At 72.3% G+C, this 56,324-nt stretch carries 49 protein-coding genes, 6 tRNA genes, 1 other RNA gene and 2 pseudogenes (2 of these 58 only partly in view); 32 read left to right on the top strand and 26 right to left on the bottom strand.

All coding sequences use genetic code 11. From position 1 onward, the window contains the following. Window positions 1-300, top strand: the 3' end of a protein-coding gene (locus tag ACH4OA_RS09005) for a histone deacetylase (protein WP_397968328.1). The gene continues 375 nt to the left of window position 1, outside the view; only the last 300 of its 675 coding nucleotides appear in the window; its start codon lies off the left edge, out of view; the stop codon is at window positions 298-300. 71 nt (window positions 301-371) lie between these two features. Beyond that, on the top strand, window positions 372-728 hold the full coding sequence (locus tag ACH4OA_RS09000) for a hypothetical protein (RefSeq protein ID WP_397968326.1): 357 nt from the start codon (window positions 372-374) through the stop codon (window positions 726-728). 52 nt (window positions 729-780) lie between these two features. Here ACH4OA_RS09000 and ACH4OA_RS08995 read toward each other — a convergent pair whose 3' ends face one another. After that, on the bottom strand, window positions 781-1,839 hold the full coding sequence (locus tag ACH4OA_RS08995) for an ABC transporter permease (protein ID WP_365882577.1): 1,059 nt from the start codon (window positions 1,837-1,839) through the stop codon (window positions 781-783). Window positions 1,840-1,927: 88 nt separating this feature from the next. Between ACH4OA_RS08995 and hrpA the strand changes: the two genes are divergently transcribed. From hrpA to ACH4OA_RS08980, 3 genes are all read left to right on the top strand, one after another. After that, on the top strand, window positions 1,928-5,872 hold the full coding sequence (hrpA, locus tag ACH4OA_RS08990; protein WP_397936729.1) for an ATP-dependent RNA helicase HrpA: 3,945 nt from the start codon (window positions 1,928-1,930) through the stop codon (window positions 5,870-5,872). A 93-nt stretch (window positions 5,873-5,965) separates the two neighbouring features. Beyond that, window positions 5,966-6,040: transfer RNA gene (locus tag ACH4OA_RS08985), tRNA-Asp, on the top strand. A 158-nt stretch (window positions 6,041-6,198) separates the two neighbouring features. After that, window positions 6,199-6,390 carry a DUF6274 family protein gene (locus tag ACH4OA_RS08980; protein ID WP_397968325.1) on the top strand — a complete coding sequence of 64 codons (192 nt, stop codon included), beginning with the start codon at window positions 6,199-6,201 and terminating at the stop codon, window positions 6,388-6,390. 474 nt (window positions 6,391-6,864) lie between these two features. Here the strand turns inward: ACH4OA_RS08980 and bldC are convergent, their stop codons facing one another. Both bldC and ACH4OA_RS08970 read right to left on the bottom strand, forming a co-directional pair. Beyond that, a complete protein-coding gene (bldC, locus tag ACH4OA_RS08975) occupies window positions 6,865-7,071 on the bottom strand; it encodes a developmental transcriptional regulator BldC (protein WP_003949541.1) in 207 nt (68 codons plus the stop codon). A 520-nt stretch (window positions 7,072-7,591) separates the two neighbouring features. Further along, entirely contained in the window at window positions 7,592-8,434 is an 843-nt protein-coding gene (locus ACH4OA_RS08970) for a hypothetical protein (protein ID WP_365876894.1), read from the bottom strand. A gap of 198 nt (window positions 8,435-8,632) precedes the next feature. Here ACH4OA_RS08970 and ACH4OA_RS08965 point away from each other — a divergent pair, with 198 nt between their 5' ends. Together ACH4OA_RS08965 and ACH4OA_RS08960 are read left to right on the top strand one after the other, a co-directional pair. Further along, window positions 8,633-9,757: a Leu/Phe/Val dehydrogenase gene (locus ACH4OA_RS08965; RefSeq protein ID WP_397968322.1), complete on the top strand. Its 1,125-nt coding sequence runs from the start codon at window positions 8,633-8,635 to the stop codon at window positions 9,755-9,757. Between the two features lie 273 nt (window positions 9,758-10,030). After that, a complete protein-coding gene (locus ACH4OA_RS08960) occupies window positions 10,031-10,276 on the top strand; it encodes a DUF3073 domain-containing protein (RefSeq protein ID WP_365876890.1) in 246 nt (81 codons plus the stop codon). Between the two features lie 102 nt (window positions 10,277-10,378). Here ACH4OA_RS08960 and purM read toward each other — a convergent pair whose 3' ends face one another. The 7 genes from purM to purS form a co-directional block, all read right to left on the bottom strand. After that, complete coding sequence (gene purM, locus ACH4OA_RS08955) at window positions 10,379-11,443, bottom strand: phosphoribosylformylglycinamidine cyclo-ligase (RefSeq protein ID WP_397936726.1); 1,065 nt, start codon at window positions 11,441-11,443, stop codon at window positions 10,379-10,381. Between the two features lie 35 nt (window positions 11,444-11,478). Then, complete coding sequence (gene purF, locus ACH4OA_RS08950; protein ID WP_365876886.1) at window positions 11,479-13,008, bottom strand: amidophosphoribosyltransferase; 1,530 nt, start codon at window positions 13,006-13,008, stop codon at window positions 11,479-11,481. A gap of 202 nt (window positions 13,009-13,210) precedes the next feature. Beyond that, window positions 13,211-13,660: an META domain-containing protein gene (locus tag ACH4OA_RS08945; protein WP_397968320.1), complete on the bottom strand. Its 450-nt coding sequence runs from the start codon at window positions 13,658-13,660 to the stop codon at window positions 13,211-13,213. 106 nt (window positions 13,661-13,766) lie between these two features. Next, window positions 13,767-14,564, bottom strand: coding sequence for a sterol carrier family protein (locus tag ACH4OA_RS08940; protein ID WP_397945841.1), 798 nt, complete (start codon window positions 14,562-14,564; stop codon window positions 13,767-13,769). A 203-nt stretch (window positions 14,565-14,767) separates the two neighbouring features. Continuing rightward, entirely contained in the window at window positions 14,768-17,026 is a 2,259-nt protein-coding gene (purL, locus tag ACH4OA_RS08935; protein WP_365876880.1) for a phosphoribosylformylglycinamidine synthase subunit PurL, read from the bottom strand. Further along, window positions 17,023-17,703 (bottom strand): phosphoribosylformylglycinamidine synthase subunit PurQ, encoded by a 681-nt coding sequence (purQ, locus tag ACH4OA_RS08930; RefSeq protein ID WP_365876878.1) that lies wholly within the window; start codon window positions 17,701-17,703, stop codon window positions 17,023-17,025. The genes purL and purQ overlap by 4 nt, the downstream gene beginning before the upstream one ends. Further along, window positions 17,700-17,963, bottom strand: coding sequence for a phosphoribosylformylglycinamidine synthase subunit PurS (gene purS / locus ACH4OA_RS08925; protein WP_365876876.1), 264 nt, complete (start codon window positions 17,961-17,963; stop codon window positions 17,700-17,702). Before purS ends, purQ begins: the two co-directional genes overlap by 4 nt. A 312-nt stretch (window positions 17,964-18,275) precedes the next feature. On the opposite strand from purS, the gene ACH4OA_RS08920 reads away from it, so the two are divergent. From ACH4OA_RS08920 to ACH4OA_RS08905, 4 genes are all read left to right on the top strand, one after another. Beyond that, complete coding sequence (locus ACH4OA_RS08920) at window positions 18,276-18,593, top strand: Lsr2 family protein (protein WP_365876874.1); 318 nt, start codon at window positions 18,276-18,278, stop codon at window positions 18,591-18,593. 167 nt (window positions 18,594-18,760) lie between these two features. Next, window positions 18,761-18,832 (top strand) — tRNA-Gly (locus tag ACH4OA_RS08915). An 81-nt stretch (window positions 18,833-18,913) separates the two neighbouring features. Next, window positions 18,914-18,989: transfer RNA gene (locus ACH4OA_RS08910), tRNA-Gly, on the top strand. A 505-nt stretch (window positions 18,990-19,494) separates the two neighbouring features. After that, window positions 19,495-19,570: transfer RNA gene (locus ACH4OA_RS08905), tRNA-Gly, on the top strand. 45 nt (window positions 19,571-19,615) lie between these two features. On the opposite strand, the gene ACH4OA_RS08900 is transcribed toward ACH4OA_RS08905, so the two are convergent. From ACH4OA_RS08900 to ffs, 6 genes are all read right to left on the bottom strand, one after another. Continuing rightward, window positions 19,616-20,515 carry a phosphoribosylaminoimidazolesuccinocarboxamide synthase gene (locus ACH4OA_RS08900; protein WP_397968318.1) on the bottom strand — a complete coding sequence of 300 codons (900 nt, stop codon included), beginning with the start codon at window positions 20,513-20,515 and terminating at the stop codon, window positions 19,616-19,618. Window positions 20,516-20,610: 95 nt separating this feature from the next. Then, a complete protein-coding gene (locus ACH4OA_RS08895) occupies window positions 20,611-22,110 on the bottom strand; it encodes a N,N-dimethylformamidase beta subunit family domain-containing protein (RefSeq protein WP_365876870.1) in 1,500 nt (499 codons plus the stop codon). Window positions 22,111-22,353: 243 nt separating this feature from the next. After that, on the bottom strand, window positions 22,354-24,843 hold the full coding sequence (locus ACH4OA_RS08890) for a hypothetical protein (RefSeq protein WP_397968315.1): 2,490 nt from the start codon (window positions 24,841-24,843) through the stop codon (window positions 22,354-22,356). 278 nt (window positions 24,844-25,121) lie between these two features. Then, window positions 25,122-26,381 carry a phosphoribosylamine--glycine ligase gene (gene purD, locus ACH4OA_RS08885; protein WP_397945844.1) on the bottom strand — a complete coding sequence of 420 codons (1,260 nt, stop codon included), beginning with the start codon at window positions 26,379-26,381 and terminating at the stop codon, window positions 25,122-25,124. 122 nt (window positions 26,382-26,503) lie between these two features. After that, a complete protein-coding gene (locus ACH4OA_RS08880; RefSeq protein ID WP_397968313.1) occupies window positions 26,504-28,825 on the bottom strand; it encodes a DNA polymerase III subunit gamma and tau in 2,322 nt (773 codons plus the stop codon). A gap of 53 nt (window positions 28,826-28,878) precedes the next feature. Continuing rightward, an RNA gene (gene ffs / locus ACH4OA_RS08875) (signal recognition particle sRNA small type) lies at window positions 28,879-28,977 on the bottom strand. A gap of 120 nt (window positions 28,978-29,097) precedes the next feature. Between ffs and ACH4OA_RS08870 the strand changes: the two genes are divergently transcribed. The 3 genes and pseudogenes from ACH4OA_RS08870 to ACH4OA_RS08860 all read left to right on the top strand — a co-directional run bounded on the left by ACH4OA_RS08870 (window position 29,098) and on the right by ACH4OA_RS08860 (window position 30,345). Then, window positions 29,098-29,185, top strand: a tRNA-Ser gene (locus ACH4OA_RS08870). A gap of 639 nt (window positions 29,186-29,824) precedes the next feature. Next, window positions 29,825-30,106, top strand: a pseudogene (locus ACH4OA_RS08865) (ATP-binding protein); the annotation flags it as partial. Continuing rightward, a pseudogene (locus ACH4OA_RS08860) lies at window positions 30,103-30,345 on the top strand (hypothetical protein). The pseudogenes ACH4OA_RS08865 and ACH4OA_RS08860, both read left to right, overlap by 4 nt. Window positions 30,346-31,130: 785 nt before the next feature. On the opposite strand, the gene ACH4OA_RS08855 reads toward ACH4OA_RS08860, so the two are convergent. The 7 genes from ACH4OA_RS08855 to ACH4OA_RS08825 form a co-directional block, all read right to left on the bottom strand. Continuing rightward, window positions 31,131-32,357: a hypothetical protein gene (locus ACH4OA_RS08855; RefSeq protein ID WP_397968310.1), complete on the bottom strand. Its 1,227-nt coding sequence runs from the start codon at window positions 32,355-32,357 to the stop codon at window positions 31,131-31,133. Beyond that, window positions 32,354-33,253, bottom strand: coding sequence for a hypothetical protein (locus tag ACH4OA_RS08850; RefSeq protein ID WP_397968307.1), 900 nt, complete (start codon window positions 33,251-33,253; stop codon window positions 32,354-32,356). The genes ACH4OA_RS08855 and ACH4OA_RS08850 overlap by 4 nt, the downstream gene beginning before the upstream one ends. 993 nt (window positions 33,254-34,246) lie before the next feature. After that, window positions 34,247-35,998: a copper resistance CopC/CopD family protein gene (locus ACH4OA_RS08845; RefSeq protein ID WP_397968366.1), complete on the bottom strand. Its 1,752-nt coding sequence runs from the start codon at window positions 35,996-35,998 to the stop codon at window positions 34,247-34,249. 261 nt (window positions 35,999-36,259) lie between these two features. Next, window positions 36,260-37,033, bottom strand: a complete 774-nt coding sequence (locus ACH4OA_RS08840) for an SDR family NAD(P)-dependent oxidoreductase (protein ID WP_397936713.1) — start codon at window positions 37,031-37,033, stop codon at window positions 36,260-36,262. Further along, window positions 37,030-37,506, bottom strand: coding sequence for a cupin domain-containing protein (locus ACH4OA_RS08835; protein WP_397936712.1), 477 nt, complete (start codon window positions 37,504-37,506; stop codon window positions 37,030-37,032). Before ACH4OA_RS08835 ends, ACH4OA_RS08840 begins: the two co-directional genes overlap by 4 nt. Beyond that, on the bottom strand, window positions 37,503-38,090 hold the full coding sequence (locus tag ACH4OA_RS08830) for a GNAT family N-acetyltransferase (RefSeq protein WP_365874116.1): 588 nt from the start codon (window positions 38,088-38,090) through the stop codon (window positions 37,503-37,505). The genes ACH4OA_RS08835 and ACH4OA_RS08830 overlap by 4 nt, the downstream gene beginning before the upstream one ends. Next, window positions 38,087-40,216: a penicillin acylase family protein gene (locus ACH4OA_RS08825; RefSeq protein ID WP_397968304.1), complete on the bottom strand. Its 2,130-nt coding sequence runs from the start codon at window positions 40,214-40,216 to the stop codon at window positions 38,087-38,089. Before ACH4OA_RS08825 ends, ACH4OA_RS08830 begins: the two co-directional genes overlap by 4 nt. Before the next feature lie 76 nt (window positions 40,217-40,292). On the opposite strand from ACH4OA_RS08825, the gene ACH4OA_RS08820 reads away from it, so the two are divergent. The 5 genes from ACH4OA_RS08820 (at window position 40,293) to ACH4OA_RS08800 (ending at window position 43,543) form a co-directional block, all read left to right on the top strand. After that, entirely contained in the window at window positions 40,293-41,018 is a 726-nt protein-coding gene (locus ACH4OA_RS08820; protein WP_397968302.1) for a siderophore-interacting protein, read from the top strand. A 561-nt stretch (window positions 41,019-41,579) separates the two neighbouring features. Continuing rightward, complete coding sequence (locus ACH4OA_RS08815; protein ID WP_397936709.1) at window positions 41,580-42,179, top strand: HhH-GPD-type base excision DNA repair protein; 600 nt, start codon at window positions 41,580-41,582, stop codon at window positions 42,177-42,179. A gap of 70 nt (window positions 42,180-42,249) precedes the next feature. Then, window positions 42,250-42,945: an HdeD family acid-resistance protein gene (locus tag ACH4OA_RS08810; protein ID WP_397968300.1), complete on the top strand. Its 696-nt coding sequence runs from the start codon at window positions 42,250-42,252 to the stop codon at window positions 42,943-42,945. A 94-nt stretch (window positions 42,946-43,039) separates the two neighbouring features. Continuing rightward, a complete protein-coding gene (locus ACH4OA_RS08805) occupies window positions 43,040-43,363 on the top strand; it encodes a hypothetical protein (RefSeq protein WP_397945850.1) in 324 nt (107 codons plus the stop codon). Between the two features lie 54 nt (window positions 43,364-43,417). After that, window positions 43,418-43,543 (top strand): hypothetical protein, encoded by a 126-nt coding sequence (locus ACH4OA_RS08800; RefSeq protein WP_365874128.1) that lies wholly within the window; start codon window positions 43,418-43,420, stop codon window positions 43,541-43,543. 21 nt (window positions 43,544-43,564) lie between these two features. On the opposite strand, the gene ACH4OA_RS08795 is transcribed toward ACH4OA_RS08800, so the two are convergent. Next, window positions 43,565-45,136 carry a helicase HerA-like domain-containing protein gene (locus tag ACH4OA_RS08795; RefSeq protein WP_397968297.1) on the bottom strand — a complete coding sequence of 524 codons (1,572 nt, stop codon included), beginning with the start codon at window positions 45,134-45,136 and terminating at the stop codon, window positions 43,565-43,567. 113 nt (window positions 45,137-45,249) lie between these two features. Between ACH4OA_RS08795 and ACH4OA_RS08790 the strand changes: the two genes are divergently transcribed. Both ACH4OA_RS08790 and ACH4OA_RS08785 read left to right on the top strand, forming a co-directional pair. Next, complete coding sequence (locus ACH4OA_RS08790; protein WP_004943146.1) at window positions 45,250-45,546, top strand: type II toxin-antitoxin system VapB family antitoxin; 297 nt, start codon at window positions 45,250-45,252, stop codon at window positions 45,544-45,546. A gap of 97 nt (window positions 45,547-45,643) precedes the next feature. Further along, window positions 45,644-46,270: a LytR C-terminal domain-containing protein gene (locus ACH4OA_RS08785; RefSeq protein WP_397968294.1), complete on the top strand. Its 627-nt coding sequence runs from the start codon at window positions 45,644-45,646 to the stop codon at window positions 46,268-46,270. Window positions 46,271-46,304: 34 nt separating this feature from the next. On the opposite strand, the gene upp is transcribed toward ACH4OA_RS08785, so the two are convergent. Further along, window positions 46,305-46,940 carry a uracil phosphoribosyltransferase gene (gene upp / locus ACH4OA_RS08780; protein WP_365874134.1) on the bottom strand — a complete coding sequence of 212 codons (636 nt, stop codon included), beginning with the start codon at window positions 46,938-46,940 and terminating at the stop codon, window positions 46,305-46,307. Window positions 46,941-47,035: 95 nt separating this feature from the next. Between upp and ACH4OA_RS08775 the strand changes: the two genes are divergently transcribed. From ACH4OA_RS08775 to ACH4OA_RS08740, 8 genes are all read left to right on the top strand, one after another. Continuing rightward, window positions 47,036-47,215 (top strand): hypothetical protein, encoded by a 180-nt coding sequence (locus tag ACH4OA_RS08775; RefSeq protein ID WP_365874168.1) that lies wholly within the window; start codon window positions 47,036-47,038, stop codon window positions 47,213-47,215. Window positions 47,216-47,510: 295 nt separating this feature from the next. After that, entirely contained in the window at window positions 47,511-48,047 is a 537-nt protein-coding gene (locus ACH4OA_RS08770; RefSeq protein ID WP_365874164.1) for a hypothetical protein, read from the top strand. 59 nt (window positions 48,048-48,106) lie between these two features. Next, window positions 48,107-48,571 (top strand): tRNA adenosine(34) deaminase TadA, encoded by a 465-nt coding sequence (tadA, locus tag ACH4OA_RS08765; RefSeq protein WP_397968291.1) that lies wholly within the window; start codon window positions 48,107-48,109, stop codon window positions 48,569-48,571. 167 nt (window positions 48,572-48,738) lie between these two features. Then, window positions 48,739-48,823: transfer RNA gene (locus tag ACH4OA_RS08760), tRNA-Ser, on the top strand. A gap of 154 nt (window positions 48,824-48,977) precedes the next feature. Further along, on the top strand, window positions 48,978-49,157 hold the full coding sequence (locus ACH4OA_RS08755; protein ID WP_365874138.1) for a hypothetical protein: 180 nt from the start codon (window positions 48,978-48,980) through the stop codon (window positions 49,155-49,157). 10 nt (window positions 49,158-49,167) lie between these two features. Further along, window positions 49,168-49,461, top strand: a complete 294-nt coding sequence (locus ACH4OA_RS08750) for a Dabb family protein (RefSeq protein ID WP_397945853.1) — start codon at window positions 49,168-49,170, stop codon at window positions 49,459-49,461. Between the two features lie 175 nt (window positions 49,462-49,636). Beyond that, entirely contained in the window at window positions 49,637-50,473 is an 837-nt protein-coding gene (locus tag ACH4OA_RS08745) for an RNA polymerase sigma factor SigF (RefSeq protein WP_397936786.1), read from the top strand. 368 nt (window positions 50,474-50,841) lie between these two features. After that, complete coding sequence (locus tag ACH4OA_RS08740; protein ID WP_397936698.1) at window positions 50,842-51,783, top strand: RNA polymerase sigma factor SigF; 942 nt, start codon at window positions 50,842-50,844, stop codon at window positions 51,781-51,783. A 401-nt stretch (window positions 51,784-52,184) separates the two neighbouring features. On the opposite strand, the gene ACH4OA_RS08735 is transcribed toward ACH4OA_RS08740, so the two are convergent. Next, the gene (locus ACH4OA_RS08735) at window positions 52,185-52,379 is read right to left on the bottom strand and encodes a hypothetical protein (protein WP_365874144.1); all 195 of its coding nucleotides are present in this window, start codon (window positions 52,377-52,379) and stop codon (window positions 52,185-52,187) included. A gap of 205 nt (window positions 52,380-52,584) precedes the next feature. Between ACH4OA_RS08735 and ACH4OA_RS08730 the strand changes: the two genes are divergently transcribed. The 3 genes from ACH4OA_RS08730 to ACH4OA_RS08720 form a co-directional block, all read left to right on the top strand. Then, complete coding sequence (locus tag ACH4OA_RS08730) at window positions 52,585-53,079, top strand: MarR family winged helix-turn-helix transcriptional regulator (protein WP_397936697.1); 495 nt, start codon at window positions 52,585-52,587, stop codon at window positions 53,077-53,079. 13 nt (window positions 53,080-53,092) lie between these two features. Continuing rightward, window positions 53,093-55,621, top strand: coding sequence for an MFS transporter (locus tag ACH4OA_RS08725; RefSeq protein ID WP_397968288.1), 2,529 nt, complete (start codon window positions 53,093-53,095; stop codon window positions 55,619-55,621). Window positions 55,622-55,724: 103 nt separating this feature from the next. Then, window positions 55,725-56,324: the 5' portion of a YceI family protein gene (locus tag ACH4OA_RS08720; RefSeq protein ID WP_365874149.1), read on the top strand. The gene runs 222 nt beyond the window's last position; only the first 600 of its 822 coding nucleotides appear in the window; it begins with the start codon at window positions 55,725-55,727; its stop codon lies off the right edge, out of view.

The raw sequence follows: 56,324 nt of genomic DNA, 5'->3' as shown, positions 1-56,324 counted from the left end.
CTGGAGGAGGTGCTCACCCGCGGGCGGGCCGTCCTCGGGGACGGGCGCTACGAGACGCTCGTCTGTGCCGGCCGGCTGGCGGGCTTGCCCGTGCTGACCTTCACGGCGCCGTGGGGCCTGCACGACGTGCCGTGGGTCGCGCCCTCCCCCGCCTATGTCCGCTTCCTGGCCGAGGGCCTGCTGTCCGCCGGCGCCTGGGACGCGGAAGCGGTCGCGGCGTACGTCGCGGCCTGCCCCGGTGCCGGGGAGCAGTGGTCGACGCGGGAGGTCGCCGCCCTCCTCGGCGCCGGCGGCCGGTGACGCCTTGGCAGTACGCCCGGCCACCGCTACGTTCGGGCTGATCGCGCGTGGTGCGCGAGGACGGGGGAGCCATGAGCCGGGACGAGTACGCAGCGATACGGGACGACAGCCTGGAGAAGGAGCGGGCCAGGTACGGGCTGACCGCGGTCATCGTCACCAATCTCGCCATCGCCGGGATCGCGGTCTTCGGCGTGTGGCAGCTCGGTGGGGACAAGTCGGTGATCGTCGGTCTCCTCACCGCCGCGTTCACCGCCGTCAGCGGGGTGACCACCGCCTATCTGGGCATCAAGGCGGTCTCCAACACGGCGCGCTCGATCGCCCTCGGCGACGGCCCGGCCCGCCGGCACCCCGAGACCGCCCCGCAGGCCCCGCAGGCCCAGCAGACCCCGCAGGCCCAGCAGACGCCGTCCGCCCGGTCCGCGCCGTAGCGCCCCGCGGCCGGATCACCAGCGCCGGACCACCTCCGCCCGATCACCTCGGCTAGATCTCCTCGGTGTGCCCGACCGAGCGGCCGCCCGGGTGGCGGTGGCGCCAGATCAGGAAGACCGCGCAGGAGACGAGCGCCCAGCCCGTCAGCACCAGGAACGGGAACGCGTGCTGATAGCCCGGGAAGTACACGGCGGTGTGCTGGGCGTTCACCGAGGCGCCGGGCGGCAGCCAGCGCCCGATCGTGCCGAGCGGGGACGGCAGCAGCGGCCAGGAGACGGCACCGCCGGACGACGGGTTGCCCAGCAGCACCATCAGGCCCCAGGTCGGCAGCATGGCCCACCGGCCGACCAGGGTGTTGAACATCGTGAACACCATGCCGGAGGTGAACATCGTCAGGGCGAGGATGAGCCAGGACTCGACGAACGGCAGCCGTACCGCGCCCAGCCACCAGTCCACCACCGCGGCGATCGTGAACGCGCCGAGGAAGGCGTAGGCGATGATGTAGGCGATCCGCTCCATCGGATTGAGCGCCTTGGCGTGCACGCTGAGCTGGATGGCCCCGACGAAGCCGAGGATCACGGCGGCGAGGGTGATGTAGAAGATGGCCAGCCCGCGCGGATCGCCCCGCTGCAACGGCTTGAGATCCCGGACCACCACCGTGGTGCCGGTGGCCTGGCCGGCCCGCTGCGCCGCCTCCCCGAGCACCTGGGCGACCGTCGCCCCGGACGCCCCCGACACGTCCAGCGTGACCGCCCGGCCGCCGGCGGGCACATCGAGGACCGCGAACACCTTCTGCTCGTCCACCGCCCGCACCGCCTCGCGCCGGCTGCCGTAGGGGTGCACCTTCATCGAGGCGCCCAGCGCCTCCTCCATGCCGTCGATGAACCGCCGGGCGGCCGGTTCGTCGTGGTGGCCGGTCACCGCGGTGGGGATGCTGTGCGGGGTGGGGTTGGCCATGGCGTAGGTGTAGGAGCCGGCGAAGAGGCCGGCCGCGGCCGAGAGGATGAACAGCAGGACCGTGGCGGGCAGGAACGGGGACTGCCGGAACGCCGTCCAGCGCTCCGCTCGGGTCTTCGGGCGGCCGTGCTCACCATGACGGGGTGCGGACATATCGACCACGCTAGGTCATGTAGTGATATCTCGCCCCGAGTCAAATCGTTCGCGTGATTTTCCGCCGAGGTGAGATCCTGGATCGCGTATGTCTACGCATCCCGCCCCCGCCCTCGGCACCCTCGCCTCCCGCCTGACCGAGCTGTCGCTGCGCGACGCGCACCGGCTCGGGCGGCGGCTGGAGGGCGCGCGCAAGATCCGTAAGCCCGAGGCGCGCACCGCCGTCCTCACCGAGATCGAGACCGAGATCGGCCGCGCCGCGGAACGGATGGCCGAGCGGCGCTCCCGCGTCCCGGCCGTCACCTATCCCGAGCAGCTGCCGGTCAGCCAGAAGAAGGACGAGATCGCGGACGCCATCCGCGACCACCAGGTCGTCATCGTGGCCGGTGAGACCGGCTCCGGGAAGACCACGCAGATCCCCAAGATCTGTATGGAGCTGGGCCGGGGCGTGCGCGGCATGATCGGGCACACCCAGCCGCGCCGGATCGCCGCCCGCACCGTCGCCGAACGCGTCGCCGAGGAGCTGAAGACCCCGCTCGGCGAGGCCGTCGGCTGGAAGGTCCGCTTCACCGACCAGGTGAACCCGGACGCCACCTTCGTCAAGCTGATGACGGACGGCATCCTGCTCGCCGAGATCCAGACCGACCGCGAGCTGCGCGCCTACGACACGATCATCATCGACGAGGCCCACGAGCGGTCCCTGAACATCGACTTCCTGCTCGGCTACCTGGCCCGGCTGCTGCCGGAACGCCCGGACCTGAAGGTCGTCATCACCTCCGCGACGATCGACCCCGAGCGCTTCTCCCGGCACTTCGGCGACGCGCCGATCATCGAGGTCAGCGGGCGGACGTATCCGGTGGAGGTGCGCTACCGGCCGCTGCTGGAGGAGGACGCCGAGGACGCCGACCGGGACCAGATCACCGCCATCACCGACGCCGTAGAGGAGCTGATGGGCGAGGGCCCCGGCGACATCCTCGTCTTCCTCTCCGGCGAGCGGGAGATCCGGGACACCGCGGACGCCCTGGAGAAGAAGAGGTACCGCTCCACGGAGGTCCTGCCGCTGTACGCGCGGCTGTCCCACGCCGAGCAGCACCGGGTCTTCCAGCCGCACACCGGCCGCCGGATCGTGCTGGCGACCAACGTCGCCGAGACCTCCCTGACCGTCCCGGGCATCAAGTACGTCATCGACCCCGGCTTCGCCCGGATCAGCCGGTACAGCCACCGCACCAAGGTGCAGCGGCTGCCCATCGAGCCGGTTTCCCAGGCCAGCGCCAACCAGCGCAAGGGCCGCTGCGGCCGTACCTCCGACGGCATCTGCATCCGGCTGTACTCCGAGGACGACTTCCTGGCCCGCCCGGAGTTCACGGACGCGGAGATCCTGCGCACGAACCTCGCCTCCGTCATCCTCCAGATGACCGCGGCCGGCCTCGGCGACATCGAGAAGTTCCCGTTCATCGACCCGCCGGACCACCGCAACATCCGCGACGGCGTGCAGCTGCTCCAGGAGCTGGGCGCGCTGGACCCGGCCCAGAAGGACCCGCGCAAGCGGCTCACGGACACCGGCCGCAAGCTGGCCCAGCTGCCGGTCGACCCGCGGCTGGCCCGGATGGTGCTGGAGGCCGACAAGAACGGCTGCGTCCGCGAGGTCATGGTCATCGCCGCCGCGCTGTCCATCCAGGACCCGCGCGAGCGCCCGGCCGACAAACAGGCCCAGGCCGACCAGCAGCACGCCCGCTTCAAGGACGAGACCAGCGACTTCCTCGCCTATCTGAACCTGTGGCGCTATCTGCGCGAGCAGCAGAAGGAGCGGGGCTCCAGCTCCTTCCGCCGGATGTGCAAGCAGGAGTACCTGAACTTCCTGCGCATCCGCGAATGGCAGGACATCTACACGCAGCTGCGCACGGTCGCCAAGCAGATGGGCATCCACCTCAACGAGGACGACGCCCCGGCCGACCGCGTCCATGTCTCCCTCCTGGCCGGCCTCCTGTCCCACATCGGGATGAAGGACGTGAAGGACGGCAACAAGAACGAGTACCTGGGCGCCCGCAGCGCCAAGTTCGCCGTCTTCCCGGGCTCGGCGCTGTTCCGGAAGCAGCCGAAGTTCCTGATGTCGGCCGAGCTGGTGGAGACGAGCCGGCTGTGGGCGCGGGTCAACGCCAGGATCGAGCCGGAGTGGGTCGAACCGCTCGCCGGGCACCTGCTCAAGCGCACCTACAGCGAACCGCACTGGGAGAAGGACCAGGCGGCCGTGATGGCGTACGAGAAGGTCACGCTGTACGGCGTCCCGATCGTCGCCCAGCGGAAGGTGAACTACGGCCGCATCGACCCGGAGACGAGCCGCGAGCTGTTCATCCGCAACGCGCTCGTGGAGGGCGACTGGCGCACCCACCACAAGTTCTTCGCCGACAACCGCAGACTCCTCAGCGAGGTCGAGGAGCTGGAGCACCGCGCCCGGCGCCGCGACATCGTCGTGGACGACGAGACGCTGTTCGACTTCTACGACCAGCGGGTGCCCGCCCACGTCGTCTCCGGCGCCCACTTCGACTCCTGGTGGAAGCGCAAGCGGCAGGAGCAGCCGGACTTCCTGGACTTCGAGCGGGAGATGCTCATCCGGGAGTCGGCGGAGGCGGTCACCAAGGCCGACTACCCGGACACCTGGCGCCAGGGCGCCCTGAAGTTCAAGGTCACCTACCAGTTCGAGCCGGGCGCGGACGCCGACGGTGTGACGGTGCACATCCCGCTCCAGGTGCTCAACCAGGTCACGGACGAGGGCTTCGACTGGCAGATCCCGGGGCTGCGCGAGGAGGTCGTGACGGAGCTGATCCGCTCCCTGCCCAAGCCGATCCGCCGCCACTACGTACCGGCGCCGAACTACGCGAAGGCGTTCCTGGAGAGGGCGGTGCCGCTCCAGGAACCGCTGGCCGTCACGATGGCCCGCGAGCTGAAGCGGATGGTCGGCGTGCCCTTCGAGGCGGACGACTTCGACTGGGCGAAGGTCCCCGACCATCTGAAGATCACCTTCCGGATCGTCGACGAGCGGCGCCGGAAGCTGGCCGAGGACAAGGACCTGGAGACGCTGAAGCTGCGGCTGAAGCCGAAGGCGCGCCAGGCCCTGTCCCAGGCCGCGGCGGCCACCGCGTCCCGCGAGGGCGGCGAGTCGCTGGAGCGCAGGGGCCTCACGGACTGGACGATCGGCACGCTGACCCGGGTGTTCGAGACGCGCCGGGCCGGCCAGCCGGTGAAGGCGTATCCGGCGCTGGTGGACGACGGTGACACGGTGTCGGTCCGTCTGTTCGACACGGAGGCCGAGCAGGCCGAGGCCATGTGGAAGGGCACCCGCCGGCTGATCCTGCGCAACATCCCGGTGAACCCGGCCAAGTTCGCGTCCGAGAAACTGACGAACCAGCAGAAGCTGGCCCTGTCCGCGAATCCGCACGGGTCGATCCAGGCCCTGTTCGACGACTGCGCGACGGCCGCGGCGGACAAGCTGATCGCTGACTTCGGCGGCCCGGCGTGGGACGAGGAGTCGTACCGCAAGCTGTACGACAAGGTGCGCGCGGAGATCGTGGACACCACGGTCCGCACGGTGGCCCAGGTGCAGCAGGTACTCGCCGCCTGGCAGGCCTGTGAGCGCCGTCTGAAGGCCGTCTCGAGCCCCGTGCTGCTGGCGAACCTGACGGACGTGCGCAAGCAGCTCGACGCCCTCGTGAAGCCCGGTTTCGTCACCTGGGCCGGCATACGGCGGCTGCCCGACCTGATGCGCTATCTGGTGGCCGCCGACCGGCGCCTGCAGCAGATGCCGGCCAACGTCCAGCGGGACACCACCCGCATGGAGAAGGTCCACGAGATGCGCGACGAGTACGCCTGGCTGCTGGAACAGCTCCCCCAGGGCCGCCCGGTGCCGCAGCAGGTGCTGGACATCCGCTGGATGATCGAGGAGCTCCGGGTCAGCTACTTCGCCCACGCGCTGGGCACGGCGTACCCGGTCTCGGACAAGCGGATCGTGAAGGCGATCGACGCGGCACTGCCGTAACCGCTGCCGTACGGAGGGTGAGTTCGACCAGGACCCTCACCCTCCTGTACAGTCCTTCTCGCAGCGCAACGCACGAACAAGCGCCGCGAGCAAGGTCCTGTGGAGCAGTTTGGAGTGCTCGCCACCCTGTCAAGGTGGAGGCCGCGGGTTCAAATCCCGTCAGGACCGCATGAAGGCTGAGGCCCGCATCCCGTCAGGGATGCGGGCCTCAGTCGTATGCCCGCCCGGGAGGCGACCCGGGCAGCGCGCCGGGTTGACGGGGCCGCCTTCCCTCGGTACCCAGGGAGCAGGGCCCGTTCCCTCTGTGCGGCCCCTGGAGGTGGCGTATGGCTACGTCGGTCAGGCACGAGACCCGAGCGCTCCTGAGGGCCCATCTGGCGGCCGCCTCGTCCTACCGGCACCTCACCCGCCACTGCCCCGTCTGTCACCGCCTGCTGCGCCTGGCGATGGACACCGGGCAGCACGACCAGGAGAGCGGACGGGACGCCGTCGAGGACGGCCGGCCGCGGCGCGCGTGAAGCGGACCCCGGGCCCCACGGAGCCCCAACACCCGTACAGCGGTGGGACTCTGAGAAGAACACACTTCTTTAGCGCATGCGGGTCGCGGGCGGCAAGCATCCTGCCGTGTGACGGGAGTCACCGCATGAGCATGGAAAACAGAGGCATTTACCCCTGTCATACAACAGGTCAATTTAATATGTGCAATTGCACCGTGCCCATGACGCGCGCACAGCGGTTCCGACAGGCATCCCCAGACTCCGACAAGGACGCCCACCGGCACCGCCCCGTCCCGGCTCCCGCGCACAAAAAAATCGCGCTGGACCCGGCGGAGTCCAGCGCGATCGACGACGCACCCTGTGTCGCTTGCCTACAACGTTGTCTTCGGCTTGGGTGAGGGACCTGTTGGGGCAGGTCCCGCGTCGCTTGGAGCTAGGGTTTCGGGCGCCTCGGCCGGTTGGGGGACCGTCCGTCTTGCCCGGTTATGGAGTTGTTCAGGCCTCGCTGCGCTGCTGCGGGATGCCCGCCAGCAGTGCGCGAACCTCGGCCTCGCGGTAGCGGCGGTGCCCACCGAGCGTGCGGATGGACGTGAGCTTGCCGGCCTTCGCCCACCGCGTGACCGTCTTGGGGTCGACACGGAACATGGTGGCGACCTCAGCCGGGGTCAGCAGCGGCTCGGCATCAGGGGTGCGAGCGGTCATGAGCGGCCTCCTCGGGAGAACCGAACCTTCTCGGTTCTTTCCTCTAAATTCTGCACCTTGACCCGCGTTGCCCGAAATGGCGGACGCGAGTCGAGTCGGTTATAGGACGAACGGCTTGTCCTCGGCACTACAACTACACCATCTGTCCAGCCGCGTCGGCCAAACCGATGGAATTGCCCTCCCAGGTGTTCATCAGCGACGGAAGCCGATGGACCATGCCATAGCGGACAGTCACGCCACTGTGACGATCAGTCACAGCGGCGTTCAGGAGTCACCGGACCCCCCAAAGCGTGCAATGCTGAGATTCCGCCCACAGTTGAGCATAGGTGGACGGACGGAGTCCTCCCCGGACTCCTTGTCCTATTTTGGCACGAGGGGTGGCTTCCAGGGCAAGGGCCTTGTAAGTGCCGTCCATCACCCTTGGGACAAAAGTCCAGATCCGGACCAACATTCCGTCAGCCGGTCGAAGCGAGAGAGAACGTACGTCGTCCGGCACCGGTTTGGCCGTGACGCACGTCACTCAGTTCGCGGAACGCCGGTCCCGGACCGCCCGCCAGCGCTCCACCAGCCGTCCGTACGCCTCCGCGGCGGCCGTTCCGTCGCCCCGGCGCAGCGCCTCGATACCGGCGGCCACGTCCGCCGCCGAGTGGTCGTCCTCCAGCTCGCCCGCCGGCAGCACGTGCACCAGTCCGCCGTAGTCCAGCTCCACCAGCGAGCGCGGGTGGAACTCCTCCAGCCAGCGGCCGACGTCCAGCAGCCCGTCGGTCAGCGCGCTGTCCTCGACGGCGTCCCGCAGCGCCCGCAGTGCCCGGGCCACCCGGCGCCGGGCCTGCACCATCGGCGTGCGGTAGCGCAGCACCGGCGGCACGTCGGCGGTCCCCTTGTCGTACCGCCGCTCGTCGTCCGCGACCAGCACGAACCAGTTCAGCGGCACGTGCCAGGTCGCGGTGCGGATCCACGGGCGGGCGTCGGGGTTGCGGGCCAGCCAGCGCTCGTAGTCCTGCGCGGCCTGCCGGCGCACCACCGGCGGCAGCACGGCGTCCAGCACCGGCGGGGGCAGTTCCTCCGCCGGCCCGTCCAGGGCCTGCCAGCCGCGCAGCCGGGTCCGCCACGGGCAGACGCAGACGACCCCGTCCACCTCCAGCACGAAGGCGTCCCCGCTCTCCCGCACCGGGACCGCGATCGGCGGGACGGCCACCAAGTCGGCCAGGGAGGAGCGCAGTTCGTCCTGGTACGAGGGGCGGTCGGGGCGGCGGGCGTAGCGCGCCCAGTGCGCGCGCTCGGCTTCCGGGAAGGCGCCCAGCGGCTCGTACACACGCAGGTAGGCGGCATAGGGGACGACCACGGAAGACACCTTCGGCACGCCTGCTCCCTCCCCGGTGGGCCCGGCTCGAAACCACTGCGCATCGTGCCACGGTCATCCGTGCGCCAGGGCCCCGTGAGAGTGATCCTGAACACGCAGCGGATGGTGACGGGGCCGAGGCTCTACGCTCATGCCACGGCTCCTCGCCACCCGTACGGGGACCGACCCACTCGCCGCTAGTCCACAGGAGTCACCACAGTGACCGACGTAACCGGCGCGCCTGCCGATGTCCTGCACACCCTGTTCCACTCCGACCAGGGCGGCCATGAGCAGGTCGTGCTCTGCCAGGACCGCGCCAGCGGCCTCAAGGCCGTGATCGCCGTCCACTCCACCGCCCTGGGCCCCGCCCTCGGCGGCACGCGCTTCTACCCGTACGCGACCGAGGCCGAGGCCGTCGCCGACGCGCTGAACCTCGCGCGCGGGATGTCGTACAAGAACGCCATGGCCGGGCTCGGCCACGGCGGCGGCAAGGCCGTGATCATCGGCGACCCGGAGCGCGACAAGACCGAGGAGCTGCTCCTCGCCTACGGCCGCATGGTCGCCTCCCTCGGCGGCCGCTACGTCACCGCCTGCGACGTCGGCACGTACGTCGCCGACATGGACGTCGTGGCCCGCGAGTGCCGCTGGACCACCGGCCGCTCGCCCGAGAACGGCGGCGCCGGCGACTCCTCGGTGCTCACCGCCTTCGGTGTCTACCAAGGCATGCGCGCCTCGGCCCAGCACCTGTGGGGCGACCCCTCGCTGCGCGGCCGCAGGGTCGGTGTCGCCGGGGTCGGCAAGGTCGGCCACCACCTGGTGCGCCACCTGCTCGACGAGGGCGCCGAGGTCCTGATCACGGACGTGCGCGCGGAGGCCGTCCGGCGCGTCCTGGACGAGCACCCCGCCGGAGTGACGGCCGTCGCCGGCACCGAGGCGCTGATCCGGACCGAGGGACTCGACATCTACGCGCCGTGCGCTCTCGGCGGCGCCCTGAACGACCTGACCGTGCCGGTGCTCACCGCCGGGATCGTCTGCGGTGCGGCCAACAACCAGCTGGCCCACCCGGGTGTGGAGAAGGACCTCGCCGACCGCGGGATCCTCTACGCGCCGGACTACGTGGTGAACGCGGGCGGGGTCATCCAGGTGGCCGACGAGCTGCACGGCTTCGACTTCGACCGGTGCCGGGCGAAGGCCGCGCAGATCTTCGACACCACGCTGGCCATATTCGCACGTGCGAAGAAGGACGGGATTCCGCCGGCCGCCGCGGCCGACCGGATCGCCGAGCAGCGGATGGCCGACGCGCGCGCGGCCCGGGCCGCGGACGCCACCCTTTCGCACACCTGAGCGGTACCCGCCGGCGGGAACTTCGAGAGAACTCTCACTTCCCCCGGCGGGTCGTTCCCCGAGAAGTGGTTAAAATCGCCACTGACCAGCGAGGACAGGGCGCCTCGAAGGTCCTGGGCAGACGCGCGTGCTGCGGGCGACGTACCGTAGGGCCGCGGGCTCAGGTACCGTGGAAGCCCTACGGACCGGCCTCTCCACGGAGAGTCCGATCCGGAACATGAACGCGTGTCAGACTCTGGGGCCGTCGAGCCCCGTCGTTGAGGGGGTCGAGCCATGGGGCGCGGCCGGGCCAAGGCCAAGCAGACGAAGGTCGCCCGCCAGCTGAAGTACAACAGCGGCGGGACGGATCTCTCACGCCTGGCCGAGGAGCTGGGCGCATCGACGTCGAATCAGCCGCCTAACGGCGACCGTTTCACGGACGATGAGCATGACGACGACGACCTGTACTCCCGTTACGCCGACCTCTACGAGGACGACGACGAGGACGAGGGTCCCTCACAGCATCGTCGAGGCGCGTAGGCCTGCGGCGCGCAAGCCGCATCTTCGCCGCACTTTCCCGGTCCGGGGCGTTCAGCACCGGACCGGGTTTCGTGCTGCCTCCGGACACCCGGAGGCCCTGCCTCACGCGTAGTCGCCCACCAGCTCGGCGCCGGTCGTCTTCTCGCCACGCCCGGTGATCTCGCCGGCCACCCAGGCGTCCACTCCCCGGTCGGCCAGGGTCGTGAGGGCCACGTCGGTGGACTCCGCCGGCACGATCGCCATCATGCCCACGCCCATGTTCAGGGTCTTCTCCAGCTCCAGGCGCTCCACCTGCCCGGTCCTGCCGACCAGGTCGAAGATGGCGCCCGGGCTCCAGGTGGAGCGGTCGACCACGGCGTGCAGGCCGTCCGGGATCACCCGGGCCAGGTTGGCGGCGAGCCCGCCGCCGGTGATGTGGCTGAAGGCGTGCACCTCGGCGGTGCGGGTCAGCGCCAGGCAGTCCAGCGAGTAGATCTTCGTGGGCTCCAGCAGCTCCTCGCCGAGGGTGCGGCCCAGCTCCGCGATCTCCGCCTCCAGCGCCAGGCCGGCCGTGTTCAGCAGGACGTGGCGGACCAGGGAGTACCCGTTGGAGTGAAGACCGGAGGACGCCATGGCGATCACGGTGTCACCCGTGCGGATGCGGTCCGCGCCCAGCAGCCGGTCGGCCTCCACGACGCCCGTACCGGCCCCGGCGACGTCGAAGTCGTCCTCGCCCAGCAGACCGGGGTGTTCGGCCGTCTCGCCGCCCACCAGGGCGCAGCCGGCCAGCACACAGCCTTCCGCGATGCCCTTGACGATGGCCGCGACCCGCTCCGGGTGCACCTTGCCGACGCAGATGTAGTCGGTCATGAACAGCGGCTCGGCGCCGCACACCACGATGTCGTCCATCACCATGGCGACCAGGTCGTGGCCGATGGTGTCGTAGACGCCCAGGCGGCGGGCGATGTCGACCTTCGTGCCGACGCCGTCCGTGGCGGAGGCGAGGAGCGGGCGCTCGTAGCGCTTGAGGGCGGAGGCGTCGAAGAGCCCGGCGAAGCCGCCGAGGCCGCCCAGGACCTCGGGGCGCTGGGTCTTCTTCACCCACTCCTTCATCAGCTCGACGGCGCGGTCGCCCGCCTCGATGTCGACGCCCGCCGCTGCGTAGCTGGCACCAGTTGTCTCAGACATGGCTGTGAGAGCTTTCGTGTCGTACTGCGGGGGTGTTACGGGCGGCGGATCGCGTCGGCCGCGGCCGTGGCGGCGGGACCGGCGGCCAGCTCGGTCTCCAGCAGCTGCTTGCCGAGCAGCTCCGGGTCCGGCAGCTCCATCGGGTACTCGCCGTCGAAGCAGGCGCGGCACAGGTTCGGCTTGGCGATCGTGGTCGCCTCGATCATGCCGTCGAGGGAGATGTAGGCGAGGGAGTCGGCGCCGAGGCTGGTGCCGATCTCCTCGATGGTCATGCCGTTGGCGATCAGCTCCGCGCGGGTGGCGAAGTCGATGCCGAAGAAGCAGGGCCACTTCACGGGCGGGGAGGAGATGCGGATGTGCACCTCGGCGGCGCCCGCCTCGCGGAGCATGCGGACCAGGGCCCGCTGGGTGTTGCCGCGCACGATCGAGTCGTCGACGACGACCAGGCGCTTGCCCTTGATGACTTCCTTCAGCGGGTTCAGCTTCAGCCGGATGCCGAGCTGGCGGATGGTCTGCGAGGGCTGGATGAACGTACGGCCCACATAGGCGTTCTTCACCAGGCCGGCGCCGAAGGGGATGCCGGACGCCTCCGCGTAGCCGATGGCGGCCGGGGTGCCGGATTCCGGGGTCGCTATGACCAGATCGGCCTCGGCCGGGGCCTCCTTGGCCAGCCGGCGGCCCATCTCGACCCGGGAGAGGTACACGTTCCGGCCGGCGATGTCGGTGTCCGGGCGGGCCAGGTACACGTACTCGAAGACACAGCCCTTGGGCTTCGCTTCCGCGAATCGGGAGCTGCGCAGGCCGTTCTCGTCGATGGCGACGAACTCGCCCGGCTCGATCTCCCGCACATAGCTGGCGCCGGTGATGTCCAGGGCGGCGCTCTCGGAGGCGACCACCCAGCCGCGCTCCAGGCGGCCGAGGACCAGCGGGCGGATGCCCTGCGGGTCACGGGCGGCATAGAGGGTGTGCTCGTCCATGAAGACGAGCGAGAAGGCGCCCCGCACCTGCGGCAGGACCGCGTGGGCGGCCGCCTCGACGGTCAGCGGCTTGCCGTCCTCGTCGACCTGGGCGGCCAGCAGGGCCGTCAGCAGGTCGGTGTCGTTGGTGGCCGCGACCCGGGTGGAGCGGCTGTTGTTGTCGTTGGGCAGGGCGGCGACCATCTCGGCGAGCTGCGCCGTGTTGACCAGGTTGCCGTTGTGGCCGAGCGCGATCGAACCGTGCCCGGTGGCACGGAACGTCGGCTGGGCGTTTTCCCACACGGAGGCGCCGGTGGTCGAGTAGCGGGCGTGTCCGACCGCGATATGACCCTGGAGCGAACCGAGCGAGGTTTCGTCGAAGACCTGGGAGACCAGGCCCATGTCCTTGAAGACGAGGATCTGGGAGCCGTTGCTGACCGCGATTCCCGCGGATTCCTGACCCCGGTGCTGGAGGGCGTAGAGCCCGAAGTACGTGAGCTTTGCGACCTCTTCACCCGGAGCCCAGACGCCGAAGACGCCGCAAGCGTCCTGGGGGCCCTTTTCGCCGGGAAGCAGATCGTGATTGAGTCGACCGTCACCACGTGGCACGCCACCGAGTGTAGGCGAGGTCGACCACTGGTCCGAATTGGGGAGGGGCCGCCGCCTGTGGACGTGCCCGTGGGACCCTCTTGGTGGTTTCTACGTCTTCGCAGGTCAGACCGCATAACATGGCGGACCGGCCGGTTCCGGGGCGGGCCGCGCGAGGCCCTGGGTAAAGGTTTCCCGGGCTCTTCGAGTGAGGTGTCGCACATCAGCCGGGAGTGCCACGGGTGAGGTGCACGCGGTCACCGTGACCGCTGGTGAGCGTGAGGCCGCCGGGGCCGGCGGCGCCGGTGAGCGTCTGGCCGTCGAGCACCCGGGCGAGGGCCCGTTCGAAGTCCATCCGGGCCCGGTCGCAGGCCATCCGGGTGGTGCGCAGCGCGCCGAAGGTGATCCGGTCGCCGTGCACGGTGGCGTGGGCGCTGAACCGGTTGCAGCCGAGGTTGCCGGCCGCGGTGCCGTCGGTGCCGATGCGCAGGCGGGGCGCGGCGCCGGGGGGCGCGCTGTGGCGGGCGCCGCCGGCGGTGACGCTGTCGACCCGCCATTCGACGCCGGTCACCGGTTCGGACGCGGCCATCGCACCACTGTCCGCCTTTTCGGCACCGCAGGCCACCAGAAGCGGGAACGCGGCCAGGAGCAGACGCTTCTTGTACCGTTTCATGCCGGTTCGACGCGCCCGGGCGGCCCCCGGTTCCGCCGCCTTGCGGACGGCGGTCACGGCACGCGGGGCAGCGGCGTGGCGTACGGCCGCCCGCCCCGCGCCGCGGTCACGCCAGCAACGGCAGCAGGCCGCCCAGGTCCGCCCGCTCCCCGCTCGCGCTGACCTGCGCGCCGGCCACCGCGTCCGCCCAGGCCAGCCGGCCGGTGGCGAGCCGGATCCAGGTCAGCGGGTCGGTCTCCACGACGTTCGGCGGGGTGCCGCGGGTGTGCCGGGGCCCTTCCACGCACTGCACGACGGCGTACGGCGGCACCCGCACCTCGGTAGAGCCGCCGGGCGCCTTCACGGCGAGGGCGTCGGCGAGCAGCCGGGTGGCGGCGGCCAGCGCCTGCCGGTCCTGGGGCACGTCGAGGCCCGGGACGGCGGCGTTCAGGTCGTCGGTGTGGACGACGAGTTCGACGGTCCGGGTGACCAGGTAGTCGTCGAGCGGCAGGGCGCCCGCGCTGGTCTCCAGCAGCCGGCCGCCGGGCTGCCCGTCGAGCAGGGCGCGCAGGCCCTGCTCGGCGTCGGCGAGGTAGGCGTCGAGGTCCGGATGGTCCGCGGCCAGTTTCCGGGTGGCGTCGGCGATGGCGGCGGAGTTGCCGGCGGGTGCGAAGGCCCACTCGGCCACCTGGACGTCCTGTCTCGGCGGCGCCGGCCGGTCCGCGGCCCGCTGCACGGCGGTGACGGCCATGCCGATGTGCGCGGCCAGGTCCCGTACGGTCCAGTCGCCGAGCCGGGTGGGCAGGGCGAGCCGCCCGGCGTCGAGCCCGCGGACGGCCTCCCGTACGTGGCCGAGCTGGGCGAGGACCGCGGCCCGGGTCCTGGCGGGGTCGTAGCTGCGCGCGCGTTTCCTGACCGGTGGCATGGCGCCGAGCCTATGCGGGCGCGACCCCGCCCGACGAGTCAATACAGGGGCGCCGGCCGTGACTTCGCCCGGTTCCCCGCGGGCCGTCCGCAGACGCGGAAGGCCCGCCCGGGGCACCGGGCGGGCCCGCCGCGTCCGTGACACCGCCGGAGCGGCCGGCCGGGTGCGCTGTCCCGGCCGGCCGGTGACGCGGCGGGTCCCGGCTAGGCCAGCAGCGCCGGGATCGTGCTCTCGTGTGCCTCGCGCAGCTCGGCCAGGGTCAGCGTGAACTCGCCCTGGACCTCCACCGCGTCGCCGTCCACGACACCGATACGGGTGGCCGGCAGGCCGCGCGCACCGCACATGTCGTTGAACCGCACCTCCTCCGAGCGCGGCACGGCGACGACGGCGCGCCCGGCCGACTCGGAGAACAGGAAGGTGAAGGCGTCCAGCCCGTCCGGTACGACCAGCCGCGCGCCCTTGCCGCCGAGCAGCGCGGACTCGACCACGGCCTGGACCAGACCGCCGTCGGACAGGTCGTGCGCGGAGTCGATCATGCCGTCGCGGGAGGCGGAGATCAGGATCTCGGCGAGCAGCCGCTCCCGCTCCAGGTCCACCGCCGGCGGCAGGCCGCCGAGGTGGTCGTGGATCACCTGGGACCAGGCCGAGCCGCCGAACTCCTCCCGGGTGTCGCCGAGGAGGTAGAGCAGCTGGCCCTCCTCCTGGAAGGCGACCGGGGTGCGGCGGGCGACGTCGTCGATCACGCCGAGCACGGCCACCACCGGGGTGGGGTGGATGGCGGCCTCGCCGGTCTGGTTGTACAGCGAGACGTTGCCGCCGGTCACCGGGGTGCCGAGCTGGAGGCAGCCGTCCGCCAGGCCGCGCACGGCCTCCGCGAACTGCCACATCACGGCCGGGTCCTCGGGCGAGCCGAAGTTCAGGCAGTCGGAGACGGCCAGCGGCCTGGCGCCGGTGGTGGCCACGTTCCGGTACGCCTCGGCGAGGGCGAGCTGGGCGCCCGTGTACGGGTCCAGCTTCGCGTACCGGCCGTTGCCGTCCGTCGCGATGGCGACGCCGAGCCCGGTCTCCTCGTCCACGCGGATCATGCCGGAGTCCTCCGGCTGGGCGAGGACGGTGTTGCCCTGCACGAAGTGGTCGTACTGGGAGGTGATCCACTGCTTCGACGCCTGGTTCGGCGAGCCGACCAGCTTCAGGACCTGGGCCTTCAGCTCCTCGGCCGTCTCCGGGCGGGGCAGCTTGTTCGCGTCGTCGGCCTGGAGGGCGTCCTGCCAGTCGGGACGGGCGTACGGACGCTCGTAGACCGGGCCGTCGTGCGCGACCGTGCGCGGGTCGACGTCCACGATCTTCTCGCCGTGCCAGAAGATCTCCAGCCGGTCGCCGTCGGTCACCTCGCCGATGACGGTGGCGATGACGTCCCACTTCTCGCAGATCTCCAGGAAGCGGCCGACCTTGTCCGGCTCCACGACCGCGCACATGCGCTCCTGCGACTCGCTCATGAGGATCTCCTCGGGCGAGAGCGTGGAGTCGCGCAGCGGGACGTCGTCCAGGGTGACGCGCATGCCGCCGGAGCCGTTGGACGCCAGCTCGCTCGTCGCGCAGGACAGACCGGCCGCGCCGAGGTCCTGGATGCCGACGACCAGCTTCTCCCGGAAGGCCTCCAGGGTGCACTCGATGAGCAGCTTCTCCTGGAAGGGGTCGCCGACCTGGACGGCGGGGCGCTTGGAGGGCTTGGCGTCGTCGAAGGTCTCGGAGGCCAGGATGGAGGCGCCGCCGATGCCGTCGCCGCCGGTCCGGGCGCCGTAGAGGATGACCTTGTTGCCCGCGCCGGACGCCTTCGCCAGGTGGATGTCCTCGTGCCGCATCACACCGATGGCGCCGGCGTTGACCAGCGGGTTGCCCTGGTAGCAGGCGTCGAAGACGACCTCGCCGCCGATGTTGGGCAGGCCCAGGCAGTTGCCGTAGCCGCCGATGCCCGCGACCACGCCCGGCAGGACGCGCTTGGTGTCGGGGTGGTCGGCGGCGCCGAAGCGCAGCGGGTCCACGACCGCGACCGGGCGGGCGCCCATCGCGATGATGTCGCGGACGATGCCGCCGACACCGGTGGCCGCGCCCTGGTAGGGCTCGACGTACGACGGGTGGTTGTGCGACTCGACCTTGAAGGTGACCGCGTAGCCCTGGCCGACGTCCACCACGCCGGCGTTCTCGCCGATGCCGACGAGCAGCGCGTCCGACTGCGGCGCCTTCTCGCCGAACTGGCGCAGGTGGACCTTGGAGGACTTGTACGAACAGTGCTCGGACCACATGACCGAGTACATGGCGAGTTCGGCGCCGGTCGGGCGGCGGCCGAGGATCTCCACCACCCGCTCGTACTCGTCCTTCTTCAGACCGAGTTCGGCCCAGGGCAGCTCGACGTCGGGGGTCGCGGCCGCGTGCCCGACCGTGTCCAGAGGCGTCCGGCTCATGCGCCCACCAGCTTCTTGAGGATCGACGTGAAGAACGGGAGCCCGTCGGTCCGGCCGGAACCGATCAGCGGCTCGACGGCGTGCTCGGGGTGCGGCATGAGGCCGACGACGTTCCCGGCCTCGTTGGTGACGCCGGCGATGTCGTTGAGCGAGCCGTTCGGGTTGAAGTCGAGGTACCGGAAGGCGACCCGGCCCTCGGCCTCCAGCTTGTCCAGCGTGTAGGGGTCGGCGACGTACCGGCCGTCCATGTTCTTCAGCGGGACGTGGATCTCCTGGCCGGCGCGGTAGTCGCTGGTCCAGGAGGTCTCCGCGTTCTCCACCCGCAGCTTCTGGTCGCGGCAGATGAAGTGGAGGTGGTCGTTGCCCAGCATGGCGCCCGGCAGGAGGTGGGCCTCGGTGAGGATCTGGAAGCCGTTGCAGATGCCGAGGACCGGCAGCCCGGCCTTCGCCTGCTCGATCACGGAGTCCATCACCGGCGAGAAGCGGGCGATGGCGCCGGCCCGCAGGTAGTCGCCGTAGGAGAAGCCGCCGCACAGGACGACGGCGTCGACCTGCTTGAGGTCCTTGTCCTTGTGCCAGAGGGCCACCGGTTCGGCCCCGGCGATACGCACCGCACGCCGGGTGTCCCGGTCGTCCAGGCTGCCCGGGAAAGTGACGACGCCAATACGAGCGGTCACTTGGCCGCCTCCGCGACTTCGTCGACCCGGACGGTGAAGTCCTCGATCACGGTGTTGGCGAGGAAGGATTCCGCAAGATCGCGGATCCGGGCGAGCGCGGCCTCGTCGACCGGCCCCTCCACTTCCAGTTCGAAACGCTTTCCCTGACGTACGTCCGAGATCCCTTCGAATCCCAGGCGGGGCAGCGCACGCTGGACCGCCTGGCCCTGGGGGTCGAGGATCTCCGGCTTGAGCATGACGTCGACTACGACGCGTGCCACTGGCACTCCCGGTGTGTGGTGCTGAGCAGGTCCCTTCAGACTACCCGTACAAAATTTCTACGCGGGTAGAGTTGGAGGAAAGTACGTGAGGCGCATCACGATCGGGTGTCGGAGCCGCGCACCCGAGAAAAGTTCTGGGAAAGTTCCACAGTCCGCCCCGCCGCACCTATTGCACCCGGACACGCGGACGGATTTAGTCGGGCTTCACTTTGCATTGCCGGGCACTGTACAAATGAATTGGCAATAGCCGATACTCGGCATGTCGTCGGCGTTGAGCTGTAACGACGTGCCGCACGAAGGGACCGATTATTCGTGGCGCAAAAGGTCGTGGTCACTCTCTTTGACGACATCGACGGCTCGGAAGCGGCGGAGACGATCGCCTTCGGACTCGACGGCAAGTCGTACGAGATCGACCTGAACGAAACCAACGCCGAGAAACTGCGCAAGACGCTCGCGCCGTACGTCGAGGCCGGCCGCAAGCGGTCGCGGTCCGGCAAGGCGTACAAGCAGACGGAGGTCGCCCCCGACCCGGCGGCCGTCCGCGCCTGGGCGCAGGCCAACAAGATGGACGTCCCGGCCCGGGGACGCATCCCGAAGAAGGTCTACGAGGCGTTCAGCGCCGCGCAGTGAGCCCGCGAAGGGGCGAGCCCTCAGGGCCCGTCAGGGCGCCCTGAGGGCCGTGCACTTGGGCTGGACGGGGGCGCGGGGGGAGCCGACTTGCGCTACCCCCCTGCTGATCAGCTAATGTCTGGAGCACGCCGAGGGGCGAGGCCGAAAGGCCGGATCCCGAGGACGATGCGGGTGTAGTTCAGTAGTAGAACATCCCCCTTCCAGGGGGAAGGCGCAGTGTGCGATTCCTGTCACCCGCTCTGGCACCGCCGGCCCGACCACGGTTGTGGATCAGGTAGGCTGGTGCTCGCACCGATCGGTGGGAGCCGGTCGGGGGCAGTGCGGACGTAGCTCAGTTGGTAGAGCGCAACCTTGCCAAGGTTGAGGTCGCGAGTTCGAACCTCGTCGTCCGCTCCACGAAGAAGACCCCGGTCCACTGGACCGGGGTCTTCTCGCATTCCGCCTCCCGGGTTCCGGTCCCGGGTTTCCGGAGTGAAGACCGTCACATCTCCCCGTGCCGCACCGCCTGCCGCCGGCTGCCGGGCGCTCCCGGGCGAGGGCGGTCCGGAGAGGGGGAACGGACGTGCGCGGCCGGTGTGCGCGCCGTCCGCCGGTTCACCGCCGCGACCGTCGGCGCACCGGGATCATCCGTACCGTGCGCCGCGCGAACCGTTGTGCCGGGCCCGAGTTGGCCGCAGGCGCGGTCGTTGCCGGGCACGCGCAGCCGACCGCGTGGGCGGCGGACCCGCCGAGCGCCCGCCGCCTACGGCGCACCGGCCGCGGAGATCGCCGGCGGGCCGCGCTGTCGCCGGGGACCGCGCGCGGCCGTCCCTCCCCGGCCGGGTGCCGGGAACCGTCGGGCGGCAGTGTGTCCCGCACCCGGGCGAGGTTGGGTATAGTTGCTGTCGCGCCACGGCGCAGTGCGGACGTAGCTCAGTTGGTAGAGCGCAACCTTGCCAAGGTTGAGGTCGCGAGTTCGAGCCTCGTCGTCCGCTCCACGAAGAAGACCCCGGTCCACTGGACCGGGGTCTTCTCGCGTTCCGTCAGCTCCAGCGGCTGCCCGTCAGCCGCTCGTACGCCTCCACGTACTTCTGCCGGGTCGCCACCACGACCTGCTCCGGCAGCGGCGGCGGAGGCTGCTCGCTCCTCCGGTCCCAGCCGGACTCCGGCGAGGTCAGCCAGTCCCGCACGAACTGCTTGTCGTACGACGGCTGCGCGCGGCCCGGCTGCCACTGGTCGGCCGGCCAGAAGCGGGAGGAGTCCGGGGTGAGGACCTCGTCGGCGAGGACGAGCGTGTCGCCGTCGAAGCCGAACTCGAACTTGGTGTCCGCCAGGATGATCCCGCGGTCGCGGGCGATGTCCCGGGCCCGCGCGTACACCGCCAGCGTGGCCTGGCGCAGGTGGGCGGCGGTCTCCGCGCCGACCTGGCGGGCCACCTCCTCGTAGGAGACGTTCTCGTCGTGCTCGCCGACCTCGGCCTTGGTGGCCGGGGTGAAGATCGGGGCGGGCAGTTCCGAGCCGTCGACGAGGCCCTCGGGGAGGGCGAGGCCGCAGACCGTACGGGACTGCCGGTACTCGACGAGGCCGGAACCGGTGAGGTAGCCGCGGGCCACGCACTCCACCGGGACCATCTCCAGCGACTTGCAGACCAGCGTGCGGCCCGCCCAGTCGGCCGGGGCGCCCTCGGGCACCTCGGTGCCGATGACGTGGTTCGTGGCGATGTCGCGCAACTGGTCGAACCACCACAGGGACAGCTGGGTGAGGACGCGGCCCTTGTCGGGGATCTCCGTGGGCAGTACCCAGTCGTAGGCGGACAAGCGGTCGCTGGCGACCATCACGAGGTCGCCCGCCTCGTTCCGGTACAGGTCGCGCACCTTTCCGGTGTGCAGGTGCACCAGGCCCGGAACCTCGATCGGTTCGGGCTTTTCGACGAATCCGGACACGGTTCCTCCCCGTGGTTCTGTACAAGTGCCTCGATTCTCCCGTATGGGGCCGGCCGGCGGCCGGTCGGGGTCCGGAGGGGACGGGCGGGCGGGGATCAGTCGCGTTTGCAGATGCGGTCGAGCAGATTGGCGGTGGCGCGCTGGACGCGCGGATCGACGTGGCCGGGCCGGTCCAGGGCCGGGGACCAGGCGAAGGTGCCGGAGGCGAACACCCAGGCCCCGGACGGCGCGCGGTAGAGCGAGGTCTCCTGGTGGCGCAGGACGCCGTCGCTGTCGGTGTACGGCGAGTGGGCGAGCAGGATGCGCTCGTCGTGCTCGGGCAGCGCGGTGCGCGGGAAGTACCGGTCCGCCTCGCCGGCGACCAGCCCGGCGATCTCGTCGCCCTCGTGCGCGCCGGTCGCCTCCCACAGCCAGTGGCCGCCGTTGCGGACGATCAGCGGCTGCGGCTCGGGCACCCGGCCCGCGTACTGGATGCCGATCAGCTGCTGTTCGGGCCGGTCGACCTCCCGCCACAGCACCGGGCGGCCCGGGCCCTTGCGCTTCCGGCAGGACAGCAGCCGGTCCGGCACCCCGGACGGGGACGGGCCCAGCTCCACCTGCCAGTACATGGTGTTGGCGGAGAGGAAGACCAGCGAGGTGCCCCGGTCGCGGGCGTCCTCGACGGCCCGGCGCATCGGCGCCGACCAGTACTCGTCGTGGCCCGGGAAGACCAGGCCGCGGTAGCGGGTCGGGTCGATCCGGCCGGCGTGCAGGTCGCGGGCGTCGGCGTAGGCGAGGTCGTAGCCGTAGCGCTCGGCCCAGCGGATGAAGTCGTAGGCGTGGCCGACGTGCAGCGGCAGGCCCGCGCCCGCGTACGGCCGGTCGAAGGAGACCGTGGTGGCCGCGTCGGACTCGCCGAGGAGCCGGCCCCTCTCGTCCCAGGCGTGGTAGAGGCTGGCACCGGTGTGGCCGTCCTCCGGATACAGGTTGTACGCCTGCCAGGTGACGTCGGGCAGCAGCAGGAGCAGGTCGGCCGGGTGGTCGTCGCGCACCGTGAACGGCACGTGGGAGCGGTAGCCGTCGGCGGTGGTCAGGACGGCGACATAGGCGCCGATGGTCCAGTACGAGGGCACCTGGAGGCGCCAGGACAGCCACCAGTGGTGGCAGGAGACCGTGCGGTCGGCGGTCAGCGGCGGGGGCTGGACGATGCCGGAGAGCCGGGGGCTGGTGGTGACCTTGGAGGCGCCGTCGCCGCCGTAGTGGCCGATGCGGTAGATGTCGACGCCGAACTCCTGCGGCGGGTCCACCGTGATGTGGAAGTCGATCGCCTCGCCGGGCGCGACCGCGCCGCTGGAGGTGAACCCCTTGATCTGGCGGCGCACGTCGTCGGACGAGCGCAGGCCGGCCAGGGTCACGCGCGGCACCGGGACCCGTCCGCGGGCGCCTCCGCCGAGCTGCTCCGGGCTGGGGTCGACGTACCAGGGAAGCACCTGGCCGGTGTCGTCGTAGTACATCTCGCTGCCGCGCAGCCAGGGCACCGGGCCCTGGCCGAACGGATCGGTGACAGCGTGCGCGAGCGCTCCGGACTCCCAGCGGCGAATGTGGTCCGAGGCCATGGTCGCTCCCCTCCCTCATGCCCCCCGTGACTGTCTCGGCGGTGCTCGCGGGTCTGCTGTTCTCGCCGTCCTCGGCGGGGCCCGGCCGCGCTGACGTATGTCGCGCGCCTTTGCCAAGGGCGTGGTCGGTTCCAGCACATCACATCACGCGTGTGGCCAGTCACTGGTCGTGTCGAATTGACCTGAAGTGGAAGACGTCTTTCCGTAACGGCGGGACAGCGTCGGGCGGGGGCCGCGACGGTGTCAGACGAGCCGTACGGGCTTCTCCGGGCGTATGCCGGACGCGGCCAGCCAGTCGCGCAGCGGGCCCGGGTCTCCCTCCTCGATCAGGCGGAGCACCCGGGGCGTCAGGTCGGCGGCCCGCTCGCCGCCCAGCAGCAGGGACGGGCCGTCCAGCCAGTCCAGGGCGGGGACCGCGCCCGCGGTGTCCACGGCCGCGCAGCACACCATCGCCGTGACATGGTCCGCGAGCAGCTCACGGGCGGTGCGCTGGGGTTGCAGCGGGAACGGGGACAGGCCGGGCAGCCCGCAGTCGCAGGCGTTCCACGGGGGGTTGCCGGGGGCCTGGCCGGCGGGGGACACGCCCGCGCCCTTGCCCTTGGCCGCGCCCTTGCCCTTCCGCACGCGGGCTTCCTCGCGGGCCAGTTCGGCGCTGAGGCGGGCGGCGAGGGTGGTGCCGCGATCCGTACCGGCGGTGTCGGCCGACTCCGCCCCGGCATCGCCGCAGGCGTCCATCCCGGGCCCCTCCGCATCACCCGTGCGGGTGGCAACGTCAAACGCGGACACCCCCGGTCGGGGGACCCCGCCCTCGCCGAGGGTCTCCGACCCGGGGGACGGAGGAGCTGCGCCGGGGGCGGGCTGGGGGGCCGAGTGCGCGGGAGACCCGCCGGGGGCGGGCTGTGCGGGGGGTTCGCCAGAGGCGGTCTGCCGGGCGGGCTCGCCGGGGGCGGACCCCGCGGACGGCTCGCCGGGGACGGGGGGCACGGCGGGCTCGCCCGTGGTGGTCTCCCGGGCCGGCTGCACGGACGACCCGCCGGATACGGGCCGCGCGGGGGCCTCGCCGGGAGCGGGCTGGGCGGGGGCACCGCCAGAGGCGGTCCGCCGGACGGACTCGCCGGGGGCGGACCCCGCGGACGGCTCGCCGGGGACGGGGGGCACGGCGGGCTCGCCCGTGGTGGTCTCCCGGACCGGCTGCACGGACGACCCACCGGATGCGGGCCGCGCGGGGGCCCCGCCGGGAGCGGGCCGTGCGGGGGCACCGCCAGAGGCGGGCTGCCGGACGGACTCGCCGGGGGCGGACACTGCGGACGGCTCGCAGGGGGCGGTCGTCGGGGCCGTCGCTGGGTGGGGCTCGGGGTTCGTCGGGTGTACGTCGTCGCGTGGGAGGTCCAGCGTGTCGGCGGGGTGGGTCTCGGGGTCCGGGGTCGGTGCGGGCTCCCGTGGCGGGGGGCCGGCGTCGGGGACGGGGTGGGTCGTGAGGTGGTCCAGGACCCGGGACAGGGTGGGGGCGGTCGGGCCGGGGGCGTGGGAGGGGCGTACGCCCAGGGCGTCCAGGGCGCGGTGCAGGCGGGCCGCGTCGGCGCGCCAGGTGCGGTCCACGACCTCCTCCGGATACGCCTGCCAGTCCACCGGCGCCCAGTCGGCACAGGACTCCGCGGGACCCCCGTGGAACAGGTGGGCGGCGAGCAGGGACGTGGCCTCGTCCACCACGCCGGGCTCCTCCAGCAGATCGCAGGCCGGCCGCTCGCCCAGCCGGGAGGCGAAGCCCTCGGCGAGCCGGTCGCGGCGGGACAGCTCGGTGAGCGCCGCGACCACGCCCGCGTCCAGCCGGGACGGCCAGCGGCCCATGCGCCAGGCGGGCAGCGCCACCCTGGTCAGCAGCCGGTCCCAGCCGGCGTACGCGAGCCCGACCTGTTCCTGGGCGACGATCCGCAGGCCGTAGTCGACCGCCTGGGCGCGCTCGGCCGCCGCGGCGGCGACCCCGCGCTCCATCTGCGTGGCGTGCTCCTGGCAGCCGCGCAGCAGCAGCCGGACCACCCAGCCGAGGGCCGCGCACAGCACGCGCAGCGGCGCTCGGCGGCCCGGTGCCGAGGCGACGGCCACGGCCGCGTCCAGACCGCGCACGAAGCGGCGGGCGGCCGCTATGTCGGGGTGCGCCGAAGGGCCCGTACCCGCGATCACCGGGGCGAGGACCGCGCGCAGTTCGCCGACGCGCATCCACCACAGGAACGGGGAGCCGATGACGAGGACCGGCGCGGTGGGCGCCCGGCGGCGGCCCTGGCCCGCCGGCTCGTCGGGCGTCGGACGCGCGGGCGGACCGTGCGCGGAGTGCGCCCGGTCCTCCAGCCAGCTGTCGCAGTCGGGAGTGAGCGCTATGGCGGAGGGGACCGGTACGTCCAGGCGGTCGGCGAGGTCGCGCACCATCCGGTACAGATCCGGGGCGGACTCCTCCGCGACCGGCACCGTGGGGCTCATGGCGGGCCGGGCCCGGGCCACGACCAGGGCGACGGCGGCCGCGGCCAGCAGCACCAGCACCGCGCACCCGCCCACGGCCCAGCGGGCGGCGTCCCAGCCCGGCCCGGTGAGGTGGCCGGTGGAGCCGCCGGCCAGCAGGATCACCGCGGCGCCCGCGGGCAGCAGGGCCACGGCCAGCGCCCGGCCCCGGACCCGCAGCACGGCGAGGGCCCGGGAGCGCGCGGCCTGTGCGCCCGCCTCCACACCGATTCCGGTCACGTGCCGCCCTCGCCCCCTCTCTGCCGATCGCGTGCTGCCCTGGTGTTGGTCACTCCCCCACTGTGGCACCCGCCACCGACATCGCAATGCCGGTGGGCCAAGTGCCGGAACGCTTGCGCGGCACCCTAGTTGGGGCCCGGGCGCTCGTCAGCCGGATAGGCGATTGCTCACCCGATGGAATGGCTTTGGTCAGAGCTGGGTGACGCACAGCAAAGATCAGGCCCCGGATCGCGGATCCGGGGCCTGGATGACGTAAGCGCAGGTCAGACGGCTGAGGCTCAGGCGCCCGCGGACTGCGCCACCTTCGCCGCGATGTCGGTGCGGTGCTGCGAGCCGTCCAGGCCGATCCGGCCGACGGCCCGGTACGCCCGCCCGCGCGCCTCGGTCAGGTCCCGGCCGGTGGCCGTCACGGACAGCACGCGTCCGCCGGCGCTGACGACCGCGTCGCCGTCCCGCCGGGTGCCGGCGTGCAGCACGTACGCGTGCGGGGCGTCCTCGGCGGCCACCGCGTCCAGACCGGTGATCGGGTCGCCGGTGCGCGGGGTGTCCGGGTAGTTGTGCGAGGCGACGACGACGGTGACGGCCGCGTCCTCGCTCCAGCGCAGCGGCGGCAGGTCGGCGAGGTGCCCGGTGGCGGCGGCCATCAGGACGCCGGCCAGCGGGGTCTGCAGGCGCGCCAGCACGACCTGGGTCTCCGGGTCGCCGAAGCGGGCGTTGAACTCGATGACCCGGACCCCGCGCGAGGTGATCGCCAGACCGGCGTAGAGCAGCCCGGAGAAGGGCGTGCCCCGGCGGCGCATCTCGTCCACCGTCGGCTGGAGCACGGTCTGCAGCACCTCGTCGACCAGCTTCGGGTCGGCCCACGGCAGCGGCGAGTACGCGCCCATGCCGCCGGTGTTCGGGCCCTCGTCGCCGTCCAGGGCGCGCTTGAAGTCCTGGGCGGGCTGGAGCGGGACGACCGTCTCGCCGTCGGTGACGGCGAACAGGGACACCTCCGGGCCGTCGAGGAACTCCTCGATCACCACCCGGTCGCACCCGGCGGCGTGCGCCTTGGCCACCTCGATGTCCGGGGTGACGACGACGCCCTTGCCGGCGGCGAGCCCGTCGTCCTTGACGACGTACGGGGCGCCGAAGGCGTCGAGGGCCTCGGCGACCTCCTCGGCCGTGGTGCAGACGTACGAGCGGGCGGTCGGCACGGCCGCCGCGGCCATGACGTCCTTGGCGAAGGCCTTGGAGCCCTCGATCCGGGCGGCTTCGCCGGAGGGACCGAACACCGGGATGCCGGCCGCCCGGACGGCGTCGGACACGCCGGCGACCAGCGGGGCCTCCGGGCCGACGACGACCAGCTCGGCACCGAGGCCGGTGGCCAGCTCGGCGACCGCGGCGCCGTCGAGCGCGTCGACCCGGTGCAGCTCGGCCACCTCGGCGATCCCGGCGTTGCCGGGGGCGCAGTGCAGTGCGGTGACGTCGGGGTCGAGGGACAGGGAGCGGCACAGGGCGTGTTCGCGGGCGCCGCTTCCGATGACAAGGACCTTCACGGGGGTCAGCCTACTGGCAAGGCCGCCGAAGCCCGGGGCCCGGGTTTCTCGGAGCTTCCTCCAAAACCGGCCCGTGCGGGGCGGCCGGGAGGCCGGGCCGGGCGGCAGCCGCCGACCGCCGGCTACTCGTTGGAGACCTCTTCCACCACCGTCGCTCCCAGCTCGCGCACGATCAGTTCGTGGCCGGACAGGGCCGACTCGTCCAGGTCCGGATCGTCGTCCTCGGGGATGTCGTCCTCGGGCGCGACGGGCGGCGGCTCGGGCGCGGCCGGCCGGGGCGCCGGCGCGGGCCCGGCCGGAGCGCTGTGCCGGGGTGCGGCGGGCGCCTGCGGGGCCGGCTGAGGAGCCGCCGGGCGGGGGGCGGCCGGGGCGCCGTAACCACCGCCGGGGGCGCTGCCGTAGCCGCCGGCGGGCGCGCCGCCGTAGCCGGACGCGCCGCCCGGGGCCTGCGGGGCGGAGCCGCCGCCGGACGGGTCGAGCACCGCCTCGATCTTCCACTGGACGTGGAACTGCTCGGCCAGCGCCTGCCGCAGCACGTCCTCGCTGCCGCTGCTCGCGAAGTTGTCACGGGCGCCGCCGTTGACGAAGCCGAGCTGGAGGGTCGTGCCGTCGAAGCCGGTCACCTGCGCGTTCTGGCTGAGCAGGATCCAGGTGAAGCGGCGGCGGTTCTTGACGGCCTCCAGGATGTTCGGCCAGAGCGCGCGGGGGTCGAGACCACCGGCGGGAGCGGCCGGGGCGGGCGCGGGCGCCTGGGCCGCGGGCGCGGAGGCGGGCGCGGCCCGGCCGGACTGCTGCTGGGCCGGCTGCTGGGCCGGCTGCTGCTGGGCCGGACGGCCGGGGCCCTCGCCCGGCCGTCCGCCGGCCGTGGGCCAGCCACCGGGCCGCCGGCCACCGCCGGCGGACGCGGCGGTGGGCCAGGCGCCGGGGGCGGGAGCGGAGGCGGCCGGGGACTGAGCCGCGGGCGCGGGGGCGGGAGCCGGGGCGGGGGCGGCCGGGGCGGACGGAGGAACCGGCGCGGGGGCGGGAGCGGGAGCAGAGGCGGCCGGGGGCTGAGCCGCAGGAGCGGGGGCCGGGGCGGCCGGAGCACCCTGGGCCGCCGGATCACCCGTGGCACCCGGAGCACCCGGGCCCCGGACGGCCGCACGGACCGCCGCGGGCCCGCCACCGGGCGGCACGGAGAGCGCGCCGGCACCGGCCCCCGGTGCCACGGCCGCGGCGGCGGCGCCGTGCGCCTCGGGACCGGGCACGTACCCCATGGCCGGCACGGCGCCGCCGCCCGAGAAGGCGACGCCCCGCTCTAGGCGGTCGAGCCGGGCCATCAGGGCGCGCTCGTCGCCGTAGGCGGCCGGAAGCAGGACGCGGGCGCAGATCAGTTCGAGCTGGAGGCGGGGCGAGGTGGCGCCGCGCATCTCCGTCAGGCCCTCGTTGACCAGGTCGGCGGCGCGGCTCAGCTCGGCGGCGCCGAAGGTCTCGGCCTGGGCCTGCATCCGCTCCAGCACGTCGGCCGGGGCGTCGAGGAGTCCCTTCTCCACGGCGTCCGGCACGGCGGCGAGGATGACGAGGTCCCGCAGCCGCTCCAGCAGGTCGGCGACGAAGCGGCGCGGGTCGTTGCCGCCCTCGATGACGCGGTCGACGACCTCGAAGGCGGCGGCGCCGTCACCGGTGGCGAACGCCTCCACGACGGAGTCGAGCAGGGAGCCGTCGGTGTAACCGAGGAGGGAGGTCGCCATGGCGTACGTCACACCGTCCTCGCCGGCGCCGGCGAGGAGCTGGTCCATGACGGACATGGAGTCACGCACGGAGCCCGCGCCGGCGCGCACGACGAGCGGCAGGACGCCCTCCGCGACCGGGATGTCCTCCTGCCCGCACACCTGGGCGAGGTAGTCGCGCAGCGTCCCGGGGGGCACGAGCCGGAACGGGTAGTGGTGGGTCCGCGACCGGATGGTGCCGATGACCTTCTCGGGCTCGGTGGTCGCGAAGATGAACTTCAGATGCTCCGGCGGCTCCTCGACGACCTTCAGCAGGGCGTTGAAGCCGGCCGACGTGACCATGTGGGCCTCGTCGATGATGTAGATCTTGTACCGGCTGCCCGCAGGGCCGAAGAACGCCTTTTCGCGCAGGTCACGGGCGTCGTCCACACCACCGTGCGAGGCCGCGTCGATCTCGATGACGTCGATCGAGCCGGGCCCGTTCCGGGCGAGGTCACGGCACGACTGGCACTCCCCGCAGGGGGTCGGCGTGGGACCTTGCTCACAGTTCAGACAGCGGGCCAGGATGCGCGCGCTGGTCGTCTTGCCACATCCGCGCGGCCCGCTGAACAGGTACGCGTGATTGACCCGGTTGTTCCGCAGCGCCTGCTGCAGCGGGTCGGTGACATGCTCCTGCCCGATGACCTCGGCAAAGGTCTCCGGGCGATAGCGGCGGTACAGCGCGAGAGACGACACGCATACGAGGTTAATGGCGCCCACTGACAAGCGGCTCCGCCCGCGGCCCCGGGAACGCAAGCGCCCCCCACGCACCCGCCAGAGCCGACTTACCCTTGCTGCCTTCCGGCCCTGGGGGAGTTCAGTCAGATAGCGCCGCGTGAGGGGCTGTGCCCCACAGTACCCGATGGCGGCCCCCGGTCCGAACCCGCCGTCCCCCGCGACCCCGCCCGGGGACGGCCTGCGGGAACGGGGGACGCGAGCACCCTCCTCGGTCATGTAATGTTTGCGGCGGAGGATTCGCCTAGAGGCCTAGGGCGCACGCTTGGAAAGCGTGTTGGGGGCAACCCCTCACGAGTTCGAATCTCGTATCCTCCGCCAGTGCCTCACCGGGCACGATGTCGAAGGGCCCCACCGCTTGCGGTGGGGCCCTTCGTCGTTGTCCGTCTCGGTTCGTTTTCGGGAGTTCCCAAAGCGCGTCGCCGACCTGCTGGGCGACCTTGCGGAGCATGACTCCCGTCACACGCATGTGCCGGGCACGCATCCGAGCCGCGCCCCCGGGATCCCAGCCCATGATCGAGTCGGTCACCACGTCCGAGGTCCTGGGTTCCCGGTGCCGGCGGAGAATCTCGAGCAGCGGGTCGGGCAGGCCGATGGTGCGCCGTCCGGCGTGGGACTTGGTGGACTTGTGCTCGCGCCAGGTCTGCTCCCGCTCGGGGCAGTAGCCCGCTTCACGCCCGCACGGCTCGGCCCCGCAACCATGCGAGTACTTGGGGCGCAGCCGATTCTCGTCATCTCCCCTCAGCAGCTTCGGCGGACCGGTGGCACAGCTTGGACACCTAGGCAGTCACGGCATCGGCGGGGGCCCGACGGAGCCGCCCAACGGTGACCGACTCGATCTCTCCGTCGAGGACGAGCCGGAAGCACGTCACAAGGCCGGTACGAAGCCTCCACGCGGCATCCTCGACGCTCAGAAGCAACAGCGAGGAATCAGCCGGCTCAGGTGGGGCTCCGGCCCGCCACACGGCCAGCGGCTGGGTGCCCGGCAGCTTCCACTTGGCCGTCGCGGTCTCGGCCCAGGTGATCGCGGTCTGGGTTCCGGACGACGGTGGTACGGCCACGGCCCCCAAGGTCGAGCACTAGGAGCAAAACGTCAAACGCGGCCGGGGCCTGGACATGGTCAGCGCCCTCGCCCACCGGGTCATCGTCCACGACAGCGGCCAGGGCAACACGGTTACCGCGGAGCTGTACGCCGACGCACGGTTGGGAGGCCGGGATGCCAGTGCTGGACGAAGAGTTTGACCGAATAGGGCCCGCCGGCACTGATGGCATCATTCGACCCCTACTCCGCAGCATGGGAGTGGATGTACGACGGCCGCATCGACACCCGACGCGCCCTGCTGCAGGCCGAACCCTGCACGGTGTCCCTGACCCATGCCGGCACCCGCATCACCTGAGCGATCCGACCCGTACTCTTCCTGCCCCTCGCACACCGTCGAGGCGCCGAACTTCCGGCGTGTGCACCCGCGCACGGGGGATGAGGTGCGCGGCCGGCGCTGGCAGGTCACCTCGTGGCCATCGACGAAGCCCGGCCGTCGGTTAGGTCCCGGACGAGTCTCCAAGCCGCCCCCAGACAGGCCGGGGATGAAACCCTTCCCTTCAGAGCTGGAACCCCCGGAAGCCGACCGCGCGCTTGAGACCATAGACGCAGGCACTGACAACGGACCCGACAGCAATGGACCGTTGAGCGATGAGTGTTCAACTGCGTGACAACGGAGACGCACAACGACGGACGCCCGGGAGTGTCTGCGAACCATCGGTGCGGGTGAAAGGCCCACAAGCTCAAGGCACAGCCCCGCCCACGTTGCTTCGGGACGAAGAGGTCCTCACCTAAGGTCTCACCGCCACGCTTCCGCCGGCGCAACTTGCTCTGGTCGGCGGCATGGCAGCGCGACTGAGGCCGATGGGGTGCGACGAGACACACGCGTGCGTGACCGGTCGGCGGGAGCAGCGGGAACTTGCCCTGGGCGTGACCAGGGCTCCAACACCGCTCCGCCATAGGTCAGCCGAGCAACCACCGCCAAGAGGCCCGAGCTCCCATGCTGAGAATGCGGACCGGGTTGCCTGGCTGGCCGAGCGTCGTGAGGTGCAGGCTTAGGGCCCCTCCCGGCGGCCTGTATGACCTCCAATGACCGATCTCTACAGAGCTACGGATCAGGTCGTGAACACTGACCGCGGCAGCATCGCTTCGGTGATCGGCAGAATAGTCAGCGCTACGCGATGAGGGCCGGCCCAGTGCTTTCTGGGCCGGCCCCCACCATTCAGGTCACACGTCGTCGTATTCCTGGTCCTCGTCCTGTTCAGGTGAAGTGCTGGAGATGAATCCTTCGTCGGGATCAGGCTCCGCCTTCACGAGGATCTCGTAGACCTGATGGGCGGTATTACGGGTGCGTTCCCACTCCTCATGGGTACCGAAAGGATGCGGAGGCGGGGAGACGGTCGAGCTTTCCAGGGAGGAGGCCGCATCCTTGGCGATCACCAGGGCCTGGGTGAGGCGTTCGCGGTTGTCCCGGTCGCGGTCCTCGGGGCTAGCCGCTTGGTTGCGAGCCTTGCGAGCCTCCTGCTGCTTGAGGAAGCCAGCCATGGCCTTTGCTGGGCTGGCTATTTCGTACAAGCGGTACTCGGTCAGACGCTCCGGGCTTCGTGTTTCACGAGTGTCCCCGGTGATGACCAGACTACCGTCGGCGTTGACCTCGGGGATGTCATACTCGTGCGCCGGCTTGGTCGCGTCCCAGTGCCGCCAAGCGGAGGCAAGCAGGTAAAGACCGTGATTGTGGCTCGCCAGGTCGGTCAGGATGGCTGGAGGGGAGCCTCGGAATGGGGCACTACCCTCGAATACCTTCGATTCGCGATCACGGGTGAGATAGCCGTCCATCATAAGGGCGAACCCGCCGCCGATCATGAGCGTGATCCGGGCGTTACTGTCGCCCTCAAGCGCCCGCTCCAGCACGTGCGACACCGTTTCGTACACCGGCAGCCACTGCCGGCCAGGCACATCTTCGGTAAGGAAGCCGCCATCACCGAAGGCGTTGCGTGCCCTCTGGAGAGAAGGGGGACGACGCGCCCCCGGTTCCTTACGGGCCTTGGGGCGCCGCACGTCACGGTCGATGATGACCCCGAGCATGAAGCTGAACTGCTTGGTGGTCACCGCGCGCCGCGCCATGATGTTGCGGATCTCCGACTTCGTCTCGCCGAAGGAAAGGCCAGCAGTCAGACGGTAGGTGGTGTAAATGCACCGCCAGATGGGCGAGGGGTCCGGGCAGCCAAGTTCGGTGGGCAGGTCCTGCAGCGGAGTGAGCCCAAGGATGATGTCGGCTTCCCGACGGCGCATCTTACCGCGAGTCACCAGCGCATCAATGGTTTGATTGGCGATGTTGTGCCACATCGCGTCCGGCGTCCAGGGGTTCTTTTCCAGGTGCTCGCCAGCGACCAGGTTCTCAACCATGGACACGAACGAAGCACCGGTGGGCTGCATTGCAGTCTGCGTGGTCACTGGTTGACCTCCATGGTGTTACGGGCGCCGACGACCAAACGCACCGGGACGGTGGCGGCCTGGCCGACGCGGACGACCTGATCCGAGAGACCACGCTGGTAGGCAGAGTTGTAGTGTGCGATCTCATCGCGGACCGCCCGGCGCAAGGAGGCGGGGTCCCGCAGCAGATCCTCGACAACCGCATCGGCGGTGCCGGCGATGCTCTTGCCGGTGCGCGTCTTGGCCGCCGACGAAAGCCGAGAGATGCCGTCGACGACCACCGGCAGGACCCGGCTGGGCGAATTGTCGGCGAAGGTCACCCGCACCAGGATGACGAGCAGGGGCTCGGAGACGCCGCGCTGCATGATCGAGTCGGAGTAGTCGGCCTTGGGCACGTTCAAGGTGCCGGAAACGGTCTCCCGCACCAGGGCAGCGAGTTGCTGAGGGCTGTCGAACTCACAGCGGGCCTGGGCCAGCGGCCCGTTGACGTCGTGATCATCCAGTAGCCGAGGGGCCGGCACAGCCAGCGACAGGGCGGCAATGCGCGGCTGGTAGAGCGGGAAAAGCATGCGGGACCACGCAAGGCATTCGATCACGTACAGCGAACCGCCGGGTACAGCCACCTCGCTCAGCAAGGAGACGCCGTTGGGCTGCGGGTTGACGAGCAACGCGACGCGTTCCGGCTGCACCTGCAGAGCCGCAGCCGCCTTGCGGGCGTCCTCGCTGAGGTTGGTCAGAGGGTTCTTGTCCAACCGCGAGGAGACCTTGCGCAGGGCGCCGGACTCGGGGACGTCCGGCAGCGGCTGCGGCCGGCGAGTAATGCTCAGATTCTCCAGCTCCGGAGCGGCAGGCGCGGGGAGGCTCACGTGAGGCTTGGGGTCCTGCGACTCCGGGAACAGCAGGATGGTGTTGGTCACTGGCTCATGGTCCATCGTGACACCACCGCACAGCCCAAGTGCTGTGTCGGCTTCAGCGTGCGAACACCAGGCGTGTGATTCGTCCGCCCACGAAGGGAATCGTCGCCCGACGGCTGACGATGTGCTCCGTGGCGCCTGCCGCAACTCGCTGTTGCTGAACCTTCACTGTGGTCCCGACAGGGCCCTTTGCCCGGACGTTCCCATAGATGGCAGTGCCCCGAGGGGCCACCCGGATGTGATGGTCCAGGTGTCGAACGACAACGGCGATGCAGATCGACGCACGCCACGTTTATCGCATCATCTGTTTATCCGTCAACTCCGCACTAACAAGCCGCGGTTGCCTGCTGATGCCTGCTGATGCCTGCCAAGGTTGTTGCATCGACGGGCTCCGCATTGATGGGGCGCAGGGTGCCATAAGCCTGGTGTTCGCGTACCAAAACACCGAAAGTGGTGAGGTACCAGCAGGCTGGGCTAGTTTCGAAGTGATCTCAGGTGGGTCCGGAGCCGTTGGAGTCCAGCCCTCACGCAGGGCGTGCCGTATAGCTGTTGTGACACCGGACGGCAGTACAGGCTCAGCCTCTCGACCGATCCAGTTACTCGGATGCGGCTGGTTGGTGGTGACCACAAGCGTCATCCCCGGGGTGTCCGCATGCTCGACCGCGAACGTGCACAGCGACTAGGCCCAAGCCCTGGATGTACGTCGGCCGGTCTCGTAGTCGCCGGCGGTAGGCCGTACCGTCGACGACGATCCGTCGTGATCCCTTGCGACCCAACGCCATGACTGCCCTTCAACAGCAGAGATGCTAGGGAGCCCGACGCAGTCGTCCGTCTCAGTTTCCGTCTCATTCAGCGCCGTTCACACCCGTCCGGACAGGACCGGAAGCGGTAGCCGCCGAGATGACCGACCCGCCAGTGCCTCACCGGGCACGATGTCGAAGGGCCCCACCGCTTGCGGTGGGGCCCTTCGTCGTTGTCCGTGTTCCGGGGGGCGGATCAGTGGTTCGGCACTCGCAGGGGGGCCGATGCCGTTGCCTGGTCCACCTCCGAGACGCGGACCGTCGCCTTCAGCGTCCAGGTGCCGGAGGACGGGAGGATGAAGGCGTCGGCGGCCCAGTAGCCGCCGCGGTCGGTGAGGCGGGTGTCCAGTGGGCCCACGCGCCGGGCCGGGAGCGTGAGGGTGACCCGGAGTTCGGGGACCGCGGCGAGGCCGCCGTCGGGGCCGTAGACCACCGCCTGGACGGAGTTCTCGCCCACCCGGCCTGGGTCCAGGGTGATCTGCACCCTGCCGTGGCCGCCGGGGGCGCCGGTGTCGAAGGGGAGGGTGGTGACGGACGCCGTGGGAAGGGCCGCCGGTGCCGGGACGGGCGGTGCGGACCGCGTCGCCGTACGGCCGGGCGCGGTGCCGGTGAGCAGGGTGGTCAGGGCGAGGACGAGGACGGCGGCCGTCGTCTCGGCCAGGACCGAGCGGCGCAGGAGGTGCGGGGCCACCGGTCCCCGTGCGGCCCGTCTCGTCCAGGTGCGGGAGCAGGCCGCCGCGAGCAGGAGCGCGGTGACGGCCGCCAGCTTGGCCAGCAGGGTGCGGCCGTACGCCGTGTCCGTCAGCGCCTGCCAGGAGCCGAGGCCCCGCCAGGACTGGTAGACGCCGGTCAGGGCCAGGACGGTCACCGAGACCGTGGCCAGCCGGGAGAAGCGCTCCGGGACCGAGGCGGGCAGGCCGCCGGCCGGGGCGCGGCGCAGCGTCCGCAGGAGGGCCGCCAGGCCGCCCAGCCAGGCCGCCGTGGCCAGCAGGTGCAGGGTGGCGGAGACCAGCGCCGCCGGGACCTGGATGCCCGCCGCCGCGTGGTCGGACGCGGTCCAGGTCAGGGACAGGGCGAGGGCGAGCACGGCGGTCGCCGCGAGGGTCACGCGGCGCGGCGGCCGGATGCGGCGCCGGCGTAGCAGCGCCGCGCAGCCCGCCGCCAGGAGCAGCAGCGCCAGCCGGGCCAGGAGCAGCAGACCGGGGCGGGTCATCGCCGTGTGGGCGAGGGCGGAGAGGCTGAGCGCGGTCGCCGGGGAGGTGCCTTCCTCGTACGGCGCCCGCAGCAAGTACTCGACGGTCGTGGCGGCGCCCAGCGTGGCCGCGCCGGTGAGGGCGAGGGGGCGCAGCCGGGCCGACGCGGGCGGGCGGCAGTAGGCCGTGAAGGCGGCGGTGCCCAGGAGCAGGGCCAGGGAGAGGTAGGCGAGACAGCGCGCGATGGTGTGCAGGGCGGTGGTGGCGCGGTTTTCCGTACGGTCCGGGAGCGGGACGGGCGGTGCCGCCGTCCGTTCGCCCACCGAGAAGGTGAGGGCGCCGGACACCGGGTGGCTGTCGGCCGACACCACCCGCCAGGCCACCGTGTACGTGCCGGTGGCCAGCCCGCCGGGCAGGGTGACCCGCGCGGTGTCGGAGTGGCCGGGGGCGTGGCCGGCGGGACCGGTGCGGACCCGGTGGTCGCCGGGGTCGTAGACCCGGAAGGAGCCGGCCGGCAGGCCGACCGGCTCGGTGAAGACGAGGGTGATCCGGCGGGGCGCGGTGCGCAGGACGCTTCCGTCGGCGGGGTCGGCCCCGCGCAGCACGGTGTGCGCCGAGGCCGGGGCCGCCGTCCCGAGGACCAGCCCCAGGAGCAGAACGGGCAGCAGGGCGAGGACCGTACGGGGACGCGGGACAGAGCGCGGGCCCGGGACCGGCACCGGTAGCCGGACCAGGGCCAAGCCCCACACCGGCATCAGGCGCCGAAACAGGACCAGACGCCGGACCAAGACCAGACCCCGCAGCAGCGTCAGGCGCCGGACCAGCGGCAGCCCCCCGAGCAGCACCCGCCGCCGCAGCTCAGCCAGGCCCGTGCACGTAGCCCTCGTGTGCCGGGGCGGGCCCTGGTGTCGTCGTCTGCCCCGGTGTCCCTCGCGCAGCACCCTCCGCCTCCGTCCGCTCCGCCCGTGCTCCGTGACAGGGCCCCGGTATACGTACGGGGGAAGCGGGCCGCGCGCTCACCAGGCCGGGCGGGCCGTCACTCCGCCGTCCACCACCAGGTCGTGGCCGGTGATCCAGGACGCCAGCGGGGAGGCGAGGAAGACGCAGGCGTCGGCCACGTCCTCGGGGCGGCCCAGGCGGCCGGCCGGGGCGGCGGCGAGCCAGCGCCGTACGCCGTCCGGCCAGGACGCGGCCAGTCCGGGCCGGTCGATCAGGCCGGGCGAGACCGTGTTGACGCGGATGCCGTCGGGGCCGTACTCCAGGGCGGCCGCGCGGGCGTGCACGACCACCGCCGCCTTGGCCGCGCCGTAGTGGGCGTGGCCGGGGGCCGGGTGGCCGGCCTCGATGGAGGCGATGTGGGTGATGGTGCCGCCGCCCTGGGCGCGCAGGACGGCGGCGGCCGCCTGGGTGCAGGCGAAGACGCTGGTCAGGTTGGTGTCGACGACCCCGCGCCAGTCGTCCGCGGTCATGCCGGGGAGCGGCTGGACCGGCTGGACGGCCGCGTTGTTGACGAGTGCGGTGAGCCGGCCGGCCGACCAGTGCGCCGCCTCCTCGACCAGGCGCCGGCAGGCGGCCTCGTCCGTCAGGTCGGCCTGGAGCACGGTCGCCCGGCCGCCCGCCGCCCGGATGCGGCGCGCCGTGTCGGTGGCGTCGGCGAGGGCCGTACGGCAGTGCAGGGCCACCGCGGCGCCGTGCTCGGCGAAGCGCAGGGCGAGGGCGCGGCCGATGCCGCCGCCCGCGCCGGTCACCAGGGCGGTCTGTCCGTCGAGCAGGGGCGCGGGGGGTGTCATGGGCGGCAGAGTTCCGTGATCAGGGCGGCCTCGGCCGGGTAACGCGCCGTCAGCTCGGCCGGGTCGCCGTGTTCGTAGTCCGCGTAGGTGAACCCGGGGGCCATCGTGCAGCCGAAGAACGTCCACGCGCCGCCCGCCGCCACCCGCGCGCCCATCCAGGTGCGGGCCGGCACGGTCAGCTGGAGGTGCTGGCCGGCGCGCAGGTCCGGGCCGAGGACGGGGCGGCGGGTGGTGCCGTCGGGGGCGAGGAGCAGCAGGTGGAGCGGGTCGCCGAGGTGGAAGTGCCAGACCTCGGCGAAGGGCAGGCGGTGCAGGGCGGAGTAGTCGCCGGCGGTGAGCAGCACGACGATGGCCGAGCCCTCGGGGCGGCCGTCCGGGCGCTCGGGCCCGGCCCAGGTGCGCCGGAACAGACCGCCCTCGCGGGGCAGGGGTTCGAGGCCGTAGTGCGCGGTCAGCTCTTCGGGCGTCGTCACCCGGGGAAGGCTACCGCCCGGTCCAGGAACGCGAGTTGGGCGTGCTTCTCGGGCAGGTGGACGTCGGGCAGGACGACCTCGGGCAGGACCACGGCGGGGCCGCGCTCGAAGCCCTGGCGTTCGAAGCGCTCGATCGCCTTGGTGTTGCGCACATCCGGGTCGATCACGATCCGGCGGCGGTCCAGGACCAGCAGCGTGTACGTCGTCAACGCCCGCAGCAGGGCGGACGTCCAGCCGGGACGCCGGCCGCCGGGGCCGGCGGGGGCGAGCAGGAGGTGGACGCCGACGTCGCCGGGGCGGACGTCGTAGCACTCCCCGACCCGGTCGGCGGACGGCTCGTACGTCTGGAGGAGCGCGGCCGGTTCGCCGTCCTTGGTGACCAGGTAGGCGTGGTGGGTGTCGAGGGTGGCCAGGTGGGCGTAGACCTCGGCGACCCGGGCCCGGCCGAGGCCGTTCATGCCCCAGAACGCGGCGCGTTCGTCGCTCACCCAGGCGTGGAGCACCTCCGCGTCGGCCTCGGGGTCGACGGGGCGGACGCGGACGGTGCCGTAGCCGTCGATGTGCTGGACGTGCAGATCGGTCATCGGTCTTCCTCGGTGTGTTCGTCGGTGGCCGGCTCGGGGGTGAGCAGTGCCCAGTCGGTGACCACGGGGGCCAGTTCGCCCGTCAGCCACAGCGGGAGCTGGTCGCGGTGGTGGGGACTGCCGGGGACGCCGTCGGCGCCGAAGGGCACCACCCAGCGGCTGTCGTCGCGGTCGGCCAGGTCCCAGACGTAGCGGGCGGCCGGGCCGCGGACGGCGCGGTCGGTGTGGCCGGGGACGGCCGAGGTGCACAGCACGCAGTCGTGGTCGCCGCCGAGCCCGGGTTCTGCGGAGTCCGGGTACGGCCCGTCCGGCAGCGCCCGCCAGGGAGCCAGGCGGTGCGTGGCGGCCCAGGAACGGGCGGGCGCGGCGGCGGCGGTCTCCTCCAGGGCGGCGCGTACGACGGCCGTGCGGTCGATGCCGTACAGGTCCTCTGTGCTCAGCAGGTGTTCGAGGGCGTAGGCGATACGCGGGACGAGGGCGAGCCAGGGCCGCAGGACGTCCGGGTAGGCCGGGGGTTCGGCGAGCGGGGCGAGGACCGGGTGCGCGGCGAGCCGGCGTACGACCGCGCCGCGCACCGCCGCGTACGCCGCCGCGTCGGTGCTGCCGGCGTCCATGTGACGGTCCCAGGCGAGCAGGCGGTCGCGCAGGGCCGCGGCGGCGGGGGTGAGGCCGGTGAGGGCGGCGAGCCGGTCCAGCAGGGGGGTGGCGGAGGCGAGGTGGGTGTCGGTGTGGATCGCGGCCATGGCGTCGGCGGTCCAGGCGCGGCGGGCGGTGAGCAGCGCGCGGATCCGGGCGGCGCGGTGGGGCGGGGCGAACTCGACGCCGAGCGGGGTGGCCGGGCCGTGGGTGTTGGCCATCACCGCGATGCCGTCGGTGAGTTCGCCGTACGGCGTCTCGTGCGTGCCGTGCCAGTCGTGGCCGGGCTCCCAGGCGGGGACCGGGTGGCGGCGGTTGGCCTCGGCGCGCCGCGGGACCCGGCCGGCGACGCGGTGCAGAGTGCCGCCGGCGGTGTCGGCGGCCTGGACGACGTTGACCGGCTCGGCCCAGGCGTCCAGGGCCCGGTCGACGTCGGCGACGGTGCGGGCGCGCAGGAGCGGGAGGAGGGCGCCGAAGCCGAGGTCTTCGGTGACGCGGGGCGGGTAGCGCAGGGCGAGCGCCTCGGCCGCGCCGTCCTGTCCGGGCGTACCGCCCGTGCCGTCCAGTCCCTCCGGGCCGCCCGCGATCACCGGGCCCCGGGCCGTCTCGAGGAGTTCGATGCCGAGGGGCGGCTCGCCCGCGATGTGGACGGTCTCCGTGTGGCGGGCGGCGCGGTGCCAGGCGCCGTCCGGGCCGAGGGCCTCGACGCCCGCGCCGGTGCGGCGCAGCCGTTCCCGGTAGAGGTCCTGGTAGTCGGCCATGGCGTTGGTGATGGCCCAGGCCACGGTGCCGGTGTGGCCGAAGTGCGGAATGCCGGGCACGCCGGGCACGGCCAGGCCGAGCACGTCGAACTCGGGGCAGGACAGGCGGATCTGCTGGTAGACGCCGGGGTCCTCGATGACGCGGTGCGGGTCGCCGGCGAGGAGCGCGTGCCCGGTGGCGGTGCGCTCGCCGGTGAGCAGCCAGCCGTTGCTGCCCGCCGTGCCGGGCCCGTCGGTGGCGAACAGGCCGACGGCCTCCGGACCGAGGTGCCGTGTCGCCTGCTCGCGCCAGAGCTTGGCCGGGAACCCGGCGAAGAGGATGTGCGTGCCGAGCCAGACGCCGAGCGGTGTCCAGGGCTGCCAGCGGCCCGGGGCCAGCCGGGTGCGGGCGAACTCGGGGGCGCGGCGGGCGCCGGCGGCCAGCCCGTCGTTGACGCCGTCGACGTACGCCCGTACCCAGTCCGCCGTCCGCGGGTCCCGGCGCTCCAGTGCGGCGAAGCAGCGGCGGGCGGTGTCGGCGAGCCGGGCCCGGCGGGCGAACACGTCCCAGGACAGGGCGCCGGCGCCGAGGAAGGAGGCGGAGGTGCCCTGGAGGCGGTGCCGTTCGACCTCCAGCTGCCAGGCCCGGTCGCGGGCGGTGACCAGGCCCTGGGCGCGGGCGAGTTCCCGGGCGTCGGACGCGCGCAGATGGGGGACGCCCCAGGCATCGCGGTAGATCTCGATGGCCACCAGGACTCCCTCGATCTTTAGGTTAGCCTTGCCTAAGTTTTCTGTGGCGGAATCGTACGCGAACGGTGGAGGGGTCATGGGGCAGGGGCGGGGCTGGGAGGGCGCGGTGCTGAAACTGCTGCGCGCCAAGGACTTCATGCTGACCGTCCTCGACGCCGAGGACGTGACCCCGCGCTACCGCCGGCTGCGGCTGTCCGACGGCGGGCTGCTCGCCGCGGCCGGCGTCCACCCGACAATGTGGGTACGGCTGTGGTTCTCCGACCACGGCCGGCCGCACCAGCGGGCCTACACCCTGGTCGACCCCGACCCGGCCGCCGGCACCTTCGCCCTGGAGTTCGCCCTGCACGAGGGCGTGGCCTCCGACTGGGCCCGGACCGCGCGGCCCGGCGACACCATCGAGGCCACCGTCCAGGGCACCGGCTTCCAGCACCCGGACCCGGCGCCCTCCCACGTCCTCGCGATCGGCGACCCGGCCTCGCTGCCCGCGCTCAACTCCCTCCTCGGCGCCCTGGCTCCGGCCCCGGCCACCGTCTGGTTCGAGGGCGAACCGGCGGGACTGCCCTGCCGGACGGAGCCCGGCCGGCACGAGATACGGCCCGTTCCGCGCCGGGACGCGGGCGCCGCCCACCTGGTGGCACGGGTCCGCGCCGAGCTGCCCGCCGTCCTCGCCGGCACCCCGCGGCCCTATGTCTGGATCGCCTGCGACACGGCGACCACCCGCACCCTCGCCGCCTACGTCCGCAAGGACCTGGGCGTGCCGAAGCAGCGGGTGCACGCACTGGGCTACTGGCGCGCGGACTGAACGAACGGACGGCTCAGGGGCGGGGCGCGGGCGCTGGGCGAGCGGATGGCCCGCCGGTGCACCGTGCCCGGACGGCGGGCGGGCGGCTTCCCGGCGGAGCGAGCGCGGCGCCGGACGCACGACTCCCCACTGCACCGAGCACGGGTGCCGGGGCGGACTGACGGCTCTCCCTCCGCGCCACGCCCGTATGGCAGGCGGGCGGACGACTCACCGGCGGAGCGAGCGCGGGCGGACGGCTCTCCGCCGCGCCACGCCCGGGCGCCGAGCGGCCCCGCCCGGCGACGCGGGGACGGCGCGGGGCGACCGGAGAGGCGGCGCGGGAACCGCGGGGCGACTGGAGAGGCGGCGCGGGAACCGCGGGGCGACTGGAGAGACGGCGCGGGAACCGCGGGGCGACTGGAGAGACGGCGTGGGAACCGCGGGACCGGCACGGGGCGACCGGACAGGGCGGCGCGGGAACCGCGGGACCGGCACGGGGCGACCGGACAGGGCGGCGCGGGAACCGCGCGGGTGACGCGGGGACCGCGCGCGACGTGGCCGGGCGCGCGGGATCATCGGCCCATGGACGTCACCCTGCACCTCGCCCAGGACCCCGCGGCCGACGCGCTGCTCGGGCGCTCCCCGCTCGCCGCGCTGACCGGGATGCTGCTGGACCAGCAGATCCCGATGGAGTGGGCGTTCAAGGGCCCCCGGACCATCGCCGACCGGCTCGGCACCGAGGACCTGGACGCCCACGAGATCGCCGCGACGGACCCGGAGGCCTTCGCCGCGCTGCTCGCCGAGAAGCCCGCGGTGCACCGCTACCCGGGCTCGATGGCCAAGCGCGTCCAGCAGCTGTGCCAGTACCTCGTCGAGCACTACGACGGGGACGCCGAGGCGGTCTGGCGGGACGCCTCCAGCGGGGCCGAGCTGCTGCGCCGGCTGGAGGAGCTGCCGGGGTTCGGCAGGCAGAAGGCGCAGATCTTCCTGGCCCTGCTCGGCAAGCGGCTCGGGGTCGCGCCGGCCGGCTGGCGGGAGGCCGCCGGCGCCTACGGCGAGCCGGACACCTTCCGGTCCGTCGCCGACATCACCGGCCCGGAGTCCCTGGCCAAGGTGCGCGCCTTCAAGCAGCAGACGAAGGCGGCGAAGAAGAAGGAGAACGAGAAGGGGAAGGAGAAGTAGCAGCGCGGGCGTGTCACCCGTACGGCCCACTCCGGTGGCTCCCGCCAAGCCGCCGCGCCCAGCATGGAGCATGACCGAGGCACCGAGCGGCGGCCCGCACGGGAACCGCGAGTACGACGACCGGCACACCCACGCGGCCGACCCGCACCAGGGGCACCCGACGGCGGAACGGGCGCGCGGGCACCCGGAACCGGAACCGCCGTTCGAGGGCCCGCTGCACGCCCTGTCCCGGGCCGCCTGGCAGGTCGTCCTGCTCACCGGGCTGGGCTCCCTGGTGCTCGGCGTGCTGGTGCTGGTCTGGCCGGGCGCCTCGCTGCTCGCCGTCGGCGTGCTGTTCGGGCTCTATCTCCTCTACAGCGGCATCTTCCAGCTCGTGGCCGCCTTCGGCACGCACCAGACGACCTCGCTGCGCGTGCTCGCCTTCATCAGCGGCGCGCTGTCGATCCTGCTCGGCCTGCTCTGCTTCCGCGGGCCCATGCAGTCGATCCTGCTGCTCGGCCTGTGGATCGGCATCGGCTGGCTGTTCCGCGGGATCACCCAGACCGTGGCCGCCGTGCACGACTCCCGCACGCCCGCGCGCGGCCGGCAGATCTTCCTCGGAGTGCTGACCCTCATCGCCGGAATCGTGCTCATCGACTCGCCGTTCGAGTCGGTCGCGGTGCTGACCCTCGTCGGCGGGATCTGGCTGCTCGCGGTGGGCATCGTGGAGATCGTCACCGCACTCGGGATCCGCGGCCGGGCCCGCCGGGTGCCGCGCCCCGTCTGACCGGCCGTCAATTCGGGCCGCCCGCTTACACCCGAACGGATGGTTCTCCGGCGTGGCGTGCGGCCCGTCCCGTCCGGGCGGGGAAACAACCACCATGAGCAGGAGCAGCACCCGCGCGTTCCCCGGCCGCCGCCGGCTGCGGATTCTCGTGCTGCTGCTCGTCCTGTGGGTGCCCGGCGCCACCGTACCGGCGCCCGATCTCGTGGACTTCCCGGTGGCCGCGGAGAGTGCCGAGCACGACGTGCCCGGCACGGTGCCGCGGCCGCCGGACCGCCCGGCCCAGCGGGCGGGCGTACCCGAGCGCCCCGCGCTGCCGCCCGGTCCGGCGCCCGCCCGGCCGGCGGTCCGCCCGCGCCCCGGCCCGCCCCGGGCGCCGTACCCCGCGTGCCTGCCGCGCACGGTGGTCCTGCGCTGCTGACCGCCCCGCCGTACCCACCAGGCCGGTCGGTTCGACGCGAGGAGCAGCACAGCCATGACCACAGATCCGTACGCCGTCCTGCGCGCCCTGTTGCGCGCGGAGGCCCGGCGCGCCCCGGCGCCCGGGCCGGACCAGCGCACTTCCCCGCCGCAGCGGCCACCCGAGGACCGGGACCGCTGAGCGGACCCCGGCGGGGGCGGCCTACCGCCTCCGCCGGGCCGTACCGAACAGCGAGCGGGTGATCTCCCGGCCGAGCTGTCTGCCGACCGAGCGGGCCAGGGACTTGAACGCGCCGCTCTCCACCACCTGTTCGACCAGCGACGGCTCCTCTTCGGGCGCCTTCCGGCGCCCCCGGGCCGGAGCCGGGGCCGGGGCCGCCCGCGGCGGTCGCGCGCTCAGCTTCTCGTACGCCGACTCCCGGTCCACAGCCTGTGCATAACGCGCGTGGAGCGCGGAGCCCCGGACGGCCTCGTCCAGCGCTACGGCGTCCAGCGGACCCATCAGGGACTCCGGCGCGCGCAGCCGGACGGCGGCGACGGGCGTCGGGGCGCCGCCCTCGCCGAGCACGGTCACCACGGCCTCGCCGGTGCCCAGGCCGGTGAGCAGTTCCGCCAGGTCGTAGCCCGACCGCGGGAAGGTCCGCACGGTCGCCCGCAGGGCCTTGTCGTCGTCCGGGGTGAAGGCGCGCAGCGCGTGCTGGACGCGATTGCCGAGCTGGGCGAGGACATCGCCGGGCACGTCCTTCGGGGTCTGGGTGACGAAGAAGACGCCGACGCCCTTGGAGCGGATCAGCCGGACGGTTCGGGTGACCGACTCCAGAAACGCCCGGGAGGCGTCCTGGAACAGCAGGTGCGCCTCGTCGAAGAAGAAGACCAGCCTGGGCCGCTCGGGGTCGCCGATCTCGGGCAGGTCGTGGAAGAGGTCGGCGAGCAGCCACATCAGGAAGGTGGAGAACAGCAGCGGTCTGTCCTGGACGGCGGCCAGTTCCAGGACCGAGACGACGCCCCGGCCGTCCGGCGCCGTGCGCAGCAGGTCCGCCGTATCGAACTCCGGCTCGCCGAAGAAGTCCGCCATGCCCTGCGCCTCGAAGGCCGTCAGCGCCCGCAGGATCACCCCGGCCGTGGCACCGGACAGGCCGCCGACGGTCCGCAGTTCGGGCCGGCCCTCGTCGGAGGCGAGGAAGGCGACCACCGCGCGCAGGTCCTTGAGGTCGATCAGTTCCAGGCCCCTGGTGTCGGCGTAGTGGAAGACCAGGCCGAGGGACTGCTCCTGGGTCTGGTTCAGCCGGAGCGCCTTGGCCAGCAGCACCGGGCCGAAACTGGTGACCGTGGCGCGGACCGGGATGCCGTGGCCGAGGCCGCCGAGCGCGTAGAACTCGGCCGGGAAGCCGGCCGGACGCCACTCCTGGCCGACCTCGGCGGACCGCTCGCGCACCCGGTCGTCCGCCGTCCCGGGCCGCGCGATGCCGGACAGGTCGCCCTTGACGTCCGCGAGGAACACCGGGACGCCCCGCGCCGAGAGCTGCTCGGCGATCAGCTGGAGCGTCTTGGTCTTGCCGGTGCCGGTGGCGCCCGCGACCAGACCGTGCCGGTTGAGCACGGACAGCGGGACGCGGACCGGCGCGTCCGGATGGCACCGCCCGTCCCACAGCAGGGCGCCGAGGTCGAGCGCGGGGCCGGTGAAGGCGTATCCGGAGGCGATCTGCCGGGCCGGGGCGGGCAGCGCGGCCCCGGGCCCGGAGCCGGCGGGCGGCACGCTCTCGCTGTCACTCATCTCCGGCCCCTGTTCCCGCAATAACCCCTATGCCCGGTTCGTCCGTTCTTTTCAAGCGTCGCACTCGACCGCCATGGCTGCGCCCGGAACGTCTTGACCGGTAGGCTTTCCGTGTGATCTTCAAGCGCATCGGAAACGGCCGGCCGTACCCCGACCACGGCCGGGAGAGCACCCGGCAGTGGGCGGACGTCGCGCCGCGCCCGGTCCGCCTCGATCAGCTCGTCACCACCAAGCAGCAGCTCGACCTGGAGACCCTGCTCGCGGAGGACTCGACGTTCTACGGCGACCTCTTCGCGCACGTGGTGAAGTGGCAGGGCGACCTGTATCTGGAGGACGGACTGCACCGCGCGGTCCGCGCCGCCCTCCAGCAGCGCCAGGTGCTGCACGCGCGCGTGCTCGAACTGGACTGACCCGCACGACACGGCGGTTGGCCCTTTCGGGTTCCGCTGAACCCCATCGGCTGATCATCTGATAGGCATCGCCGCCCAGGCGCATTACGCTGCGCTCATGAGCATGCTGACTCCTCCGGGCATGGGCGGCCAGTACCGGATCACGGGGGGCAAGTACCCCCGTATGCGTCCGCCCCGCCGGCGCGGCAGGCTCGTGGCCGTCGCGGTGGCGTCCGTCGCCGTGCTCGGTCTGCTGGGCTGGGGCGTCCTCCAGCTCGTCGACGTCTTCACCGGCGGCACGAAGGCCACGGCGGCCGGCCGCACGGCCGACTGCCGGACCAAGGCCGCCGCGGCCCCGGCGGCCCGGACCGAGTCCCTGCCCGCGCCCGGCCGGATCACCGTGAACGTCTACAACGCCACCCCGCGCGCCGGGCTCGCCAAGAAGACCGCGGACGAGCTGAAGAAGCGCGGCTTCCGGATCGGCACCGTGGGCAACGCGCCGAAGCAGTACGACAAGAAGGTCAAGGCCCCGGGCCTCCTCCTCGGCTCCCCCGCCGCCCAGGACACCTCGCTGCGGGTGCTCGGCACCCAGCTCACCGGTGCCCTGACGCGCGCCGACGCGCGCTCCAGGGCCGATGTCGACCTGATCATCGGGGACGCCTTCACGGGCCTGGCCGCGCGGCCGGCGGTCACGCGGACCCCGGCATCCCCCGAACCCGCGCCGTCCGTGCGGAAGGGCTGCTGACCGGCGCCCGGAGAGCGCCGGTCACCCGCGCGGACTACTCCGCGGACCCGTACAGCCGGTCGCCCGCGTCCCCGAGCCCCGGGATGATGTACCCCAGCTCGTTCAGGTGGTCGTCCACGGCCGCGGTGACCACGGTGACCGGCGTCCCCGCCAGCTCCCGCTCCATCACCGCGACGCCCTCCGGCGCGGCGAGCAGCACCACGGCCGTCACGTCGTCCGCACCGCGCTGGATCAGCTCCCGGATCGCCGCGACCAGCGTGCCGCCCGTGGCCAGCATCGGGTCCAGCACGTACACCTGGCGGCCCGACAGGTCCTCCGGCATCCGCGAGGCGTACGTGGACGCCTGGAGCGTCTCCTCGTTGCGGATCATGCCGAGGAAGCCCACCTCGGCGGTCGGCAGCAGCCGGACCATGCCGTCCAGCATGCCGAGGCCGGCCCGCAGGATCGGCACCACCAGCGGGCGGGGGCGGGCCAGCTTCACACCGGTGGTGCGGGCGACCGGTGTCTGGATGTCGACGGCCTCGGTCCGCACGTCCCGCGTCGCCTCGTAGGCGAGCAGGGTGACCAGTTCGTCGGCGAGCCGCCGGAAGGTCGCGGAGTCGGTGCGCTGGTCGCGCAGCGTGGTGAGCTTGTGAGCGACCAGGGGGTGGTCGACGACATGGAGACGCATGTCCCTAACGGTACCTGCGCCCCGGGACAGCCTCACTCTGGCGTGAAACCGGCCGTCCGGGGGAAAGTGGGAGGGACGGACTGGGGTGGTGTGACGTGTCTGACCTGCCTGACCTGCCCGACAACTACGAGAGCGCGGCCGAGCGCCGCCGGCGGCGCGCCCAGTTCCTGCGCGATCTCGCCGAGGCCCGGGAGCTGCGCGCCCGGGTGCAGCCCCGGCGCGCCAAGGCCGCCCGGCTGCGCCACGCGCTGCGTATGCGAACGTTCCGCTGGTAGCCGTACACGGCCCGGAAGTTCCTCGTGCGTACCCGTGTTGGGGTGGTGGGGCGTGCGTGGCGGCGGCGGAAAACCCGCGTACGATCCGCAGGTGGCGGCAATGAGCAGGCCGCTGTCCCGATCGCGGACCAACGGTCGGGACAGCCGGACACAGGGAGCCGAAGACGTCCCCTGAACGCTTTGTTTCTGCCACGATTCCGAGTGGGTGGGGCTCGGAGCCCAGGCTCTCTCCGCCCACGTACCTCCGCCGGGGGGACCTCCAACCGGCACGCCTATGACCAGTGGGAGAGTCACGGTGTACTTCGCCGCACTGCTCGCGCGCACCGAAGACGGGTGGGAAGCGAGCGACACGGAGCTCGACGATGTGGAGACCCTGTCGGATCTGGCCGACCTGGCCCGGGAAGCCTCTCCCGACGAGGACACGGTGCTCGTCCTGATCGAGCACGAGGACGCCTGGTTCGGCGTCGTCCGCGTGGACGGCGAGGACGATCCTCGCATCTACGTCTCGGACGCCGCCGCCGCCAGCCGCAGCGCGTACGGGGAGCTGCTGCTCACCGACGAACTGCTCGGCCGGAAGCCCGGCGCGGACGACGGCCCGGACCTGGACGCCCTGGACCTCGACGGCACGGAGGACGGTGACGCCGAGGCCGTCGAGGACGACGAGGAGGAGACCGGCGGCGCCGACGCGGTGCCGCACGGCCCGGTGGGCGACAGCGGCGTCCTGGACGACCTCGGCATCAGCGAGAAGGAGCTGCGGGCCCTGGACGACGACGCGCTGAGCACGATCGCCGAGGCGCTGGGTGCCTCGGAGGTACTGGAGACCGTCCGCTGACCACGGCACGCGACCTCCAGGACACACCGGACCCGGTACGGGACCGCTGGCGGCCGGCGATGCGGCTCGCCCTGGACCAGGCCGCCCTGGCCGTCCGGGGCGGGGACGTCCCCGTCGGTGCCGTCGTGCTGTCCCCGGACGGCACGACGGTGCTCGGCACCGGGCACAACGAACGCGAGGCCACCGGTGATCCCACGGCCCACGCGGAGGTCCTCGCCCTCCGGCGGGCGGCGGCCACGCTGCACACGGCGGCGGGCGGCGCCCCCGGCACGGGCGGCGCGTGGCGGCTGACCGGGTGCACGCTCGTCGTGACGCTTGAGCCGTGCACGATGTGCGCGGGCGCGCTGGTCCAGTCCCGGGTGGACCGGGTGGTCTACGGCGCCCGGGACGACAAGGCGGGCGCGGCCGGCTCCCTGTGGGACGTGGTCCGCGACCGGCGGCTCAACCACCGCCCGGAGGTGATCGAGGGCGTGCTCGCGGCGGAGTGCGCCCGGCTGCTCACGGACTTCTTCCGGAACCGCTGACGGACCGCGCCGGTCCGCCGCCGTGGCGCTGACGGCCCGCGCCGGTCCGCCGTCGGCACCGCTGAGGGGCCGCCGCCGGAACCGTCGCCGGGCCGCCGGCGAGTCCGGCGTGGCGTCGGCGGCTATCGATTTCGAACCATGCCGCACTGTGCTGTAAGGTCTCCCTCGGTAGCGTGTCCGAGCGGCCGAAGGAGCTCGCCTCGAAAGCGAGTGTGGCGCAAGTCACCGAGGGTTCAAATCCCTCCGCTACCGCTCGCAGAGGGCCCCGCCGACGGCGGGGCCTTTCGCGTACGCCCACCCGCAACCGCCGTGCCACGGCGTGCTGTTGACCGTGGGTGAGGCTCCGGAGGTTACACTCGCGCCCGGCAGCAGGGGCCCACGGGGCACTGGCACAGGGGAGGCCGTGGTGGCGGTGAACGCCAAGAAGATCGCCGTGTACGTGCTCGTGGTCTTCGCGCTGTACGTGATCATCACGGACCCGGCCAAGGCGGCCGACTACGTGCAGATAGGCTTCGAGGGCATATCGGACGCGGCGAAGGCCGTCGGCGACTTCATGACCTGGGCCGCCAACGGCGGAAAGAGCTGAGGTACATCCCATGATCCGCCATCTGGTCCTCTTCAAGCTCAACGAGGGCGTCGACCGCGACGACCCGCGGGTCACCGAGGGCGCGGAGGCCTTCCGGGCCCTCGGCGGGCAGATCGGGGAGCTGCGGTCCTGGGAGTGCGCCTGGAACATCAGCGAACGGCCCGACGCCTACGACTTCGCGATCAACTCGGCCGTCGAGGACGCCGGCGCGCTCAAGCGCTACGCGGAGCACCCGGCCCACCAGGCGGCCGTCGCGCGCTGGCGCGAGTTCGCCACCTGGGTGATCGCCGACTACGAGTTCTGAGCCCCGCGCTCCCCGCAGCCCCCCGCCGTTCCGGTGGGGGGCTTTCCTGTACCCGATGCCCCAACTTGTCGATATTTGAGGACAACACGGCGTTATCGGGTGCTTGCACACGGTGCACATGTCTTGTGATGCTATGACCGCTTTTGACGGATGATTGACGGATGAAGAGGTGGCGTTGACCGTGTCGGCCAGTACTGCGCCGCCTCAGGACGAGGCGGCAGCCCCGACTCCGCCGGCCCCCGAGAAGCGCCGTGGTGCGGACACCCGCGCCCTGACCCAGGTGCTCTTCACCGAGCTGAAGGAACTCACCCCCGGCACGCCGGAGCACCACCGCGTGCGGGGGGCGCTGATCGAGGCGAACCTCCCGCTCGTACGCTACGCCGCCGCCCGCTTCCGCTCCCGCAACGAGCCGATGGAGGACGTCATCCAGGTCGGCACCATCGGCCTGATCAACGCCATCGACCGGTTCGACCCGGACCGGGGCGTGCAGTTCCCGACCTTCGCGATGCCCACCGTGGTCGGCGAGATCAAGCGCTACTTCCGGGACAACGTCCGCACCGTCCACGTGCCGCGCCGGCTGCACGAGCTGTGGGTCCAGGTCAACAGCGCGACCGAGGACCTGACCACGCTCCACGGCCGCTCGCCGACCACCGCCGAGATCGCCGAGCGGCTGCGGATCAGCGAGGAGGAGGTGCTCAGCTGCATCGAGGCGGGGCGCTCCTACCACGCCACCTCGCTGGAGGCCGCCCAGGAGGGCGACGGACTGCCCGGCCTGCTGGACCGCATCGGCTACGAGGACCCGGCCCTGGACGGCGTGGAACACCGCGACCTCGTCCGCCATCTGCTCGTCCAGCTCCCCGAGCGCGAACAGCGCATCCTGCTGCTGCGCTACTACAGCAACCTCACCCAGTCCCAGATCAGCGCGGAACTCGGCGTCTCCCAGATGCACGTCTCCCGGCTGCTCGCGCGCAGTTTCCAGCGGCTGCGCTCCGCGAACCGCATCGACGCGTAACCCGCGGACACTACGCGGAGTTCACCGGTGCCGGGCCGCGGCACGCCGGCGCCCGCCCGGTGCACAGCGGGCGCACGGAAGCACGGCGCGCACGGCGCTGCATCGCCTACCCGATCGGGTGTCGACGGGCACAAGCGCCTCGCTCACCAGGGCAGATGCCGGTGCTCCCGGTCCGAAACACCGTCAGGCCCCTGTCTCGTAGGGGGTATTCGGGTCTTGGGTGTCGACATGTCGGTACAGCGCGTTGCCGACATGTGACATTCTGCGGGAAGCGCGTTTGCCGGGGCTTCGGCACCGGTATTCAGGTGAAGGCTGCGTTGCTCCACGACGGCGCCGCCGCGACCGTCCCGCGACCCAAAGGGGGTGGCATGTCCGCAGACCAGGGCAGCTCGAAGGTGCTGACGCCCACGAAGAGCGAGGCAGCGCCCAAGCAGCTCGACGCTCTCGACGTCCTCGACGGCTTCGACGGCGTCACCGCCCTCGACGCCGTGCCGTCCCCGGCCGTCGGCCCGTCCGCCGAGGCGCTCCCGGCCCCGGAGGCCGCGGCGAACCTCGACACCCGCACGCTGTCCCGGTCCCTGTTCCTGCGCCTGGCCGCGCTGGAGGAGAACAGCCCCGAGCGGGCCTACGTCCGGGACACCCTGATCGAGCTGAACCTCCCGCTGGTCCGGTACGCGGCGGCGCGCTTCCGCTCCCGCAACGAGCCGATGGAGGACATCGTCCAGGTCGGCACCATCGGCCTGATCAAGGCGATCGACCGGTTCGACTGCGAGCGTGGGGTGGAGTTCCCGACCTTCGCGATGCCCACGGTGGTCGGCGAGATCAAGCGGTTCTTCCGCGACACCTCGTGGTCCGTGCGGGTCCCGCGCCGGCTCCAGGAGCTGCGGCTGGCCCTCACCAAGGCCAGCGACGAGCTGTCCCAGAAGCTGGACCGCTCGCCCACGGTGACGGAGCTGGCCGCCGTGCTCGGCGTCTCCGAGGAGGACGTGGTCGACGGCCTCGCGGTCGGCAACGCCTACACCGCCTCCTCGCTGGACTCGCCGGCCCCGGAGGACGACGGCGGCGAGGGCTCGCTCGCCGACCGGCTCGGCTACGAGGACGCGGCGCTGGAGGGCGTGGAGTACCGCGAGTCCCTCAAACCCCTGCTGGCCAAACTCCCGCCGCGCGAGCGCCGGATCATCATGCTGCGCTTCTTCGCGAACATGACCCAGTCGCAGATCGGCGACGAGGTCGGCATCTCCCAGATGCACGTCTCCCGGCTGCTGACCCGGACCCTGGCCCAGCTCCGCGACGGCCTGATCTCCGACTGAGGCACCGGGACCCTTTCCCGCGCGCGGCTTCGTAGCCGTACGGCGTGATCCCACGCAGGGCCGCCGGGGCGCCTTCGGGCGCTCCGGCGGCCGTCGCCGTCCTGGGCGGCGTGGTGACAATGCGTGGGTCGGGCCGGACGGTGACGGCACCCGGACGGTGACGGCACCCGGTCGGCAGGGGCCTGCGGGTCGGTACGGCGGCGGAAGAGCCGCGCGCCACATCAGCGCGCACCGGTCCGGCTGACGTCAACGCACGCCCGCGATCCGGCGGTTGGCCCGCCACCACGAGTCCGTGCCGCGCCGACGCCTCGACGCCGGCGCCTTGCCACCGATGTTGCGGCACCGGTGATGCGCCGCCGGTGCTGCGCACCGACGCCTCGTCGCCGGTGCCGGCCGGTCGTCTACTTCAGCGCGAGCCAGGCGACGCCGGCCACCACGGCGAGCGCCACGATGACACCGATGATCAGCCCGACCCGGGGACCGGACGGAGCCGCCTGCTGCTGCCGCCCCTGGGGAGCCTCGTCGACGAACGCGCGGAACATCTGGGTGCTGCCGGCGGGGTCGTAATTGCCCTGGGGGCCCTGGGTGTTAGCCATGCCCCGAGACCCTAGCGAATCCAGCCGACCGGCCCAAGTGCGGGGCCACCGGGACAGACGGGGGCACGTCACCCGCACTCACCTGCATATTTACGTTCGCAACACTTGCCTTTGCCAACTTTTTGCGTGACCGCCTCCGAGCTTGTTTGCCTTCAGCAACCAAACAGTCGTATGGTTGCCCCAAGCAACGAATACGGGAGGTGTGATGGCCGAGCGGGCGCAGTTTGAAGAGCTGGCGCGTCAGCTCAGTGCCGTCGGAGCCGTGAAACGGGACATGGAGCGGATCCTTCCGCCCGACTGCCCGGCCGGCTCGGCTGCCGTGCTGACCCTGCTCGGCCGTCACGGCGACATGCGCATGAGCAAGCTGGCGGAACTGCTCGCCGTCGACATGTCGGTCACCAGCCGCCATGTCGCGCACGTCGCCGCGTACGGCTGGATCGAGCGGCTGCCGGACCCCGCGGACAAGCGTTCGCGCATCCTGCGGCTGACACCGGAGGGGCTGGAGCAGCTCGACGAGCTGTCCCGCCGGAGCACGCACCTGCTGGCCGAGCGGCTGGCGGACTGGTCCGACGAGGAGGTCGGCCAGCTGATCCGGCTGATGACGCGGCTGCGTACGTCCTTCGGTGACTGCCGGTCCGCCCCGGTCCGCATCCCGGCCCCCGTAGTCGAAGAGACCACCCGTACACCCGCAAGCACGTAAGAAAAGGAAGCCCATGGCAACGACCACACCAGCCGGTGTGCGGGCTCACGCCAAGCACGGGGGAGGCTCCCACGGCGACGCGCCCATGACGCACCGGCAGATCATGGAGGCCCTCTCCGGGCTGCTGCTCGGCATGTTCGTGGCGATCCTGTCCTCCACGATCGTCTCCAACGCCCTGCCCCACATCATCGGGGACCTCGGCGGCGGCCAGTCCGCCTACACCTGGGTGGTCACCGCCGCCCTGCTGTCGATGACCGCGGCCACTCCCCTGTGGGGCAAGCTGGCCGACCTGTACAGCAAGAAGGCTCTCGTCCAGATAGCCCTGATCATCTACGTGGTCGCCTCGATGGCGGCCGGTCTGTCGCAGAACCCCGGCATGCTCATCACCTTCCGGGTGTTCCAGGGCATCGGCGTCGGCGGTCTGTCCGCCCTGGCGCAGATCGTCATGGCGGCGATGATCTCCCCGCGTGAGCGCGGCCGTTACTCCGGCTACCTCGGTGCCACCTTCGCCGTCGCCACCGTCGGCGGCCCGCTGCTCGGCGGTGTCATCACCGACACCTCCTGGCTGGGCTGGCGCTGGTGCTTCTACGTCGGCGTGCCCTTCGCGATCATCGCGCTGATCGTGCTGCAGAAGACCCTGCACCTGCCCGTGGTCAAGCGCGAGGTCAAGGTCGACTGGGGCGGCGCGACGCTGATCGCCGCCGCCGTCTCCCTGCTGCTGGTCTGGGTCACCTTCGCCGGTGACAAGTACGACTGGCTGTCCTGGCAGACCTGCGCGATGGTCGGCGGCTCGATCGTCCTCGGCGCGCTGTTCGTGCTCGTGGAGTCCAAGGCGAGCGAGCCGATCATCCCGCTGCGCCTGTTCCGCAACCGCACGATCACGCTGGCGTCGCTCGCCTCGCTGTTCGTCGGTATCGCGATGTTCTCCGGCACCGTGTTCTTCAGCCAGTACTTCCAGCTGGCCCGCGACAAGTCCCCGACGATGTCGGGCGTCATGACCATCCCGATGATCGGCGGTCTGTTCGTCTCCTCGACCGTCTCGGGTCAGTTCATCACCCGCACCGGCCGCTGGAAGGCGTGGCTGGTCAGCGGTGGCGTGCTGGTCACGGCCGGCCTGCTGCTGCTCGGCGGCATCCGGTACGACACGGACTACTGGAAGATGGCCATCTTCATGGCGCTGCTGGGTCTCGGCATCGGCATGATGATGCAGAACCTGGTGCTCGCCACGCAGAACCAGGTGGCGCCGTCCGACCTCGGCTCGGCCAGCTCCACGGTCACCTTCTTCCGCTCGCTCGGCGGTGCGGTCGGCGTCTCGGCGCTCGGTGCCGTGATGTCCCGCCGGATCACCCACTACGTCGAGGACGGCGTCTCCGCGCTCAGCCCCAAGTACCAGGCCGCCCTGTCCGGCAGCTCGGGCTCGACCGACAGCATCCCGGACATGAACGCCCTCCCGGCGCCCATCCGGACGCTGATGGAGAGCGCCTACGGCCACGGCATCGCCGACGTCTTCCTGATCGCCGGCTGCCTCGCCGCCGTCGCCTTCCTGATCACGCTCTTCATCAAGGAGGTCCCCCTGAGGACGCAGGGCGCGCTCGCGCAGTCCGCCGAGACCACCGCCCCGGCCCAGGCCGAGGCCCCGGCCGCCGCCCAGGCCGCCGCAGCCCAGGCTCCGGTCCCGGCCGCGGTCGCCGTGACCAGCCCGGCCGACGGCACCGCCGTGGAGACCCGGCCGATGACGGCCGTCGCCACGGTCGCCGAACCCGGCGCCGGCGCCGGTGACGGCGGCACCCCGGTGCACGGCTTCGTCCGTGGCGCCGAGAGCGCCCCGGTCCCGCAGGCCGCGGTCACGCTGATCTCGCTCTCCGGCCGCCAGCTCGGCCGCTCGGTCGCCCAGGCCGACGGTTCCTACGCGCTCGCCGCGCCGGGCACCGGGTCGTACGTCCTGATCGCCTCCGCCGACGGCTACCAGCCGCAGGCCTCCACCGTCGTGGTGGGCGAGGAACCGCTGTCGTACGACATCCTGCTCAGCGGCACCAGCGGGCTGACCGGCGTGGTCCGGGCCGCCGGGAGCGCGCTGCCGGTCAAGGACGCCATGGTGATCGTCACCGATGTGCGCGGTGACCTGCTGGCCACCGCCGCCACCGGCGAGCAGGGCGACTTCGCCCTCACCGAGCTGGTGCCGGGCACGGTGACCGTCGCGGTCAACGCCGGCGGCTACCGGCCGCGCGCCCTGCCGGTCGAGGTCGGCGCCACCGGCGTCACCCGCATCGAGGTCGACCTGGACGCCGGCGCCCGGCTCCAGGGTGTCGTCCGGGCCCCGCACGGTCCGCTGGCCGACGCCCGGGTGACCCTGGTCGACCAGGCCGGCAACGTGGTCGGCAGCGCCACCACCGGTTCGGACGGGGCGTACGCCTTCACCGACCTGGACGGCGGCGAGTACACCGTCATCGCGACCGGCTACCCGCCGGTGGCCACCGCGCTGACCGTGACCGGCCCCGGAGTGGACGGCCACGACATCGAACTCGCCCACCCCGGCGAGTAGCCACACCCCGGCCCGTGGCGGCGCGTGCCCTGAGCGGAGGGCGCGCCCGCCACGGGCCGGTCTCATACGACCACTTTTTAAGCCTTTTCAGGGAGAAAACGGGATGGGACTGACCGCGAAGATCCGTACGCGGGACGGGTGGGCCGTGTCGCACGCGGTCGTCACGGTGACGGACATGACCGGTTCGCAGGTGCTGCGCGCCGAGACGGACGCCGAGGGGGCCGTACGGGACACCACCGAGCTGGCCCCGGGGGCGTACACCGTGATCGTGACCGCCATCGGGTACGCGCCGGCCGCGTCCAGCGCCATCGTCACCGCCAGCGGCCGGGCCGAGGTCGGCACGGTCACACTGGCCCGGCAGGGCGGCACCGAGCTGCCGCCGCCCGGCCCCTGGACCATCGACCCGGTGCACTCCTCCGTCGCCGCGGTCGCCCAGCACCTGGGCATCTCCAGCGTGCACGGCCGGTTCACGGAGTTCGGCGGCACGATCGAGATCGCGCCCGACGACATCGCCAAGTCACGGGTGGAGGCGGTGATCCGGGCGGCATCCATCGACACCGGCAACGGCATGCGCGACACGCACCTGCGCTCGGCGGACTTCCTGGACGTCGAACGCCACCCGGAGATCACCTACCGCTCCACGGACCTGACCCAGGCCGGCCCCGACCGCTGGACCGTGCGCGGCGAGCTGTCCCTGCACGGT

It is taken from the genome of Streptomyces sp. NPDC017095 (genome assembly GCF_044332325.1).
Taxonomy (GTDB): domain Bacteria; phylum Actinomycetota; class Actinomycetes; order Streptomycetales; family Streptomycetaceae; genus Streptomyces.
Note: the sequence above shows the minus strand (reverse complement) of the source record. Positions and strands in the feature narration are given on the sequence as shown.

Excerpts from the sequence above, each read along its gene's own strand:
- ACH4OA_RS08805 (WP_397945850.1), top strand. The coding sequence starts at position 43,040 with ATGAGCAGGAGCAGCACCCGCGCGTTCCCCGGCCGCCGCCGGCTGCGG.
- purL (WP_365876880.1), bottom strand. The coding sequence starts at position 17,026 with ATGAGCCGGACGCCTCTGGACACGGTCGGGCACGCGGCCGCGACCCCC.
- purM (WP_397936726.1), bottom strand. The coding sequence starts at position 11,443 with ATGTCTGAGACAACTGGTGCCAGCTACGCAGCGGCGGGCGTCGACATC.
- ACH4OA_RS08810 (WP_397968300.1), top strand. The coding sequence starts at position 42,250 with ATGACCGAGGCACCGAGCGGCGGCCCGCACGGGAACCGCGAGTACGAC.
- ACH4OA_RS08795 (WP_397968297.1), bottom strand. The coding sequence starts at position 45,136 with ATGAGTGACAGCGAGAGCGTGCCGCCCGCCGGCTCCGGGCCCGGGGCC.
- ACH4OA_RS08750 (WP_397945853.1), top strand. The coding sequence starts at position 49,168 with ATGATCCGCCATCTGGTCCTCTTCAAGCTCAACGAGGGCGTCGACCGC.
- ACH4OA_RS08735 (WP_365874144.1), bottom strand. The coding sequence starts at position 52,379 with ATGGCTAACACCCAGGGCCCCCAGGGCAATTACGACCCCGCCGGCAGC.
- ACH4OA_RS08725 (WP_397968288.1), top strand. The coding sequence starts at position 53,093 with ATGGCAACGACCACACCAGCCGGTGTGCGGGCTCACGCCAAGCACGGG.
- bldC (WP_003949541.1), bottom strand. The coding sequence starts at position 7,071 with ATGACCGCTCGCACCCCTGATGCCGAGCCGCTGCTGACCCCGGCTGAG.
- hrpA (WP_397936729.1), top strand. The coding sequence starts at position 1,928 with ATGTCTACGCATCCCGCCCCCGCCCTCGGCACCCTCGCCTCCCGCCTG.
- ACH4OA_RS08830 (WP_365874116.1), bottom strand. The coding sequence starts at position 38,090 with ATGACCGATCTGCACGTCCAGCACATCGACGGCTACGGCACCGTCCGC.
- ACH4OA_RS08820 (WP_397968302.1), top strand. The coding sequence starts at position 40,293 with ATGGGGCAGGGGCGGGGCTGGGAGGGCGCGGTGCTGAAACTGCTGCGC.
- upp (WP_365874134.1), bottom strand. The coding sequence starts at position 46,940 with ATGCGTCTCCATGTCGTCGACCACCCCCTGGTCGCTCACAAGCTCACC.
- ACH4OA_RS08840 (WP_397936713.1), bottom strand. The coding sequence starts at position 37,033 with ATGACACCCCCCGCGCCCCTGCTCGACGGACAGACCGCCCTGGTGACC.
- ACH4OA_RS08740 (WP_397936698.1), top strand. The coding sequence starts at position 50,842 with ATGTCCGCAGACCAGGGCAGCTCGAAGGTGCTGACGCCCACGAAGAGC.
- ACH4OA_RS08785 (WP_397968294.1), top strand. The coding sequence starts at position 45,644 with ATGAGCATGCTGACTCCTCCGGGCATGGGCGGCCAGTACCGGATCACG.
- ACH4OA_RS08940 (WP_397945841.1), bottom strand. The coding sequence starts at position 14,564 with ATGCCACCGGTCAGGAAACGCGCGCGCAGCTACGACCCCGCCAGGACC.
- ACH4OA_RS09000 (WP_397968326.1), top strand. The coding sequence starts at position 372 with ATGAGCCGGGACGAGTACGCAGCGATACGGGACGACAGCCTGGAGAAG.
- ACH4OA_RS08845 (WP_397968366.1), bottom strand. The coding sequence starts at position 35,998 with ATGCCGGTGTGGGGCTTGGCCCTGGTCCGGCTACCGGTGCCGGTCCCG.
- ACH4OA_RS08995 (WP_365882577.1), bottom strand. The coding sequence starts at position 1,839 with ATGTCCGCACCCCGTCATGGTGAGCACGGCCGCCCGAAGACCCGAGCG.
- ACH4OA_RS08800 (WP_365874128.1), top strand. The coding sequence starts at position 43,418 with ATGACCACAGATCCGTACGCCGTCCTGCGCGCCCTGTTGCGCGCGGAG.
- ACH4OA_RS08895 (WP_365876870.1), bottom strand. The coding sequence starts at position 22,110 with ATGGCCTCGGACCACATTCGCCGCTGGGAGTCCGGAGCGCTCGCGCAC.
- tadA (WP_397968291.1), top strand. The coding sequence starts at position 48,107 with ATGCGGCTCGCCCTGGACCAGGCCGCCCTGGCCGTCCGGGGCGGGGAC.
- ACH4OA_RS08730 (WP_397936697.1), top strand. The coding sequence starts at position 52,585 with ATGGCCGAGCGGGCGCAGTTTGAAGAGCTGGCGCGTCAGCTCAGTGCC.
- ACH4OA_RS08980 (WP_397968325.1), top strand. The coding sequence starts at position 6,199 with ATGGCTACGTCGGTCAGGCACGAGACCCGAGCGCTCCTGAGGGCCCAT.
- ACH4OA_RS08960 (WP_365876890.1), top strand. The coding sequence starts at position 10,031 with ATGGGGCGCGGCCGGGCCAAGGCCAAGCAGACGAAGGTCGCCCGCCAG.
- ACH4OA_RS08945 (WP_397968320.1), bottom strand. The coding sequence starts at position 13,660 with ATGAAACGGTACAAGAAGCGTCTGCTCCTGGCCGCGTTCCCGCTTCTG.
- ACH4OA_RS08815 (WP_397936709.1), top strand. The coding sequence starts at position 41,580 with ATGGACGTCACCCTGCACCTCGCCCAGGACCCCGCGGCCGACGCGCTG.